At 69.9% G+C, this 57,671-nt stretch carries 46 protein-coding genes and 2 tRNA genes (1 of these 48 running past the window's edge); 12 read left to right on the top strand and 36 right to left on the bottom strand.

What is annotated here, in order from left to right; all coding sequences use genetic code 11:
- The 3 genes from eno to CSC66_RS07810 all read right to left on the bottom strand — a co-directional run.
- Positions 1-813, bottom strand: partial view of a phosphopyruvate hydratase gene (eno, locus tag CSC66_RS07820; protein WP_162376826.1) — the 5' portion only. It extends 480 nt beyond the left edge of the window; the window shows 813 of its 1,293 coding nt (coding positions 1-813); the start codon lies at positions 811-813; the stop codon falls past the left edge of the window.
- Between the two features lie 465 nt (positions 814-1,278).
- Entirely contained in the window at positions 1,279-2,940 is a 1,662-nt protein-coding gene (pyrG, locus tag CSC66_RS07815; RefSeq protein ID WP_162376825.1) for a CTP synthase, read from the bottom strand.
- 139 nt (positions 2,941-3,079) lie between these two features.
- The gene (locus tag CSC66_RS07810) at positions 3,080-3,343 is read right to left on the bottom strand and encodes a hypothetical protein (protein ID WP_162376824.1); all 264 of its coding nucleotides are present in this window, start codon (positions 3,341-3,343) and stop codon (positions 3,080-3,082) included.
- A 220-nt stretch (positions 3,344-3,563) separates the two neighbouring features.
- Here CSC66_RS07810 and parE point away from each other — a divergent pair, with 220 nt between their 5' ends.
- Positions 3,564-5,453, top strand: a complete 1,890-nt coding sequence (parE, locus tag CSC66_RS07805) for a DNA topoisomerase IV subunit B (protein ID WP_162376823.1) — start codon at positions 3,564-3,566, stop codon at positions 5,451-5,453.
- 199 nt (positions 5,454-5,652) lie between these two features.
- Here parE and CSC66_RS07800 read toward each other — a convergent pair whose 3' ends face one another.
- The 9 genes from CSC66_RS07800 to araD1 form a co-directional block, all read right to left on the bottom strand.
- Complete coding sequence (locus CSC66_RS07800) at positions 5,653-8,412, bottom strand: tetratricopeptide repeat protein (RefSeq protein ID WP_162376822.1); 2,760 nt, start codon at positions 8,410-8,412, stop codon at positions 5,653-5,655.
- A gap of 24 nt (positions 8,413-8,436) precedes the next feature.
- A complete protein-coding gene (locus CSC66_RS07795) occupies positions 8,437-8,994 on the bottom strand; it encodes an ECF-type sigma factor (RefSeq protein ID WP_162376821.1) in 558 nt (185 codons plus the stop codon).
- Between the two features lie 110 nt (positions 8,995-9,104).
- Positions 9,105-11,255, bottom strand: a complete 2,151-nt coding sequence (locus CSC66_RS07790; protein ID WP_162376820.1) for a glycoside hydrolase family 43 protein — start codon at positions 11,253-11,255, stop codon at positions 9,105-9,107.
- Positions 11,252-12,262, bottom strand: a complete 1,011-nt coding sequence (gene yjfF, locus CSC66_RS07785) for a galactofuranose ABC transporter, permease protein YjfF (RefSeq protein WP_162376819.1) — start codon at positions 12,260-12,262, stop codon at positions 11,252-11,254. Before yjfF ends, CSC66_RS07790 begins: the two co-directional genes overlap by 4 nt.
- Positions 12,259-13,314 (bottom strand): ABC transporter permease, encoded by a 1,056-nt coding sequence (locus CSC66_RS07780; RefSeq protein WP_162376818.1) that lies wholly within the window; start codon positions 13,312-13,314, stop codon positions 12,259-12,261. The genes yjfF and CSC66_RS07780 overlap by 4 nt, the downstream gene beginning before the upstream one ends.
- Positions 13,311-14,834: a sugar ABC transporter ATP-binding protein gene (locus CSC66_RS07775; RefSeq protein ID WP_162376817.1), complete on the bottom strand. Its 1,524-nt coding sequence runs from the start codon at positions 14,832-14,834 to the stop codon at positions 13,311-13,313. Before CSC66_RS07775 ends, CSC66_RS07780 begins: the two co-directional genes overlap by 4 nt.
- Positions 14,835-14,898: 64 nt before the next feature.
- Positions 14,899-15,876 (bottom strand): ABC transporter substrate-binding protein, encoded by a 978-nt coding sequence (locus tag CSC66_RS07770; protein WP_162376816.1) that lies wholly within the window; start codon positions 15,874-15,876, stop codon positions 14,899-14,901.
- A 96-nt stretch (positions 15,877-15,972) separates the two neighbouring features.
- A complete protein-coding gene (locus tag CSC66_RS07765; protein ID WP_162376815.1) occupies positions 15,973-17,412 on the bottom strand; it encodes an aldehyde dehydrogenase family protein in 1,440 nt (479 codons plus the stop codon).
- A 54-nt stretch (positions 17,413-17,466) separates the two neighbouring features.
- Complete coding sequence (gene araD1 / locus CSC66_RS07760; RefSeq protein WP_162376814.1) at positions 17,467-18,474, bottom strand: AraD1 family protein; 1,008 nt, start codon at positions 18,472-18,474, stop codon at positions 17,467-17,469.
- Positions 18,475-18,627: 153 nt separating this feature from the next.
- On the opposite strand from araD1, the gene CSC66_RS07755 reads away from it, so the two are divergent.
- A complete protein-coding gene (locus CSC66_RS07755) occupies positions 18,628-19,590 on the top strand; it encodes a LysR family transcriptional regulator (protein WP_238394326.1) in 963 nt (320 codons plus the stop codon).
- Positions 19,591-19,636: 46 nt separating this feature from the next.
- Here CSC66_RS07755 and CSC66_RS07750 read toward each other — a convergent pair whose 3' ends face one another.
- Both CSC66_RS07750 and CSC66_RS07745 read right to left on the bottom strand, forming a co-directional pair.
- On the bottom strand, positions 19,637-20,563 hold the full coding sequence (locus CSC66_RS07750) for a Gfo/Idh/MocA family protein (protein WP_162376813.1): 927 nt from the start codon (positions 20,561-20,563) through the stop codon (positions 19,637-19,639).
- Between the two features lie 93 nt (positions 20,564-20,656).
- A complete protein-coding gene (locus CSC66_RS07745) occupies positions 20,657-21,715 on the bottom strand; it encodes an aldose epimerase family protein (RefSeq protein WP_162376812.1) in 1,059 nt (352 codons plus the stop codon).
- Between the two features lie 234 nt (positions 21,716-21,949).
- On the opposite strand from CSC66_RS07745, the gene CSC66_RS07740 reads away from it, so the two are divergent.
- Together CSC66_RS07740 and CSC66_RS07735 are read left to right on the top strand one after the other, a co-directional pair.
- The gene (locus tag CSC66_RS07740; RefSeq protein ID WP_162376811.1) at positions 21,950-23,674 is read left to right on the top strand and encodes an IlvD/Edd family dehydratase; all 1,725 of its coding nucleotides are present in this window, start codon (positions 21,950-21,952) and stop codon (positions 23,672-23,674) included.
- Between the two features lie 72 nt (positions 23,675-23,746).
- A complete protein-coding gene (locus CSC66_RS07735; protein WP_162376810.1) occupies positions 23,747-26,185 on the top strand; it encodes a glycoside hydrolase family 127 protein in 2,439 nt (812 codons plus the stop codon).
- A gap of 91 nt (positions 26,186-26,276) precedes the next feature.
- Here CSC66_RS07735 and CSC66_RS07730 read toward each other — a convergent pair whose 3' ends face one another.
- From CSC66_RS07730 to uvrB, 3 genes are all read right to left on the bottom strand, one after another.
- Positions 26,277-27,821 (bottom strand): alpha-N-arabinofuranosidase, encoded by a 1,545-nt coding sequence (locus CSC66_RS07730; protein ID WP_162376809.1) that lies wholly within the window; start codon positions 27,819-27,821, stop codon positions 26,277-26,279.
- Positions 27,822-28,286: 465 nt separating this feature from the next.
- A tRNA-Val gene (locus CSC66_RS07725) sits at positions 28,287-28,361 on the bottom strand.
- 237 nt (positions 28,362-28,598) lie between these two features.
- Entirely contained in the window at positions 28,599-30,629 is a 2,031-nt protein-coding gene (gene uvrB / locus CSC66_RS07720) for an excinuclease ABC subunit UvrB (protein ID WP_162376808.1), read from the bottom strand.
- Positions 30,630-30,956: 327 nt separating this feature from the next.
- On the opposite strand from uvrB, the gene CSC66_RS07715 reads away from it, so the two are divergent.
- Together CSC66_RS07715 and CSC66_RS07710 are read left to right on the top strand one after the other, a co-directional pair.
- Complete coding sequence (locus CSC66_RS07715; RefSeq protein WP_162376807.1) at positions 30,957-31,499, top strand: GspH/FimT family pseudopilin; 543 nt, start codon at positions 30,957-30,959, stop codon at positions 31,497-31,499.
- Between the two features lie 149 nt (positions 31,500-31,648).
- A tRNA-Asn gene (locus CSC66_RS07710) sits at positions 31,649-31,725 on the top strand.
- A gap of 64 nt (positions 31,726-31,789) precedes the next feature.
- On the opposite strand, the gene CSC66_RS07705 is transcribed toward CSC66_RS07710, so the two are convergent.
- The 11 genes from CSC66_RS07705 to grxD form a co-directional block, all read right to left on the bottom strand.
- Complete coding sequence (locus CSC66_RS07705; protein WP_162376806.1) at positions 31,790-32,224, bottom strand: type IV pilin protein; 435 nt, start codon at positions 32,222-32,224, stop codon at positions 31,790-31,792.
- 14 nt (positions 32,225-32,238) lie between these two features.
- Positions 32,239-35,808, bottom strand: a complete 3,570-nt coding sequence (locus tag CSC66_RS07700; RefSeq protein WP_162376805.1) for a pilus assembly protein — start codon at positions 35,806-35,808, stop codon at positions 32,239-32,241.
- A 130-nt stretch (positions 35,809-35,938) separates the two neighbouring features.
- Positions 35,939-36,463 carry a pilus assembly PilX family protein gene (locus tag CSC66_RS07695; protein WP_162376804.1) on the bottom strand — a complete coding sequence of 175 codons (525 nt, stop codon included), beginning with the start codon at positions 36,461-36,463 and terminating at the stop codon, positions 35,939-35,941.
- A gap of 5 nt (positions 36,464-36,468) precedes the next feature.
- Positions 36,469-37,524, bottom strand: a complete 1,056-nt coding sequence (locus tag CSC66_RS07690) for a PilW family protein (RefSeq protein ID WP_162376803.1) — start codon at positions 37,522-37,524, stop codon at positions 36,469-36,471.
- A 2-nt stretch (positions 37,525-37,526) separates the two neighbouring features.
- On the bottom strand, positions 37,527-38,015 hold the full coding sequence (gene pilV, locus CSC66_RS07685) for a type IV pilus modification protein PilV (protein ID WP_162376802.1): 489 nt from the start codon (positions 38,013-38,015) through the stop codon (positions 37,527-37,529).
- A complete protein-coding gene (locus CSC66_RS07680; RefSeq protein ID WP_162376846.1) occupies positions 38,012-38,515 on the bottom strand; it encodes a GspH/FimT family pseudopilin in 504 nt (167 codons plus the stop codon). The genes pilV and CSC66_RS07680 overlap by 4 nt, the downstream gene beginning before the upstream one ends.
- Before the next feature lie 117 nt (positions 38,516-38,632).
- On the bottom strand, positions 38,633-40,018 hold the full coding sequence (gene ppnN / locus CSC66_RS07675; protein WP_162376801.1) for a nucleotide 5'-monophosphate nucleosidase PpnN: 1,386 nt from the start codon (positions 40,016-40,018) through the stop codon (positions 38,633-38,635).
- Positions 40,019-40,163: 145 nt separating this feature from the next.
- A complete protein-coding gene (locus CSC66_RS07670; RefSeq protein ID WP_162376800.1) occupies positions 40,164-43,448 on the bottom strand; it encodes a TonB-dependent receptor in 3,285 nt (1,094 codons plus the stop codon).
- Between the two features lie 235 nt (positions 43,449-43,683).
- Positions 43,684-44,277 (bottom strand): YhgN family NAAT transporter, encoded by a 594-nt coding sequence (locus tag CSC66_RS07665; protein ID WP_162376799.1) that lies wholly within the window; start codon positions 44,275-44,277, stop codon positions 43,684-43,686.
- Entirely contained in the window at positions 44,274-45,026 is a 753-nt protein-coding gene (locus CSC66_RS07660) for an SDR family oxidoreductase (protein WP_162376845.1), read from the bottom strand. Before CSC66_RS07660 ends, CSC66_RS07665 begins: the two co-directional genes overlap by 4 nt.
- Positions 45,027-45,028: 2 nt before the next feature.
- Positions 45,029-45,349 carry a Grx4 family monothiol glutaredoxin gene (gene grxD, locus CSC66_RS07655; protein ID WP_162376798.1) on the bottom strand — a complete coding sequence of 107 codons (321 nt, stop codon included), beginning with the start codon at positions 45,347-45,349 and terminating at the stop codon, positions 45,029-45,031.
- A gap of 115 nt (positions 45,350-45,464) precedes the next feature.
- Here grxD and CSC66_RS07650 point away from each other — a divergent pair, with 115 nt between their 5' ends.
- Positions 45,465-46,043 carry a superoxide dismutase gene (locus tag CSC66_RS07650; RefSeq protein WP_162376797.1) on the top strand — a complete coding sequence of 193 codons (579 nt, stop codon included), beginning with the start codon at positions 45,465-45,467 and terminating at the stop codon, positions 46,041-46,043.
- 217 nt (positions 46,044-46,260) lie between these two features.
- Here the strand turns inward: CSC66_RS07650 and CSC66_RS07645 are convergent, their stop codons facing one another.
- Together CSC66_RS07645 and purE are read right to left on the bottom strand one after the other, a co-directional pair.
- Positions 46,261-47,427: a 5-(carboxyamino)imidazole ribonucleotide synthase gene (locus CSC66_RS07645; protein ID WP_162376796.1), complete on the bottom strand. Its 1,167-nt coding sequence runs from the start codon at positions 47,425-47,427 to the stop codon at positions 46,261-46,263.
- A complete protein-coding gene (purE, locus tag CSC66_RS07640) occupies positions 47,424-47,951 on the bottom strand; it encodes a 5-(carboxyamino)imidazole ribonucleotide mutase (RefSeq protein ID WP_162376795.1) in 528 nt (175 codons plus the stop codon). Before purE ends, CSC66_RS07645 begins: the two co-directional genes overlap by 4 nt.
- 60 nt (positions 47,952-48,011) lie before the next feature.
- Here purE and CSC66_RS07635 point away from each other — a divergent pair, with 60 nt between their 5' ends.
- The 4 genes from CSC66_RS07635 to CSC66_RS07620 all read left to right on the top strand — a co-directional run bounded on the left by CSC66_RS07635 (position 48,012) and on the right by CSC66_RS07620 (position 51,007).
- A complete protein-coding gene (locus CSC66_RS07635; protein ID WP_162376794.1) occupies positions 48,012-48,281 on the top strand; it encodes a Trm112 family protein in 270 nt (89 codons plus the stop codon).
- A gap of 13 nt (positions 48,282-48,294) precedes the next feature.
- A complete protein-coding gene (gene nadC, locus CSC66_RS07630) occupies positions 48,295-49,167 on the top strand; it encodes a carboxylating nicotinate-nucleotide diphosphorylase (protein ID WP_162376793.1) in 873 nt (290 codons plus the stop codon).
- A 150-nt stretch (positions 49,168-49,317) separates the two neighbouring features.
- Positions 49,318-50,607 carry a DUF2272 domain-containing protein gene (locus tag CSC66_RS07625; RefSeq protein ID WP_162376792.1) on the top strand — a complete coding sequence of 430 codons (1,290 nt, stop codon included), beginning with the start codon at positions 49,318-49,320 and terminating at the stop codon, positions 50,605-50,607.
- 58 nt (positions 50,608-50,665) lie between these two features.
- The gene (locus CSC66_RS07620) at positions 50,666-51,007 is read left to right on the top strand and encodes a DUF3301 domain-containing protein (RefSeq protein WP_162376791.1); all 342 of its coding nucleotides are present in this window, start codon (positions 50,666-50,668) and stop codon (positions 51,005-51,007) included.
- Positions 51,008-51,013: 6 nt separating this feature from the next.
- Here the strand turns inward: CSC66_RS07620 and CSC66_RS07615 are convergent, their stop codons facing one another.
- The 6 genes from CSC66_RS07615 to CSC66_RS07590 form a co-directional block, all read right to left on the bottom strand.
- Positions 51,014-51,469: a ClpXP protease specificity-enhancing factor gene (locus tag CSC66_RS07615; protein ID WP_162376790.1), complete on the bottom strand. Its 456-nt coding sequence runs from the start codon at positions 51,467-51,469 to the stop codon at positions 51,014-51,016.
- Positions 51,470-51,518: 49 nt separating this feature from the next.
- Positions 51,519-52,154 (bottom strand): glutathione S-transferase N-terminal domain-containing protein, encoded by a 636-nt coding sequence (locus CSC66_RS07610; protein WP_162376789.1) that lies wholly within the window; start codon positions 52,152-52,154, stop codon positions 51,519-51,521.
- Between the two features lie 154 nt (positions 52,155-52,308).
- The gene (locus tag CSC66_RS07605) at positions 52,309-53,052 is read right to left on the bottom strand and encodes a cytochrome c1 (RefSeq protein WP_162376788.1); all 744 of its coding nucleotides are present in this window, start codon (positions 53,050-53,052) and stop codon (positions 52,309-52,311) included.
- Positions 53,045-54,304 (bottom strand): cytochrome b, encoded by a 1,260-nt coding sequence (locus tag CSC66_RS07600; protein ID WP_162376787.1) that lies wholly within the window; start codon positions 54,302-54,304, stop codon positions 53,045-53,047. Before CSC66_RS07600 ends, CSC66_RS07605 begins: the two co-directional genes overlap by 8 nt.
- A 3-nt stretch (positions 54,305-54,307) precedes the next feature.
- Entirely contained in the window at positions 54,308-54,925 is a 618-nt protein-coding gene (gene petA, locus CSC66_RS07595; protein ID WP_162376786.1) for a ubiquinol-cytochrome c reductase iron-sulfur subunit, read from the bottom strand.
- 151 nt (positions 54,926-55,076) lie between these two features.
- Entirely contained in the window at positions 55,077-55,988 is a 912-nt protein-coding gene (locus CSC66_RS07590) for a lytic transglycosylase domain-containing protein (RefSeq protein WP_162376785.1), read from the bottom strand.
- Positions 55,989-56,138: 150 nt separating this feature from the next.
- Here CSC66_RS07590 and miaB point away from each other — a divergent pair, with 150 nt between their 5' ends.
- Positions 56,139-57,596, top strand: coding sequence for a tRNA (N6-isopentenyl adenosine(37)-C2)-methylthiotransferase MiaB (gene miaB, locus CSC66_RS07585; RefSeq protein WP_162376844.1), 1,458 nt, complete (start codon positions 56,139-56,141; stop codon positions 57,594-57,596).
- Positions 57,597-57,671 lie beyond the last annotated feature (75 nt).

Here is a 57,671-nt window from a genome sequence, read left to right as displayed (position 1 = left end):
GACGAACTGCTCGGACGACAGGCGCTTGCCCTCGCCGACCAGGTGGTACTTGCCGTTGTCGTAGAACTCCGAGGAGGCCACGTCCAGGCCCAGCATCACGTCCTCGCCGGCGGTGTAGCCGGCCTTGCCGATCGCCTCGAGGATGGTGTCCAGTGCCTCGACGTTGCTGCGGAAATCCGGGGCGAAACCGCCCTCGTCGCCGACCGCGGTGCTCAGGCCATGGCCCTTCAGCACCGACTTGAGCGAATGGAAGATCTCGGTGCCCGCGCGCAGCGCCTCGGAGAACGAGGCGGCGCCGACCGGCAGGACCATGAACTCCTGGAAGTCGACGTTGTTGTCCGCGTGCGCGCCGCCGTTGATGATGTTCATCATCGGCACCGGCAGGGCCACATCCGACTCGGTGATCGTGGACAGGTACTGCCACAGCGGCTGCTTCTTCGAGGCGGCCACGGCATGGGCGTTGGCCAGCGACACGCCCAGCAGCGCGTTGGCGCCCAGCCGGCCCTTGTTCTCGGTGCCGTCCAGGTCGATCAGGCGGCGGTCCAGGCCCTGCTGGTCGGCGGCATCCAAGCCGGCCAGCGCGGAGGCGATCGCGCCGTTGACGTTGGCTACCGCGTTCTTCACGCCCTTGCCCAGGTAGCGGGTCTTGTCGCCGTCGCGCAGCTCCACCGCCTCCTTGGTGCCGGTCGAAGCGCCGGACGGCACCGCGGCGCGGCCGAAGGAACCGTCGGCCAGGGTCACCTCGGCCTCGAGGGTGGGATTGCCGCGGCTGTCGAGGATTTCGCGGGCGTGGATCTTGGCGATGCTGGTCATGGAAGCGCAAACGTCCGGTGGGTGGAGTCGTGCAGGAGTTTAGCGGACCGCGGCCGGTCCTGCCTTGGTTTGCCCCTGTTTTCCACGACTTGCGGGTTCCGGGTCGGTTGCCGGGGAAAGCATCGGGTGGTGACCGAGTCGTGGTCGCGGGACGGCGTAGCGGAGGCGACGTTGCGGAGGCGTGGCTACGGCGTCATGGCGAGGGGGGTTCCCACTCTCCATGTCCCCCGGTACCGGTGAAGCCGGTGCCTCCTCCTTTATTTACGGGTGGGAACCCCCTCACCACGACGTCCGGAAGTGGCGAGCTCGCATGGACGAGCACAGTCCGGCATCGGCACAGATGCATGCCGATGCGTACGTACGAAGGGAGTGGCCGCGGTTGCGTAGAGCCGGGCTTGCCCGGCTGCTCTGCCTGACGATCCACCACGTGCCGGGGCGCGGCGACGGCGCGCCCCGACGCTAACCTCAGGCCCGCGCTTCCTTGAGCAGCTTGCCGCCGGCCTTCTTCTCGCGCGCGGCGCGGATGAAGCCGACGAACAGCGGATGGCCCTCGCGCGGCGTGGACAGGAACTCCGGGTGCGCCTGGCAGGCCAGGAACCACGGATGGACCTCGCGCGGCAGCTCGACCATTTCCACCAGCAGGTCGTCCATCGACTTGGCCGAGATGACCAGGCCGGCGTCTTCCAGCTGGGTGCGGTAGCGGTTGTTGAACTCGTAGCGGTGCCGGTGGCGCTCGGCCACCACGTCCTTGCCGTACAGCTCGCGGGCCAGGGTGCCCGGCTTGAGCCGCTGCTCCTGCAGGCCCAGGCGCATGGTGCCGCCCAGGTCCGACTTTTCGTCGCGCTTTTCGATCTCGCCGCTGTTGGTGCGCCACTCGGTGATCAGCCCGATCACCGGATGCTCGCACTGCTTGTCGTTTTCGGTGCTGTTGGCGCCTTCCAGGCCGGCCTTGTGGCGGGCGTAGTCGACCACCGCCGCCTGCATGCCGTAGCAGATGCCGAAGTACGGCACGCCGTGCTCGCGCGCGAACCGCGCGGTCATCACCTTGCCCTCGAAACCACGGTCGCCGAATCCGCCCGGCACCAGGATGCCGTCGACGTCGCCGAGCAGGGCTTGCGCGCCCTCCTCCACGTCCTGGGACTCCAGCCACTTCAGGTTGACCCGGGTGCGCTGGCGCAGGCCGCCATGCTTGAGCGCCTCGCCCACCGACTTGTAGGCGTCCTTGTGGTCCACGTACTTGCCGACCACGGCGATGGTGACCTCGTCGACCGGATGCACGGTCGCATCGACCGCCGCCTCCCATTCCGAAAGGTCGGCCGGCCGGGCCACCGGCAGGCGCAGGCGGTCGGCGACCAGGGCGTCCAGGCCCTGCGCGTGCAGCTCGATCGGCAGCTTGTACAGCACGTCCACGTCCTGCACCGAGATCACCGCGCGCTCGGGGACGTTGGTGAACAGCGCGATCTTGCGCCGCTCGCCATCGGGCAGCGGCTGCTCGCTGCGGCAGAGCAGCACGTCGGGCTGGATGCCGATCGAGCGCAGTTCCTTGACGGAATGCTGCGTGGGCTTGGTCTTCAGCTCGCCAGCGGCGGCGATCCACGGCACCAGCGTCAGGTGCATGAACAGCGCCTTGTCCGGGCCGCGCTCGGCGCGGATCTGGCGGATCGCCTCCAGGAACGGCAGCGACTCGATGTCGCCGACCGTGCCGCCGATCTCGACCAGGGCCACGTCGAAGCCCTCGGTGGCCTCGTCGATGCAGCGCTTGATCTCGTCGGTGATGTGCGGGATCACCTGCACGGTCGCGCCGAGATAGTCGCCGCGGCGTTCCTTGCGGATCACGCTCTCGTAGATGCGGCCGGTGGTGACCGAGTTCCTGCGGCTCAGGCGCGTGCGCACGAAGCGCTCGTAGTGGCCCAGGTCCAGGTCGGTCTCGGCGCCGTCGTCGGTGACGTACACCTCGCCGTGCTGGAACGGGCTCATCGTCCCGGGGTCAACATTTATGTAGGGGTCCAGCTTCATCATCGTGACCTTCAGGCCACGGGTTTCGAGGATGGACGCAAGCGAAGCCGCGGCGATGCCCTTGCCAAGCGAGGACACGACGCCGCCGGTAACGAAAATGAGGGGAGTCATGGGCGGGGCTCCGGAAACCCATAGTCTACCGGCTCGCCCGGCCGCGCCCAAGCCATGCCCACCGCAACGGCCCGTTCCGGGCCGGAGAGGCCCGGCGGGGTTCCGCCGGGCCGGGTCCTGCCATGCCGCGAACGCCGGTTCAGCGCGGGTCGCGCTGTTCTTCCTCTTCCTCTTCCCGCTGCGGGCGCTGCTTGTCGCGCCCGTCCTGGCCGGCCCGGGCGGCCTCGCGGCGCTTGGCGCGCTCGGCGGCCTCTTCGCGTTCGCGCTGCTCCTGCGCCTTGTGCTCGGCGAGCGCCGCATTCTGCTGGGCCTTGGACTGGCCGCGATCCTGGGCCAGCAACGGCACCGCCGCCGCGAGCGCCACCGCGCCGGCGGCTACCGTCCAGAAAAATCGTCGATTCATCATCGTCCTCCTGCTGCCCTGGCCGGCGGGGCCGGCCGTGGTCTCGATCGCCAAGTGGGGCCGTTGCGCTGGATTTTCCAGCGCCGGACCGACCTGGCACACCGGTTATACCCTCCGGGCACCCTAGCCCCCCTGAACGGGGGGCGGCGCAGGGATGGGGTGCAAAAAGCGGGGCCAGGCCGCACACTTCCGCGTCGCATCCGCGCCTTCGCAAGGTTCCATGAGCAGCCGCTACAACGCCGCCGATATCGAAGTCCTCTCCGGCCTGGATCCGGTCAAGCGCCGGCCGGGCATGTACACCGACACGTCCCGCCCGAACCACCTGGCCCAGGAGGTCATCGACAACGCCGTCGACGAGGCCTTGGCCGGCCACGCGCAGGCGATCGAGGTCACGCTGTTCAGGGACGGCAGCTGCGAGGTGTCCGACGACGGCCGCGGCATGCCGGTGGACATCCACCCCGAGGAGAAGATCCCGGGCGTGGAGCTGATCCTCACCCGCCTGCACGCCGGCGGAAAGTTCAGCAACAAGAACTACACCTTCTCCGGCGGCCTGCATGGCGTGGGCGTGAGCGTGGTCAACGCGTTGTCCACGCTGGTCGAGGTGCACATCAAGCGCGAAGGCAGCGAGCACCGCATCACCTTCCGCAACGGCGACCGCGCCACGCCGCTGGAAGTGGTGGGCAGCGTCGGCAGGAAGAACACCGGCACCCGGGTGCGCTTCTGGCCCGACCCGAAGTATTTCGACAGTCCCAAGATCAACGCCCGCGCCCTGCGCCACCTGCTGCGCGCCAAGGCCGTGCTCTGCCCCGGCCTGACCGTGACCCTGTTCGACGAGGCTACCGGCGAGCGCGACACCTGGCACTACGAGGACGGCCTGCGCGACTACCTCAAGGGCGAGCTGGCCGGCCGCGAGCTGCTGCCGGCGGACCTGTTCACCGGCGCGCTGAAGAAGGACACCGAAGTGGTGGACTGGGCGGTCGCGTGGATCGCCGAGGGCGAGCTGGTGCAGGAGAGCTATGTCAACCTGATCCCGACCGCCCAGCACGGCACCCACGTCAATGGCCTGCGCTCGGGCCTGACCGATGCGCTGCGCGAATTCTGCGACTTCCGCAACCTGCTGCCGCGCGGCGTGAAGCTGGCGCCCGAGGACGTGTGGGACCGGGTCGCCTTCGTGCTGTCGCTGAAGATGACCGACCCGCAGTTCAGCGGCCAGACCAAGGAACGCCTGTCTTCGCGCCAGGCGGCCGGCTTCATCGAAGGCGCCGCGCACGACGCCTTCAGCCTGTGGCTGAACCAGCACGTGGAACTGGGCGAGAAGATCGCGCAGATCGCGATCGAACGCGCCAGCGCGCGACTGAAGACCGAAAAACAGGTCGTGCGCAAGAAGGTCACCCAGGGCCCGGCGCTGCCGGGCAAGCTGGCCGACTGCATCAGCCAGGACCTGTCTCGCACCGAACTGTTCCTGGTGGAGGGCGACTCGGCCGGCGGCAGCGCGCGGCAGGCCCGCGACAAGGACTTCCAGGCGATCCTTCCCTTGCGCGGCAAGATCCTCAACACCTGGGAAGTGGCCAGCAGCACCGTGCTGGCCTCCGAGGAGGTGCACAACCTGGCCGTGGCGATCGGTTGCGACCCGGGCAAGGATGACATCGGCGGCCTGCGCTACGGCAAGGTGATCATCCTCGCCGACGCCGACTCCGACGGCCTGCACATCGCCACCCTGCTGTCGGCGCTGTTCCTGCGCCATTTCCCGGCGCTGGTGGCGGCCGGCCACGTGTTCGTGGCGATGCCGCCGCTGTTCCGCGTGGACGTGGGCAAGCAGGTGTTCTACGCGCTGGACGAAGAGGAAAAGCGCCTGCTGCTGGAGAAGATCGCCCGCGAGAAGATCAAGGGCCAGGTCAATGTCACCCGCTTCAAGGGCCTGGGCGAGATGAACCCCGAGCAGCTGCGCGAGTCGGCGATCCATCCCGACACCCGCCGCCTGGTGCAGCTGACCGTGGACGACGGCGAGCAGACCCGCGCGCTGATGGACATGCTGCTGGCGAAGAAGCGGGCGAGCGATCGCAAGGCGTGGCTGGAAACCAAGGGCGATCTCGCTTCGCTGGAAGTCTGAACGTCGCGCTTCAACCCCGCCGGGTCGTGGCGACGGCCCCACCGTCGTCGCACCCCGGTTCGGCGGGGGCGCGGCTGGAGACCAAGGGCGACCTGGCCTCGCTGGAAGGCTGAGCCCGGCGCTTGGGCGCCGCCGGGCCGTGGCGACGGCCCCGCTGCCTCCGCAGGAGCCGATCCACCGGCGCCTGCCGCCGCACGCGTCAGCCTTGGCCCAGGCTGCTTTCCAGCGCGTCCAGGCGGCGCGGCAGCTCCGAGCCCGGCAGCAGTTGCGCACGCAGCACCGGCGCCGCCTGGCGCACCTGCGCACGCGCCTGGTCCACCTGGCCCGCCTGCAGCAGCGCTTCCGCATAGGGGACCCGCCAGCGCGCGGTCGAGATGCTCTCGCTGCCGAACTGGGCTTCGGCCTGCGCCAGCGCCAGCGCCCAGGCCTCCACCGCCTCGGCCGCGCGGCCGCGGCGCTGCAGCAGTTCGGCGACCAGCGCCTGGTGGCGGAACACCAGCGCCGGTGGCTTGCCCGCGAACAGCGGCCGCAACGCCTCGAGGGTGGCGTCGGCAGCCTCGAACCGTCCCGCGCGCAGCTCCCATTCCGCCCAGCCCAGGCGCGTGCGCAACATGTCCGCCGCATCCGGCTCCAGCCTCGTCGCCCAGGCGGCCATCGCGCGCGCGATCAGCGGCTCGGCCTCGGCCAGGCGGCCGACGCGCATCAGCGCCCGCCCGAGGTTGACCTCCGCGCGCAGGGCGCTCGGGTTGTCCGGGCCCAGGCTCGCGCGCCGGTACTCGAACGAGCGGCGGAACAGCTGCAGCGCGCGCTCCGGGTCGCCACGCGACTCCTCCAGCGTGGCCAGGTTGTTCAACGTGACCATGTAGCTGACGCTCTGCTCGCCGGACACTTCCGCTTCGACCGCGAGCGCGCGATCGTAGTAATCGGCGGCCAGCGCGTACTCGCCGAGGTCCTGGTTGAGGCTGGCCAGCTCGTTGTAGGCGGTAGCGGTATGGTCGCTCGCCTCGCCGAACAACTCGCGCGCCAGCGCGAGGTTCTGCCGCTGGAGCCTTTCGGCCTCCGCAAGGCGGCCCTGCTCGGCCAGGGTCATGGCCAGCACATGGCGCGTGCTGAGCACTTCGTAGGAACGCTCCCCGCTGAGCTCGCGCTTCATCGACAGCGCTTCCTCCAAAGCGGCCTCCGAACCGGCGAGGTCGCCGCGCCGGCGGTAGAGCAGGCCGAGGTTGTGCTTGGCCACCGCGAGCATCCGCGGCGCGTCCGGCAGCAGCCTGCGCATCTCCATCGAACGCAGCAACGCGGCTTCGGCGTCGTCGAAATGCTCCTGCTCCATGAGCGCCAGGCCGAGCGAGTTCCAGGCATGCGCCGCGGCAGCGCCGTCCGCGGCGGCCTCGCCGTCGAGCACGGCAAGCGCGCGCCGGGCCATCGCTTCGGCTTCCGTGCCGCGCCGGTCGTTGGCCAGCAGCGTGGCCAGGTCGCTCATCGCGCCGGCGGCCAGCATCGGCTCGTCCACCCCGTCCGCCAGTAATCCGTCCACCGCCGCGCGCAGCAGCTCCTCAGCCCGCTGCGGCTGGCCGATGTTCTTGTAGGCCAGGCCGATCACCTGCTGCACGCGCGCGCGGATGGCCGGCGAGTCGGCCAGTTCTGCATCGATGCGCGCGGCACCGGCGTCCAGCACCTCGCGGGCCGAGGCCTCGGTCTCGCCCTTGCCGCGCTTGCGCGGGTCGGCCGCCTCGAACGCCGACAGCATGAACTGCCCGACCTGTTCGGCCACCTGCGCCTCGCGCTGGGCGCGCGCGCGCTCTTCGCCGAGCCGCCACACGAAGGCCACGCTGAGGCCGAGCACCACCGTCGCCACGCCCGCGGCCTGCCAGTGCCTGCGCAGCCCACGCCCGAGCCGGTAGAGGCGCGAGCCCTGCCGCGCGCCGACGGCGCGATGGTCGAGGTAGCGCTGGACGTCGTTGGCCAGGGCTTCGACCGACGCGTAGCGCCGGCTTGGGTCTAGAGCGCAGGCCCGGGCGGCGATCGCATCCAGGTCGCCGCGCAGGCGCCGGCGCCACCGGCAGTCGGCGCCCGCCCACTGGCTGGGTGCGACCACCGGGAGCGCGCTGTCGTCGACGCCGCGCTCGATCCGCCGGTCCGCCAGCAATTCCACCAGCAGCACGCCGAGGCTGAAGACATCGCTCGCCACGCCCACCGGGCGTCCAGCCACCGTTTCCGGCGCGGCATAGGCGGGCGTGCAGAACATCGCGCCGGCGCCCTGCCCGTCCTCGTCCATCAGCCGCGCGATGCCGAAATCCAGCAGCACCGGTTCGCCGTCCCCGCGCACCAGGATGTTGCTCGGCTTGAGGTCGCAGTGCACCACCAGGTGCGCATGCGCGGCCTGCACCGCGCGGCAGGTGCGCACGAACAGCGCCAGCCGCTGCCGCAGGTCCGGCCGGTGCGTGCCGCACCATGCGTCCAGCGGTTCGCCTTCGACGAACTCCATCACCAGGTACGGCAGCCCGGCGGCCGTGGTGCCGCCGTCGTACAGCCGCGCGATGTTCGGGTGCTGCAGGCCGGCGAGGATGCGCCGCTCCTCGGCCAGGCGTTCGGCGGTTCGCGGGTCGGACAGGCCGCGCAGCAACTTGACCGCGACCTTGCGCGCGTAAAGGTTGTCGGCCCTCTCGGCGGCATAGACCACGCCCATGCCGCCCGACGCCAGCCGTTCGGCCAGCCGCCAGGGGCCGAGGGTGTCGCCCGGCTGCAGTTCCGGTGCGGACATCCGCGACAGCAGGCCGTCCAGCGGCGCGCGGGCGCGCTCCAGGGCGACCGTCTGCGCGCCCAGCAGTTCCAGGGTCTCGCGCAGCAGGTCCGCATCGCCGGTCAGCCGCTCGAGCTCGCCGCGCCAGGACTCGGGCGGAAGGTCGCACACCGCGTCGAACAGTTCGCGCAACTGCTGCCAGCGCTCGTTACCGGCCATCCCCTTCCCCCAGAGTACGACGCCTCAGCCCAGCTGCCGGTTGAGCCACGCCCGCGCGAAGCGCAGGTCGCGGTCCACGGTCGGCACGGATACCTCGAGCACGGTGGCGATCTCCTCGTGCGACATGCCGCCGAAATAGGCAAGTTCCACCGCGCGCCCGGCGCGCTCGTCGTGCGTGCCCAGCTGCTCCAGCGCCTGGTGCAAGGCCAGCACGTCGTAGTCGCCGACATCCTCGTTGTGCGCGCCGCTGTCGACGTGCGAGAGCGTCACGTTGATGGCGCCACCGCCGCGCTTGGCAGCCACGTTGGCGCGGGCGTGGTCGACCAGCACCGCGCGCATCTTGAGTGCGACCAGGGCGAAGAAGTGCGCGCGGTCGACGTAGCCGACATCACGGCCGAGCATGCGCAGCAGCGCCTCGTGGACCAGCGAGGTCGGGCGCAGGGTGACGTCGCCGCGGCCACCGCCCAGGCGCGAGACCGCCATCTCGCGCAGCGCCTCGTACACGGCGTCGAACAGGTGCTCGCGGGCCTGCAGGTCGCCTGCACGCCACGACAGCAGCAACCGGGTGATGTCGTCCGACACGCCTGTCCCCCCCATTGGCCGGCCGGCGGCACGGGCCGGCAACAGGTCGCCGATTATAGGCAATGTCGCCGCGCGCGCCGGAACCACCGCCGCGTGAAGCGCTGAACCGCTCAGCGCGCCGCGCGCCAGGCCAGCACCGTCCCGTCGCGGCGGTCCGGCCGCGTGCCCGGCCGGTCGGCCGCGTAGGGCTCGCCCGAATCCGGCGAGAAACCGAGGTAGCGATGGGTCCGCAAGGACAGCAGCATGGCTTCGCCGCGCAGCATGTCCTGCCACATGAACAGGCTGTCCGCGGACTCGTGCGCCGCCACGCGCACGTCCGCTGCAAGCCCGGCGCCGACCACCGTCAGGAAGCCGCCGCCATCCACCACCTCCAGCGCCACCCGTCCCTGGCCGCGGTCGTGGACGCGGAAGCGCGTCCCCTCATCGCCGGCGCCCTCGCGGGTGGAGTGCAGCATGCCCAGCGGACTGGCCCAGGCCAGGCTGCCATCCGCACGGTTCGACAGCTGCACCACCTGGCCGAAGGGAATGTTGCGCGAGCGGTCGGCCAGCGGTTCCTCGACCCTGAAATTGTCGAAATCCGCATGGCCTCCCGCGGCGCCCGTGGCGCTGTACGCGAACAGCGCATAGCGCACGCCCTGGAATGTCTTCAGGCCGTAGGGCGTGCGCAGCGGATCGCCGAGCGGGATGAACCGCTCGCCATCGAGGCTGTACGCGAGCTGCGCCATATCGTCGTCGAAATCGGCGCTGGCGCGCAGGTGCACTTGCGCTGCCGGCAATGGCACGTCGAGATGCCGGTCGCCCTCCTGCGCATACCAGCGCAGGGTCGGGCCAGCCTCCTCGCGGACCACGCCGATCCACGCCGCGGGGATGTTCAACAGGCCCAGCCCGGCGGTATCGCCCGGGCGCAGTCCCGAGGCGTCCAGTTGCACGGTCGCCGAGGATTCGGGACCGATGGCGCGCTGGGTCAACGTGTTGCGCGCCCACAGGAATCCATCGGCGGGCAGGCTGTGCAGGCGCAGCGCGCCGGGCTTCTCAGAGAGCGACCACTTGCCCGGCACCGGCTCGTGGTTCCACTGCCAGAGCGGCTTGAGCGCGGGCGCGGAGAAATCGTCGCTGCGCTCCCAGGTCGCCGACGGCGTGGTCGCCACGCCGACATCGGGCTTGCTCCAGGTGCGCGGCGAGCGGCCGAGGTTGCCCGGCAGGCCGAAGTACGGCCAGCCGTCGTGCCAGGTCACCGGCGAGAGGAAGGTCGTTCGCCCGACCGACTTCAGGTCCATCATCGAGAACCCCCACCACTGGCCGTTGGCCAGCTGCACGATGCCGCCCTGGTGCAGCGGGACCGCGCCCAGCGCATTGTCGCCGGGCTTGTGCATGCGGAACGGCGTGGCACCGGTGGGCACCGGATCGCGCTGGCCGATGTTGTCCAGCCACCAGCCGCGCTGGGTGCCCATGGTTTCGCCGGCGCTGATCACCACCGTTTCGTAAGGGCCCTCGACCCGGTCCGCACGCGCCGCCTGCATCCGCCCGACCGGCGCGTAATTGGCGCTGATGATGTAGTAGCGGCCGTCGATCTTGTAGAAGTGGTGGCCTTCGCCCATCGCCTGGCCGGCGGGAATGAGCACCCGGTCGCTGCCTTCGACGACGCCGCTCAGGTCCGGCTTCAGCTCGACCATCCGCACCTGCTGGTAGTCGTAGACCGCGTACACGCGGCCGTCGTCGTCGAACAGTACCGACAGGTCGTGCAGGCTGCGGCCGAGCGAGCGGTGCTGCCAGGGACCGGCCGGATCGCGCGCGGTGAACACCTGCACGCCATGGCCGTTGATGTTGGAGAAGATGTAGAACGTGCCGTCGTGGTAGCGGATGCACGGGGCCCAGATGCCCTGCCCGTAGCTCTCTTGCCCGTTGGCGAGGCGGAACGCGTCGCCCGGCCCGAAGCCGGGCATCGCGTACGACAGGAAGCGCCAGTTGACGAGGTCGCGCGAGTGCAGCACCGGCAGGCCCGGCACCGCGTGCATGGTGGTCCCGACCATGTAGAAGTCGTCGCCGACCCGGATCAGGTCGGGGTCGGAGAACTCGTCGTAGAAGAGCGGGTTGGTGAAGCTCCCATTGCCGTTGTCGGCCATCCAGGTGGTCGCGGGCGCGGCCAGCGCCGGCCACAGGCCCGGCGGGCAGGCCGCCAGGGCCAGCAGGAGCAGGCTCGCGCGCCAGCGGTTCCGTGCCGGCGCGCCGGTGGCGTTGCGCGGTGGAGCGTGGGCGTTCATCCGGCCTGCCGTCGCTGCGATGTGCGAAGCAGCAGCCGCTGCAGCACGCAGAACACGAGCAGCAGCGCGCCGATCGCGATGCGCGTCCACCACGAGCTGAGGCTGCCGTCGAATACGATCAGGGTCTGGATCAGGCCCAGCACCAGCACGCCGACCAGGGTGCCCAGCATGTAGCCGCTGCCGCCGGCCAGCAGGGTGCCGCCGATCACCACCGCGGCGATCGCGTCCAGTTCCAGGCCGTTGCCATGCAGGCTGTAGCCGCTGAGCATGTAGAAGGTGTAGACCACGCCGGCCAGGGCCGAGCAGAAGCCGCTCAAGGCATAGACCCGCACCAGCGTGGCGGCCACCGGCAAACCCATCAGCGCGGCCGATTGCTCGCTGCCGCCGATCGCGTACACGGCGCGACCGAACCGGGTCATGCCGGCCAGGACCGCGCCGCCGGCCACGACCAGCAGCGCGACGAGTGCGCCGAACGAGAGCGAGGCGCCGCCACCGAGCGGAATCCGCAGGTTGGCCAGGGCCACGTGGAAGGCATGGTCGATGCCGATCGACTCCACGCTCACCAGCGTGGCCGCGCCGCGGGCCAGGAACATGCCGGCCAGGGTGACCACGAACGGCGGCAGCCGGTAGCGCTGGATCATCACGCCCATCGCCGCGCCGAAAGCCGTACCCAGCGCCAGCACCAGCGCGATCGCCGCCAGCGGATGCCAGCCGTGGTGCTGCACCAGGCTGGCCAGCAGCACCGTGCTGAAGGCGACCACCGCCCCCACCGACAGGTCGATCCCGCCGGTCAGGATCACGAAGGTCATTCCCACCGCGACGATCAGCAGGAAGGCATTGTCGATCAGCAGGTTCAGGAACACCTGCGGCGACAGGAAGCCGTCGTACAGCACGCCGCCGGCGACCGACATCGCCACGAACAGCGCCACCGTCACCGCCAGCGACACGTGGCGCGGGTCGCGCCAAAGCCGCGGCAGCCATCCGGCGCGAACCGGTACCGCGCTCATGCGCCGCCTCCATGCCCGGCCAGGCGCGCGCGCGCGCGCAGCTGCGCGCGGAACGCCGGCGACTGCAGCAGCAGCACCACCAGCACCAGCAGGGCCTTGACCACCAGGTTCACCTGCGGCGGCACGCCGATCGCATAGATGGTCGTGGTCAGGGCCTGGATGATCAGCGCGCCGACCAGGCTGCCGGCGAGGCTGAAGCGGCCGCCGGCCAGGGCGGTGCCGCCGAGGCTGACCGCCAGGATCGCGTCGAGCTCGAGCAGTTGGCCGGCATTGTTGGCATCGGCGCTGGCGACGTTGGAACTGACCAGCAGCCCGGCCAACCCCGCGCTGAAGCCACAGAACACGTAGGCCGCCCAGGTGATGGCGCGGGCGCGCACCCCGGCCACGTGCGCGGCGACCGGGTTGTGGCCGATCGCGCGCACGAACAGGCCCAGCGCACTGCGCTCCAGCAGCAGCTTCAGGCCCACGAACACCAGCGCGACCATGAACAGCGAGAACGGCAGCCCGAACAGGAAGCCGTTGCCGAGGAAGGCGAACGGTTCGTAGTAGATGGTCAGGATCTGGCCATCGCTGAGCAGCTGGGCGATGCCGCGGCCGGCCACCATCAGCACCAGCGTGGCGATGATCGGCTGCAACCCCAGCTTGACCACCAGCAGTCCGTTCCAGAGCCCGCATGCGGCCGCGGCGGCCAGCGCCGCGGCGATCGCGGCGAACAGCGGCAGCAGGCCCTCGGCGCCGGCGGCCTGGGTGCGCGCGATCGTCCAGGCGGCGACCGTGGCCGCGATCGCCAGCACCGCACCGACGGAGATGTCCAGGCCGCGCACGGCGATCACCAGGGTCATGCCCAGCGACACCAGCACCAGCGGCGCGGCGCGATTGGCGATGTCGACCAGGTTGCCGTACAGGTGCCCGTCGCGCCACTGCAACGCCAGGAAGCCCGGGTTGAACAGGCCGTTGCCCAGCAGCAGCAGGCCCAGCGCCAGCAACGGCCAGAACAGCGGATGCGCCAGCGACCATCGCAGCACGCGCCGCGTCGCGCCATCCGCGCTCATGCGCGGCCCTCCACCCCGGTTCCGGCTTCACCGGCGATCAGCGCCAGCACCTGCGCTCCGCTGCTGCCGCCAGGCAGTTCGCCGGCCAGGTGGCGATCGCGCATCACCGCGATGCGATCGCCCAGGCGGGTCAGCTCCTCGATCTCGGCGGAAATGAACAGCACCGCCATCCCCTCCCGCGCCAGCCGCACCACTTCGCCCATGATTTCCTGCTTGGCGGCGATGTCGATGCCGCGGGTGGGTTCATCCAGGATCAGCAGCCGCGGCGCGGTGGCCAGCCAGCGCGCCAGCACCACCTTCTGCTGGTTGCCGCCGGACAGGGTGCCGGCGGCGGCCTCGATGTCGCCGGCCTTGATGCCGAGCAGGGCGACGAAGCGCTGCGCCAGTTCGCGTTGCCGCGACGTAGCCAGCGCGCGCCGCCAGCCGAGCCGCGCCTGCAGCGCCAGCACGATGTTCTCGCGCACCGACAGTCCCGCGACGATGCCCTCGGTCTTGCGCTCTTCCGGGCACAGCGCCAGGCCGTGCGCCACCGCTTCGGCCGGATGGCGCAGGTCGACCGGCGCGTCGTCGATGCTCAGCCGGCCCTGGTCGGCGCGGTCGAGGCCGAACAGCAGCCGCGCCAGCTCGGTCCGGCCCGAACCCAGCAGCCCGCCCAGCGCCAGCACCTCGCCTGCCCTCAGTTGCAGGTCCACCGGCCGCAGGCTGCCGCGCCGCGCCAGTCCGCGCGCTTCCACCAGCACCGCGCCTTCGCCGGCGCCGGCACCGCCCGGGTCGCGGCCCGCGGCCATCCCGACCTCGCGCCCGACCATCGCCGTGACCAGGGCGGCATGCGGCAGCTGCGCCGGCAGGAACTCGCCCACCAGGCCGCCGTTGCGCAGTACCGTGATCCGGTCCGACACCGCGTAGACCTGGTCCAGGAAATGGGTGACGAACAGGATCGCCATGCCGCGTTCGCGCAGCCGGCGCATCACCGCGAACAGCTCGCGCACCTCGCCCTCGTCCAGGCTGGAGGTGGGCTCGTCCAGCACCAGCACCCGCGCCGACACGCCCAGCGCGCGCGCGATCGCCACCATCTGCTGCACCGCCACCGGATAACCCGACAACGGCCGGTCGACATCGATGTCCAGGTGCAGTTCGCGCAGCAGTGCGCGCGCGCCGGCGCGCACCTGCCTCCAGTCGACCAGGCCCAGGCGCCCGCGCGGGTAACGGCCGGCGAACAGGTTCTCGGCCACCGACAGGTTCGGGCACAGGTTCACTTCCTGGTAGACGGTGCTGATGCCCTCGCGCTGCGCATCCAGCGGCGTGGCCGGCGCGATCGTGCGCCCGTCGAGGGTGATCGTGCCCGCATCCGGCGCTTCCACGCCGGTGAGCAGCTTGATCAAGGTCGACTTGCCGGCGCCGTTCTGGCCCATCAACGCATGGATTTCGCCGGCACGCAGCGACAGCCCCGCACCATCCAGGGCCACCGTCGCGCCGAAGCGCTTGCGCAGGCCGGTGGCCTCGAGCACCACCGCGCTCATGCGCGAACGCCTGGCGCCAGCGCGCGAAACCGACACCGCGGGGCCGCGATCGCCATCACGACGCTCAGTACTTGCGGCGCGGCAGCTCGGCGGCCGCCTGCTCGCGGGTGAACACACCCTCCTCCACCTCGACCCGGCGCGGCACCGGCCGTCCCGCATGCACGTCGCGCACGAGGTCGGCCAGCTGCGGGCCCAGCAGCGGGTTGCATTCGATCGTGGCGTTGAGCTTGCCGGCCTTCATCGCCTCGAACGCGCCGCGCACGCCATCGATCGATACGATGCGGATGTCCTCGCCCGGCTTGAGTCCGGCGGCTTCGATCGCCTGGATCGCGCCGATGGCCATGTCGTCGTTGTGCGCGAACAGCACGTCGATGCCACCGGGGCCCTCGGCCTTGAGGAACGCCTCCATCACTTCCTTGCCCTTGGCCCGGGTGAAGTCGCCGCTCTGCGAGCGGACGATGGTGAAGCGCGGGTCCTGGCCGAGGATTTCCTTGAAGCCCTTCATGCGGTCGTTTGCCGGGGCCGAGCCGACCGTGCCCTGCAGCTCGACGACGCGGACCGGCCCGGCCTGGCCTTCGCTGTCCTCGATCAGCCAGCGCGCGGCCTTGCGGCCCTCCTCGACGAAGTCCGAACCGATGAAGGTGGCGTACAGCGACTCGTCCGAGACGGCCACGGCACGGTCGGTCAGCACCACCGGGATGCCGGCGGCCTTGGCTTCGCGCAGCACCGTCTCCCAGCCCGACTCCACCACCGGCGAGAACGCGATCACGTCCACGCCCTGGGCGATGAACGAGCGCAGCGCCTTGATCTGGTTCTCCTGCTTCTGCTGCGCGTCGGAGAACTTGAGGTTGAATTCCGGCGCGGCCAGCGCCTCCTTCACCGAGCGGGTGTTGGCGGTGCGCCACTCGCTCTCGGCCCCCACCTGGCTGAAGCCGACCGTGATCGCGCCATCCCCGGCCGCCGCCCCACCGTCGCCCTTGCCGCAGGCGCCCAGCACCGCCGCGCACAGCACTGCCGCCGCCAGCTTCAAACCCTTGTTCATCGCTCCTCCCTCGATGCATATGGTGGTTCCGCGGCCAGGGGCCGCCCCGGCGGATGCCGCGCGCCCTCCAGCGCGCGGCCGCGGACGTGGCGGCGGTCAGGCCGCGGTGTAGGCGGTCTTGACCGTCGTGTAGAACTCCACCGCGTAGCGACCCTGCTCGCGCGGACCGTAACTGGATGCCTTGCGCCCGCCGAACGGCACGTGCGGATCCACGCCCGCGGTCGGCAGGTTGACCATCACCATGCCCGCCTGGGCATGCCGCTTGAAATGCGTGGCGTGCTTCAGCGAGGTGGTGCAGATGCCCGCGCACAGGCCGAATTCGGTGTCGTTGGCCAGCGCCAGCGCCTGCTCGTAGTCGTCGGCGCGCAGCAGCGCGGCCACCGGGCCGAAGATCTCCTCGCGCGCGATCCGGTCCGAGGGCTTGGCCGCGAACAGCGTCGGCGCCAGGAAGTGGCCCTGGGTCTTCCATTCCACGCGCCCGCCGCCGGCGAGCAGCTCGGCACCGTCGTCGTGGCCGGCCTGGATGTACGACAGGTCGGTCTGCAACTGAGCGCCGCTGGCGACCGGGCCGATGTCCACGCCCTGTTCCAGCGGATCGCCGACCTTGATCCTGGCCAGGCGCGCCTGCACCTTCGCCACGAACTCGTCATAGACCGCGCTTTCCACGATCAGCCGGCTCGAGGCGGTGCAGCGCTGGCCGGTGGAGAAGTAGGCGCCGTTGACCGCGCACTCCACCGCCTGGTCCAGGTCGGCGTCGGCGAGCACCACCAGCGGGTTCTTGCCGCCCATCTCCATCTGCACCTTGAGCGCGCGCGCGGCGGCCTGTTTCAGCAGCGCGTGGCCGGTCGGCACCGAGCCGGTGAAGGTCAGCGCGTCCAGGCGCGGATGTTCCACCAGCGCCTGGCCGACCACCCGGCCGCTGCCGAGGACCATGTTGAACACGCCGTCGGGCAGCCCGGCGCGCGAGAGGATTTCGGCGATCGCCCAGGCGCAGCCCGGCACGATCTCGGCCGGCTTGAACACCACCGTGTTGCCATAGGCCAGCGCCGGGGCGATCTTCCAGGCGGGGATCGCCAGCGGGAAATTCCACGGCGCGATGATGCCGACCGTACCCACGGGTTCGCGGGTGATCTCCACGTCGACGCCGGGGCGGGTCGAGGCCAGCTTCTCGCCGGGGATGCGCAACGCCTCGCCGGCGAAGAACTTGAAGATCTGCCCGGCGCGGGCGGCCTCGCCGATGCTCTCGGCCAGGGTCTTGCCCTCCTCCATCGCCAGCAGCCGGCCCAGCTCCGCCTTGCGCGCCAGGATCTCGCTGCCGACGAAGTCGAGCACGTCGGCGCGCTGCTGCGGGGTGGTGAAGGACCACTTCGGCAAGGCGGTGGCAGCGGCATCGACCGCCTGCGCGGTGCGCGCGGCGTCGAGCACGCCGTAGCCGCCGACTGGGCTGGCCAGGTCGGCCGGGTTCTCGTCGGCATGGCTGCCGTCGCCTTCGACCCACTGGCCGGCGATGTAGCTGCTGAAACGCTGTTCGCTCACGGTAATGCTCCCTGGATCATGGTCCGCCCACGGGCGGCGACTGCCTGCGCCACCCTACAGGCTGCGGACCCCGCCGGGGGCGAAGCCGGCGGCGACGGTGCGCAACGGATTGGCCAGTGGCGCGCCCAGCTCGGGCAGGTCGACCTCGAACACGTCGCCGGGCTCGGCGCGCACGCCGTCGGCGAAGCTCAAGGTGGCGGTGCCGAAGAAATGCAGGTGCACGTCGCCCGGACGGCGATGGGCCGCGTACTTGAAGTGGTGGTATTCGAGGTTGGCCAGCGAATGGCACATGTTCGCCTCGCCGGTGAGGAAGGGCTTCTCCCACAGCACCGCGTCGCCGCGGCGGATCCGGCTGGTGCCGCGCAGGTCGCGCGGCAGCGGGCCGGTGCGCAGCTCCGGACCGACCGCGCAGGCGCGCAGCTTGGAATGGGCCAGGTAGAGGTAGTTCTGGCGTTCGGTGACGTGGTCGGAGAACTCGTTGCCGATGGCGAATCCGAGCCGGTGCGGCGTGCCGTCCGGGCCGATCAGGTACAGCCCGACCAGCTCCGGTTCCTCGCCGCCGTCCAGGGCGAAATCCGGCGACGGCAGCGGCGCCCCGGGCGCGACCACGATGCCGCCATCGCCCTTGTAGAACCACTCCGGCTGCGCACCCGCTTCGCCGGCCGCCGGGATCCCGCCTTCCACGCCCCACTGGAACATGCGCATGGAGTCGGTGAGGGTGCCGGCCTGTGCCTGCTGCTGCAGGTTCTGGTGCATGGCGTCGCGGGCCGCGGCGCTGCCCAGGTGGGTCAGGCCGGTGCCGGTGACCCGGCAGTGCGCCGGATCGGGGTGGTGCAAGGGCACCAGCACGCGCCCCTCGCGCAGCAGCGCGGCGTAATCGAGCCGGGTGTCGCCGGGAAGCGTGGCTACTTCCGCATCGAGGCTGCGTCCGGCGTCGATCGCGGCCGTCGCCAGGGCGTGCATGCTCGCCGGGCCTTCGAGCAGGCGCACCTGCGCGCCGCCGGCGTCGACCTCGCCGACCCGGGTCGCCCCGTCCCCGTCCAGCAGCTGGATCAGTCGCATCGCTTCGGTCCGCCCTCGCAGGTTTGGCAGGCACGCGCGCCCTGCGGGCGGGCATGCGGGCCTCTGCCGGCATTCTGCCGGCTACCGCCATATGCATCCAATACAAATTGGTGCATAACATATACGCACATTCGTATCGCCGAGGTGACCTGCTTGGCCCAGACCCTGCCGTGGTTCGTCCGTGCCCGACTGAAGACGCGGCAATTGATGCTGCTGATCGCGATCGACGAGGAAGGCAACATCCACCGCGCCGCCGAGACCCTGGCGATGTCGCAGCCGGCCGCCTCCAAGCTGCTCAAGGACCTGGAGGAGATGCTGGGCGTATCGCTGTTCGAGCGGCTGCCGCGCGGCATGCGGCCGACCTGGTACGGCGAGAGCATGATCCGCCACGCGCGCATCGCCCTGGCCAGCCTGGGCGAAGCCGGCGCGGAGATCGAGGCGCTGAAGGGCGGCTGGGCCGGCAGCGTCGCCATCGGCGCGATCGCCGGGCCGGCGATGACCCTGCTGCCGACCGCCCTGGCCCGGATCACCCGCCAGCACCCGGAGCTGCGCATCTCGCTGCTGGGGGAGAGCAGCGACGTGCTGCTGGGGCGGCTCGAGAAGAACCGCCTCGATTTCCTGCTGGCGCGGCTGTTCGAGCGCCACGACAAGCGCCACCTGCACTACCAGGCCCTGGCCGAGGAGGAGGTCTGCGCGATCGCGCGCTCGGGCCATCCGCTGCTGGCGCCGGGCGCGGCCGACCTGCGCCAGCTCGCGCAGGCGCGCTGGATCGTGCCGCCGGAGGGCAGCGTGCTGCGCCATCGCTTCGAACTGATGTTCCGCGCCGCCGGGCTGCAGCCGCCCCGGCACGTGATCGCCACCGCCGCGCTGGTGTTCATGACCAAGATGCTCGAGGAGAGCGACTACGTGGCGGTGGTGCCGGTGGACGTGGCCCGCCACTACGCCGCGCATGGCGTGGTCGCGATCCTGCCGCTGCAGCTGTCCTGCCGCATGGACTCGTTCGGGATCATCACCCGCACCGACTGGCTGCTTTCGCCGGGCGCGCGCACGGTGCTGCTGGCGCTGCAGGAGGCGGCCGCGGAGATCTACGGCACCCCGCCCTCGCCGCACGCATGACCGCGCCGGCCGCGGCACGGACCTGCCGTGGCGCGCGGTCGAAAACTCAATCGTGGAAGTCGTCCACCACCGTGCGCCGTCCGAGCATGAAGGCATCGGCGACATGGCGCAGCGGCGCGGTGTCCACGTCCGAACGGCCGCTGGCGACCAGTTCGGCGAAGCGGCGGTACAGCATCGGATACTCCTGCTCGGGCTCGTCGTGCACGCGCACGCCATCCACCGACAGCCTCGCGCCGCCCTCGGAGAGCACCATCTCCCCGGCGTCGGTACGGGCGACGATGTCCCATTGCTGCCGGCCGGTCTGGCGCCAGTCGAACTCGGCGACCAGGTCCAGGCCCTGCGCGTCGGTGAGGGTGATCGAGGCAGCGATCGGTGCCTCGCGGTTGCCGGGGAACTCCAGCGTGGCGGCAGTGGCGAACACCGGCCGCGGCAGGATCCGGGTCACGATCGACAACGCGTTGATGCCCGGGTCGAACACGCCCAGTCCGCCGGCGCGCCAGATCCATTCCTGGTTCGGGTGCCACTGGCGCACGTCCTCCTTCCACGCCACCCGCATCGATCGGATGCGGGTACCGGCGAGGAACTCGCGGGCGGCCTCCACCGCCGGCGCATAGCGCGAATGCCAGCTGGCGAACAGGGTCAGGCCGCGTGCGGCCGCCATCGAAGCCAGGTCCTCGACCTCCGAGAGCGTGGCGCCCGGCGGCTTCTCCAGGAATACATGCTTGCCCGCCGCCAGCGCCTTGGCCGCCGCCTCGTAGCGGTACTGCGGCGGCATGCACAGCGAGACCGCCTGGATCGCGGGCACGGCCGCCAGCATCTCGTCGATCGAAGTGAAGTTGTCGATCCCGTCGACCTTGCCGTGGCGGCTCGCCGCGGCGACCAGCCGGTAGCCGGCGTTGGCGGCCACCGCCGGCAGATGCTGGTCGCGCACGATCTTGCCGACGCCGACTATCGCGAGGTTGATGGCTGGCACGGATGCAGTCTCCTTGGAATGGGTTCGGGGACGCGAAAGCCGGAGCGCTCCCGGCCGCCGTCGTTTTTCAAGATAGCAATGCGGCGAGGCGGCTCAGGCACGCGCCAGCGCGGCGGCGACCTCGTCCCAGCCGCAGGCACGGCCCGGCGCGGCGAAGCGGTAGTGGATGCGGCGCCGGAACACCGTGCCCGGGCGCAGGATCGAATCGGGGAAACCGCTGCGGTTGGGCGCGTCGGGAAAGCCCTGCGGCTCCAGGCACAGGCCGCGGCCGATGCCCGGGTGCTGGCGGTCCAGGGCCTGGCCGCCGTAGAGCTGCAGCGCCGGCGCGTCGCTGTCGATGCGCAAGGCGATGCCGCTGTGCGGCGAGTACAGCATCGCCGCGTGGTCGCGGGCGGCGTCGAGCACCAGGCAATGGTCGTAGCCGCCGCCGCGGCGCAGCTGGGGATGGTCGCCATCGAAGGCTGCCTCCAGGGTCCGGGCCACGCGGAAGTCGAACGGCGATCCGCCCGCGTCGGCCACGTCCCCGAGCGGGATCAGTGCCTCGTCGACAGGCAGGTAGCCGCTGGCCGGCACCTGCAGCCACTGCGCCGATTCGGCTACCGCCGGATCGCCGGCGAGGTTGAAGTACGGGTGGTGGGTCGGATTGAACGGCGTCGGCGCGTCGGTGGTCGCTTCGAAGTCCAGCTGCAGGTGCGCGCCGTGCAGGCGGTAGGTCGCCGAGACCTCGAGGTTGCCGGGATAGCCCTCCTCGCCGGCGGGCGAGCGGTAGCGCAGCGCGAGCAGGTCCTGTTCGTGCGCCTCCACCGTCCACAGTCGCCGGCCGAAGCCGAGCATGCCCCCGTGCAGGTGGTGGCGACCTTCGTTGGCGCTGATGCGGTGCTGGCGACCGTCGAGCTCGAAGGTCGCCCCGGCGATGCGGTTGCCGAACCGGCCGACCAGGATGCCCAGGTACGCCGGATCGCGGAAGTAGGCCTGCGCATCGGCCAGGCCGAGGACCAGGGGCGTGCGCCCCTGCGCTCCGGAAAACTCCAGGCGGCCCAGGATGCCGCCGAGGTCGAGGATCTCCGCCGACAGCCCGTGCCCGCCGCCGAGCCGGAACGCCTGCACCGCAGTGCCATCCTCGAGCCTTCCGAAGGGCCTGGTCCGGGTCATGGATGCCGCCGCCTGTTGCCATCGGCCGCGATCCGGCCGCGCGCAGCATAGCCGCCTTGCGCGGACGCGCCACGCGGGCGGTCGACATTGCAATACCGGTATTGGTCTACGTCCGTTTGTTATTTTTCGAGCATATCCCCGCCGGGTAGCATCGCCCCGACAACCGGCCGGCGCCGCGCCAGGCGCAGCACCGCACCGGCCGACCCCCCAAACCGGGCAAGGGATCCCGCGCGCATGAGCGACTCCAGCAAGCCCCCCTTCCGCAGCCGCCGGTGGTTCGGCCGCGAGGGCAAGCAGGGCTTCTACTACCGCAGCTGGCTCAAGGGCCTGGGCCTGCCGCACGACCTGTTCGACGGCCGCCCCGTGATCGGGATCTGCAATACCTGGTCGGAACTGACCCCGTGCAACAGCTCCTTCCGCGAGCTGGCCGAACACGTCAAGCGCGGGGTGTACGAGGCCGGTGGCTTCCCGCTGGAATTCCCGGTGATGTCGCTGGGCGAGACCCAGGTGCGGCCCACCGCCATGCTGTTCCGCAACCTCGCCTCGATGGACGTGGAAGAGTCGATCCGCGCCAATCCCATCGACGGCGTGGTACTGCTGATGGGCTGCGACAAGACCACCCCGTCGCTGTTGATGGGCGCGGCCAGCGTCGACCTGCCGACGATCGGCGTCTCCGGCGGGCCGTCGCTGTCGGGCAACTGGCGCGGCCGGCCGCTCGGTTCGGGCACCGGGGTGATCGAGATGTCGGAGATGGTCCGCGCCGGCACCCTGTCCCAGGACGAATTCACCGAAGCCGAGGCCTGCATGCAGCGCTCCAAGGGCAGCTGCATGACCATGGGCACGGCCTCGACCATGGCCAGCATGGTCGAGGCGCTGGGCATGTCGCTGCCGGAGAACGCGGCGATCCCGGCGGTGGATTCGCGCCGCTTCCGCCTGGCGCACCTGTCCGGCCGCCGGATCGTGGAGATGGTGCGCGAGGACCTGCGCATGTCCAAGGTCCTCACCCGCGCCGCCTTCGCCAACGCGATCCGCGCCAATGCCGCGATCGGCGGCTCGACCAACGCGGTGATCCACCTGCTGGCGATCGCCGGGCGGCTGGGCGTGCCGCTGTCGCTGGACGACTGGGACGAACTCGGCTCGCGCCTGCCCTGCCTGGTCAACCTCAAGCCATCGGGCGAATACCTGATGGAGGAGTTCTTCTACGCCGGCGGCCTGCCGGCCGTGCTGCGCGAGGTATCGCAGCACCTGGACCTGGACGCGATGACGGTCAACGGCCGCACGCTGGGCGAGAACATCGCCGAGGCGCCGTGCTGGAACCGCGAGGTGATCCGCCCGCTGCAGCAGCCGCTGCGCGCCGAGGCCGGCATCGCCGTGCTGCGCGGCAACCTGGCGCCCGACGGCGCGGTGATCAAGCCATCGGCCGCCTCGCCGCACCTGCTGCGGCACCGCGGCCGGGCGGTGGTGTTCGAGAGCATCGAGGATTTCAAGGCGCGCATCGACGACGAGGCGCTGGATATCGACGAGACCTGCGTGATGGTGCTGAAGAACTGCGGGCCGCGCGGCTACCCGGGCATGGCCGAGGTCGGCAACATGCCGCTGCCGCCGAAGCTGCTGCGCCGCGGCGTCACCGACATCGTCCGCATCTCCGACGCGCGCATGAGCGGCACCGCCTACGGCACCGTGGTCCTGCACGCTTCGCCGGAGGCGGCCGCGGGCGGGAACCTGGCCCTGGTGCGCGAGGGCGACTTCATCGAACTGGACGTACCGGGCCGGCGGCTGCACCTGGACGTGGACGACGCGGAACTGGCGCGCCGGCGCGCGCAATGGTCGCCGCCACCGGCACCGGTGCGCGGCTGGGCCAAGCTGTACGTGGACCATGTGCAGCAGGCGCACCTGGGCGCCGACCTGGACTTCCTGGTCGGCGGCAGCGGCGACGGGGTCGACCGTGATTCGCACTGACGCTTCTCCCACCCCTTCCGCGGCCGTCCGGGCGGCATCGCCGCGGCACGGAAGGGGGCTTTTTCTTCGGCCATGAGCGCGGCCACGCCCGGCCCGGCAGTCGGCCGCCGCGGTTTCATCGGCGCGCTCGGCACCGCCGCACTGGCGCCCTGGCTCCCGCGGCAGGCATGGACGGCGACGGCGGCAACGGTGGCCGCCGAGCCGTTTCCGCTGTCGGCGATCACCCTGGGCGATGGCGCCTTCGCCCACGCCAGCGCGCTGAACCTGCGCTACCTGGCCGCGCTCGACATCGACCGCCTGCTGGCGCCGTACCGCGCCGCGGCCGGGCTGCCTCGGCGCGCGGACAACTATCCCAACTGGGAATCGATGGGGCTGGACGGCCACACCGCCGGCCACTACCTGAGCGCACTGTCGCAGCAGGCTGCGCAAGGCCACGCCGGCATGCGCCAGCGGCTGCAGGCGATGCTCGCCGGGCTGGCCGAATGCCAGCGCGCGAACGGCGACGGCTACCTCGGCGGCGCGCCGGACGGACGCCGGCTGTGGGACCGGATCGCGGCCGGCGACTTCCAGGCCGAGGCGTTCTCGCTGGAGGGCGCCTGGGTGCCGTTCTACAACCTGCACAAGATGTACGCGGGCCTGCGCGATGCGTGGTGGGTGGCCGGCGAGGCGCGCGCACGCGACATGCTCGTCGCCTTCGCCGACTGGGCCGATGCGCTGGTGGCCGGCCTGGACGACGTGCAACTGCAGCGCATCCTCGACACCGAGCACGGCGGCATGAACGAGGTCCTGGCCGACGTTGCCGCGATCACCGGTAACCGGCGCTATCTGGCCCTGGCCCGGCGCTTCAGCCACCGCGCGATCCTCGAGCCGCTGCTGCGCGGCGAAGACCGCCTGGATGGCCTGCACGCGAACACCCAGATCCCCAAGGTGATCGGCTTCGCCCGCATCGGCGAGCTGGACGGCGATGCGGCCTGGGTCGACGCGGCGCGCTTCTTCTGGGATACGGTGGTGCAGCGGCGCAGCATCGCCTTCGGCGGCAACAGCGTTCGCGAACACTTCAACCCGGCCGGCGACTTCGCGCCGATGGTGGCCTCGCGCGAGGGCCCGGAAACCTGCAACAGCTACAACATGCTGCGCCTGACCCAGCTGCTGCACCGGCTCGGCCCGCAGCCGCGCTACGCCGACTTCTACGAGCGCACGCTGTACAACCACATCCTGTCGACCCAGCATCCCGGGCACGGCGGCCTGGTCTACTTCACCCCGGTGCGGCCGCGCCACTACCGGGTGTATTCGCAGGCCCAGGAATGCTTCTGGTGCTGCGTGGGCAGCGGCATCGAGAACCACGGCCGGCATGCGGCCTTCACGTATACGCATGGCGACGGCGCACTGGCGGTCAACCTCTACATGGCCTCGCAACTGCACTGGCGCGAGCGCGGACTGCTGCTGGAGCAGGAAACCGGCTTCCCCGAGCAGCCGCGCAGCGTGCTGCGCCTGCGACTGGAGGAACCGCAGGCGTTCGCGCTGGACCTGCGCCATCCGCACTGGCTGGACGGGCCCATGCGGGTCAAGGTGAACGGCACGCCGTGGCCACTTTCCTCGACGCCGGCGTCGTGGGCGCGCATCGAGCGCCGCTGGCGCGACGGGGACACCGTCGAGGTCGAACTGCCGATGCGCACCCGCATCGAGAACCTGCCCGACGGTTCGGACTGGGTGGCGGTGATGCACGGCCCGCTGATGCTGGCCGCGCGTACCGGCACCGAGGACCTGGAGGGACTCGTCGCCGATTCCGGCCGCGGCAGCCATATCGCGCCCGGGCCGTACCAGCCACTGGACCGCGCGCCGATGCTGGTCGGCGAGCGCGATGCGCTGGCCGCCGGCATCGTGCCGGTGGCGGGCGAACCGCTGGTGTTCAGCGCCGACGTCCTGGTCCGCCCGGCCGGCTCCGGCACGCTGCGCCTGGAGCCGCTGCACCGCGTGCACGACACGCGCTACATGGCCTACTGGCGGACCACGACCGCGGCCGAGTATCCGGCGGTACTGGCCGCGATCGAGGCCGCGGAGCGCGAACGCCAGGCGCTGGACGCCCGTACCCTGGACCGGGTGCAGCCCGGGGAACAACAGCCGGAGGTCGAGCATGGCTACCGCGGCCGCGACTCGGCCACTGGTATGCACCTGGGCCGGCACTGGCGCGATGCGGGCGACGCATTCGCGTATCGCCTGTCCGTGCCGCCCGGCCGCGGCGGCGACACCCCGCTCGCGCTGCAGCTGACCCTGTTCGGCGGCGAGTGGCAGGCGGCGATGGACGTGCAGGTCGACGGCGCCACCCTGGCCACGGTGCTGCTGGACGGGTCGAGCGTGGACGACTTCATCGAGCGCCAGGTCGCGCTGCCACCGGCGCTGGCCGAGGCCGCGCGCGAGGGCGGCATCGAGGTGCGGTTCGTCGCCCGCGACGGGCGCCGCACGCCACGGCTGTTCGGGCTGCGGCTGCTGCGCGTCGACGCTTCGCCCTAGCGGTCAGCGCCTGGCGGACGTGCCGCAGGCACGCGGCACCGGTCCGGTACGCCGCGACCGATTGCGGTGCACCGCGACCGGCCGGCGTCGATCAGCGCGGCTTCAACCCCACCACCGCGACCGAATGCGGCGGCAGCCGCAGCGTCGTGCCATCGAGCTTCACCGGCGCCGGGGCCACGGTCCGCGCCGCATCGAAGGTGTTGACCGAATCCATGCGCGGCGCGGCCAGCACCTGGCCGGTGGCCGATGCGGCATCGAAGCCGGGCACGTCCAGGCCGATCTCCACCGGGCGCGTCGCGTCGACGTTGGTCACCGCCACCCACAGCATGCCCTGCGCGTCCTTCGCCGCGATCGCGTCCACGCGTGGCAGGACGATGTCGCCGACCTTGTAGCTGCCCTTGTCGAAGGCCACCGGCACGAAGGTCGCGTCCTGGAACGGTACGTACATGTGGAACACGTGGTACGTCGGGGTCAGCAGCATCTTCTCCTTGTCGGTGAAGATCATCGCCTGCAGCACGTTGACCATCTGCGCGATGTTGGCCATGCGCACGCGCTCGGCGTGGCGGGCGAAGATGTTGATGTTGAGCGCGGCCAGGATCGCGTCGCGCATCGAGTTCTGCTGCACCAGGAAGCCGGGCGTGCTGCCTTCGGTGGGCGCCAGCCACGAGCCCCATTCGTCCACCACCAGCGCGACCTTCTTCTCCGGGTCGTACTTGTCCATGATCGCCGAATGGGTGCGGATCAGCTGGTCCATGCCCAGTGTTTCCTGCAGGAACTTCGCGTATTCGGCCTCGCCGAAGCCGGTGGCCTTGACGCTCGGCGGCCAGCCGTTGACGGTGTAGTTGTGCAGCGACAGGCCGTCGAGGTTCCAGCTCCAGACCCGCTCGGACCAGGCCTTCATCACCGCCTCGGTGTACTCGGTCTTGGCGCCATCCGGGCCGACCGCGATCTGCTTCATTTTCTGCGACGGGTCGTAGTTGCGCGTGTAGCGCGCGAACACCTTCATCAGGTCGACGTAGTAGTCGCCGGACATGGCCCCGCCGCAACCCCAGTTCTCGTTGCCCAGGCCGACGAACGGCACCTGGAACGCTTCCTTGCGGCCGTTGGCGATGCGCTCCTTGGCCAGCGCGGTCGGGTGCACCGCGGTCATGTACTCCAGCCAGTCCGCCGCTTCCTGCACCGTGCCCGAGCCGACGTTGACCGAGATGTAGGCATCGGCGCCGACCTGCTCGATGAAGTCGAAGAACTCGTGGGTGCCGAACTCGTTCGGCTCCATCACCCCGCCCCAGTTGGTGTTGACCATCGCCCGGCGCTGGTCCTTCGGGCCGATGCCGTTGCGCCAGTGGTACTCGTCGGCGAAGCAGCCGCCCGGCCAGCGGATGTTCGGCACCTTGAGGTCGCGCAACGCGGCGACGACGTCGTTGCGGACGCCGCGGGTGTTGGGGATTTTCGAATCCTTGCCGACCCAGATGCCCTCGTAGATGCCATGGCCGAGGTGCTCGGCGAACTGGCCGAAGATGTGGCGGTCGATCTTCGCGCCCGGCTTGCCGGCGTCGACCTTCAGCACCACGTCCTGGGCGAAGGCGGGAACCGCCGCGATGCTGGCGATGGCCAACAGGGTCGAACGGATGCGCATGGACCTCTCCTCTGGACTCGGCGGATGCAGCGGCGACCGGCGCGGCTGCGAAGCGGGAACCGGAGGGGCATGGGACAGCGCGGGATACCGCCCCGGCGGGCGGTGGCCGTCGGATCACGCACGCGGCCGCCACCGGGATGGTTCGACGCGCCACGCGATCCGGTCCGTCCCGCCCTCTCCCCGGGCCGGACCGTCCCCGACAATGCGTGATCCCGTCGATTCGATCCAATGACAATTGCCCGGTTTTTGATATCCGGATTGCTATCGAAGAGGCGGGCAGTTCCAGCGCGCAAGGACGCCATCCGGAGAGCATTCGATATCCGGATTGCTATCGAAGAGGCGGGCAGTTCCAGCGCGCAAGGACGCCATCCGGAGAGCATCCGCCCGCGGCAATGCCGGGACCGGCGAACCGCTGGAAAACAGGGGGGATGAAATCCACTGCGCCCGCGAAGGGGGGAACCGCAGTGGTGGGCGGTACAGGGTTCGAACCTGTGACCCCTACCATGTCAAGGTAGTGCTCTACCGCTGAGCTAACCGCCCGGTGCTGCACACGCTGCGCGGATTGCCCGCGTCAGGGGCGCGCATTCTACCCCGCCGGCGGGGCCGGCCACAACCGGAGCCGGCCACCCGTCCAAGCCCGGGCCAAGCGGCCCGTAGAGCCGGGCTTGCCCGGCTACCCACGCCTGCCTGAGAAGAGGGACGGGGAAGGCAGCGGGGCGAGCCCCGCTCTACGGGTTGATCGCGGGGTGGCGGCGCGGAACCACGGGCGCCGGCGCCTCAGCCGGCCAGGCTGGCTTCCTTCAGCCGCCGGATCTGGTCGCGCACGCGGGCGGCGTCCTCGAACTCCAGGTCGCGGGCGTGCTGGTACATGCGTTGCTCCAGCTCCTGGATCCGGCGCGCCGCCTGGACCGGGTCCATCGCCGCGTAGTCTGCCGCCTGCTCGGCCACCTGGCGCGCGGCCGCCTTGCCGCGCGACTTCCCGCCACGGGACTCCCCGGGCTCGGCCCGCGCGCCCTCCATCACGTCCATGATCGGCCGCACCACCTGCCGCGGCACGATGCCATGGGCGGCGTTGTACTCCTCCTGCTTCTCGCGGCGCCGGTTGGTTTCCTCGATCGCCGCCTGCATCGAGCGGGTGATCCTGTCGGCGTACAGGATCGCAGTCCCGCGCAGGTTGCGCGCAGCGCGGCCGATGGTCTGGATCAGCGAACCGGTCGAGCGCAGGAAGCCCTCCTTGTCCGCGTCCAGGATCGCCACCAGCGACACCTCGGGCATGTCCAGGCCCTCGCGCAGCAGGTTGATGCCCACCAGCACGTCGAACTTGCCCAGGCGCAGGTCGCGGATGATCTCCACCCGCTCCACCGTCTCCACGTCCGAGTGCAGGTAGCGCACCTTGATCCCGTGCTCGGAAAGGTAATCGGTGAGGTTCTCGGCCATGCGCTTGGTCAGCGTGGTGACCAGCACGCGGTCGCCGTCGGCCACGCGCTTGTTGATCTCGCTCATCAGGTCGTCGACCTGGGTGGCGACCGGACGGATCTCCACCTTGGGGTCGACCAGGCCGGTCGGGCGCACCACCAGCTCCACCACCTGGTCGGCCGCCTCACGCTTCTCGTACGGGCCCGGCGTGGCCGAGACGTAGATCGAGCGCGGCGCGCGCGCCTCCCATTCCTCGAACTTCAACGGCCGGTTGTCCAGCGCCGACGGCAGGCGGAAACCGAACTCCACCAGCGTCTCCTTGCGCGAACGGTCGCCTTTGTACATCGCACCGATCTGCGGGATGGTCACGTGCGACTCGTCCACCACCAGCAGCGCGTCGGCCGGCAGGTAGTCGAACAGGGTCGGCGGCGGCTCGCCCGGCGCCTTGCCGGTGAGGTGCCGCGAGTAGTTCTCGATGCCCGAGCAGTAGCCGACCTCGGCCATCATCTCCAGGTCGAACTGGGTGCGCTGCGCCAGGCGCTGCGCCTCGACCAGCTTGTTCTGCGCGTACAGCAGCTCCAGCCGCTCCTTGAGTTCGACCTTGATCGTCTCGATCGCGGCCAGCACCCGATCGCGGGTAGTCGCGTAGTGGGTCTTCGGATAGATCGTGTAGCGCGGCAGCTTGCGCAGCACCTCGCCGGTGAGCGGGTCGAACAGCGCGATGTTCTCGATCTCGCCGTCGAACAGCTCGATCCGCACCGCCTCGGCGTCGCTTTCCGCCGGATGCACGTCGACCACCTCGCCGCGCACGCGGAACGTGCCGCGCTGCAGCTCGTACTCGTTTCGTGTGTACTGCAGCTGGGTCAGGTGGCGCAGCAACTCGCGCTGGTCGATGCGCTCGCCGCGCGACAGGATCAGGCGCAGCGACAGGTAGTCCTCCGGCGCGCCCAGGCCGTAGATCGCCGAGACCGTGCCCACCACGAGCGCATCCGAACGCGACAGCAGCGCCTTGGTCGCTGCCAGGCGCATCTGTTCGATGTGGTCGTTGATCGAACTGTCCTTGTCGATGAACGTATCGGTCGAGGGGATGTAGGCTTCCGGCTGGTAGTAGTCGTAGTAACTGACGAAGTACTCGACCGCGTTGTTCGGGAAGAACGCCTTGAACTCGCCGTACAGCTGCGCCGCCAGGGTCTTGTTCGGCGCCATCACCAGGGTCGGCTTCTGCACCGCCTGGACCACGTTGGCGATGGTGTAGGTCTTGCCCGAGCCGGTCACGCCGAGCAGCACCTGCTTCGCCAGCCCGGCGTCGAAACCCTCGATCAGCTTGGCGATGGCCTGCGGCTGGTCGCCCGCCGGCGCGTACGGCGACACCAGTTCGAAACGCTCGCTCATGCGCGGTGCGGACCGTGTTCAGGGGGACTGGCCAGTATAGACAACCCCACCGTACAGACCCCGTACCTGCCGCAGGCATCCCCCCCCCTTGTAGGAGCCCACTTCAGGGGGCGACCCGAGGCCGCCGGAACGCAGCCCCGCTCAACGCATGCCTTTCCGGAGACCATGCGTTTGCCCGCAGCACCCCCGACGCCGCCGGGTCGCCCCCTGAAGTGGGCTCCTACAACCGCTGGGACCTATTCCTACAGGACGCACCTGCAAGCCGCCGATACCGCCGGTCCGCCTCCCGGCCGATCCTGAACACCCCGAGCGAAAAGGATTTCGCCCATGCGCAAGGATGCGCCGGGACATGTCGCCGGGTTCAGCCTGGTGGAAACATCGATCGTGCTGGCCGTGGTCGCCATCCTGGCAGGGCTTGCCCTGCCGGGGTTCCAGGAAACGCTGCGCCGCCAGCGTGCGGCGACTGCCATGCACCAGGTTGCCACGCAGCTGTCGCAGGCGCGCAACACCGCCATCGCCCGGCGGGTGCCCGTGACCGCCTGCCCCTCCCTGGGAGATGGTCGCTGCCGCACCGAACCGGACTGGAGTGCCGGCTGGCTGCTCTACCTGGATCCGACCCGCAGCCCCCAGCCACGCGGCAACGACGACATCCTGCGCCAGGAGCGACAGCCGCTGCACGAATCCGTACGGGTTTCGGCCACCGCCGGGCGCATGCGCGTGCGCTACCAGCCCGATGGACGCAGCGGCGGCAACAACCTCACCCTGCGGGTATGCAGTGCCGGGGTGCTGCGCGGCGAAGTCATCGTCAACAATGTCGGCCGGGTCCGGACCCGGCGCCCCGCTTACGAGGCGCCCTGTCCACCGGCATGAGCCGCCCGGGCCGCGCCGCCGGCCAGTTCAGCCAGCATGCGACGCCGCGGCCATCCGACCCGTCCGGCGCGGGCCTGCCCGCCAGTGGACGTCGCGCAGCCGGCAAGTCTTGCCCGGCCACTGCCCCTGCCCCTACAATGTGCGCCCCCGCCCGAATAGCTCAGCCGGTTAGAGCACTTGACTGTTAATCAGGGGGTCGTTGGTTCGAGTCCAACTTCGGGCGCCATATACGGAAAGGCCGCGAGCGATCGCGGCCTTTCTTCATTTCCGGCGGTTGCGCCGCGACCTGCTCACCAGCATTCGGCCAGCGTCGCCGTCCCGCTTTCGGTCTTCAGGCCGGTGTTGCTGACTGACAGGTTGCCGCAGCGGTCACTGGCCTGCGGCCCCAGCGCAGTGGCGGTCAGCACCAGCGCCGTGGCGGTCTGGGTCGAAGCGGCCAGGTTGTAGCGCGCCGTCGCCCCGGCCTCGCGCGGGGAGACCGCCACGGGCAGGGTGAAGCCGACGTAGGTGTTGTTGACCGTGAAGTAGCGCTCGGCCATCTGCATGTACTCGACGATGTCGGCCTTGGCCTGTGCACGCCGCGACTTGCGGATCTGCTCCTGGTAGGAGGGCACGGCGATCGAGGCGAGGATCGCCACGACCGCCACCACGATCATCAGTTCGATCAGGGTGAAACCCCCGGCCACGCGCCTGGCGTTCCCGCTCAAGGTAGTCGCGCTGTCCATGTGCCCCCTCCGGTTCATCGCACCTGCCTCCAGGACTGCCTGCCGCACGGCCGCGGCAGGTACATCGGCGGCGCACCGGCCACCCGCACCACCATCGAGCACTGTGCACCCAGCGCCGCATCGATATCAGCCTGGCTTGCGCCCGCCGCCAGCGGCCCCACCCGCGGCGTGGTCAACACCGCCACGTCCTTGACCGGCGCAGTACCGCCCGTGTTCAGCGCCACCGCGCCGGTGGCCGAGGCCGGCTGCGGACCCGTCGGGGAACCCATGCGCACGTAGGTCATCGCCGCGCCACCGCTCAGGGTGTTCAGGCCGTAGAGCCAGTTCTTGCCCGCCACGGAGCAGTCCGAGGCCTGCGCCACCGACGGTTCGTAAGTGGGGAAGAACACCATCCCGCTCTCGATCCTGGGATAGCCGACGAAACGCTCGCCCGCAGGCAGGTCGATGTACCAGCCCGACTTGCCGGCGGTCATCATGTTGTTGCTCGTCTCGCGGAAACTGCCGGCGTCGACCCCGACCGTCTGTTGCAGCAACTGGCCACGCCCGGCAACCGCCACGTCCTTGTCGAGGACGCCGTATATGGACTGGACGCCCTGGTCGAGCGGGTCACCCGTGAACGCAAAGCTGCCGGTGCCGAAGTAGACCATCACGCCGCCGCCAGGGCCCCGCGCCACGGTCAGGCCACCGGTGATCGACTGGCGCTGGCCGCCGGCGTTGGTGGCCGCGAACAGCGGGCTTCCACCCAGCGCCACCGCGTTGGTCAGCAGGTCGAACTTCCACACCGCGCCATTCTGATCGGCTGAATACACCGTGTCGGCATAGCCGTCGCCGCCGTTGATCCAGGCGGTGTTGCCGGCGTTGCGGCGCTTGAGGTCCACCACCGAGACATTGCCCAGGCCATTGTAGGCAGGCACCGGGGTCTCGGATGCGACGATGGTGGTGGTGGCGCCCGTGGCCAGGTCGACCACGAACAGGCTGGCCCGCTGGCTGGTGCTGTTGTAGCCGTTGCCGAAGATCGCCTTCCAGGTCACCGTCCCGGCGGTGTTCTTGAACGGCACGATCACCGGCTTACCGAGGACATAGCCGATGTTGTTGGTGATGGCCGGCTTGCTGGCGATGCGGTCGTTGATCTCCCACAACACGGTGATCGCCGACGGATTGGTGATGTCCAGCGCGAACACGCTGCGACCACCCGCCCCGGATGTGCCCACGGCAACCGTCTTCCAGCTCCCGCCGATGAAGGCGTCGGAGACGGTCACCGGCCCGTCGACGAAGTAGCGGTGTTCGAATTTCTGGTTGTTCTTGTCCGCGGCGACGTACGGGAACAGCAGGTTGCCCATGTGGCCCAGGGCCGTGGCCGGGATGTAGGCGAAGTCTTCCTGGCCGCCGCTGCCACTGTCACGACCATCCACGACGTGGAACATGCCGTCATTGGCGCCGAACAGCACCAGCGGTCGGCCGGTGGCGGCCTTGCTGGTGAGGAAAGTCGCGTAGGTCGAGCCCAGGGTGCCACCAAGATTCCTGTAGCCGTAATCATCGGTGGGCACCGATACCACAGGCGAGGAATTGACGATGTCGCCGAGGATCGTGGTGCGCGTCCGCAGCACCCCTTCGTCCACACGGCTGCCACGCAGGTAGGCGACAGCACGATTGATGTTCATGCCGCCACCGGCCAGACCGGTGATCGAGGCGGTGCTGCAGGCGACGGTCCTGAGCGGATCCGCAGCCGAGCACAGGCTGGCAAGGGTCAGGTTGGCGGCGTTGAAATCCACCACGGTCGGCACTTCGCTGGTGGTAGTCACGCCGTGGCGGATGGTCCTTGCGGCCGCACCCTGCGCTTCGATCCTTGCACTGGCTTCCCAGGCATTCACCAGGGTCACCTCACCGGTGATCGGATGACTGCTGACCTTGATGGCATCCAGCTTGCTGTACCAGTCGGTGCCGTTGTTGGTGGATTCGTAGCGGGGCTCGACCACCAGCGATCCTGCACCCACGCGAGCACCGGTGACGCCCAGCGTGCCGGACGGGGTGGCGCCTTCGTTCACGGAAGCCAGGATGCGGCGCATCGCTTCGGTGATTTCGGCGGGCGAGGAGGCATTGATGAACTCGCCGCGCGAGTTCAGCGCCGCGTGCCAGATGTCGTCGACGTTCTCCGGCTGCAGGTTCATGGTTCCGGTCGCGCCCCAGGCCGGTGGATTGGCGTAGGGATCGTTGGTTGCCGGCATGTTCACGTCGAACACCGCACCGCGCGCACCCAAGGTGACGCCGTAGAAGTTCATGTGCAGGTTCTTGTTGCAGTCCATGCCGTTGGGAGGCGATCCCGAGCACGCCTGCGGCACCGGCACCATGCCGGCCGTCAGGTCCGGGCGCAGGTTGGTGTTGTAGCCATACATAGCGTAGTCGGCGATGGTGTTCGACGATGCAACACCGCCACCGTAGGGTGCCGTAAACGCGCCATCGACGTTGCCCACGTTCCAGTAGCCGGACGAATCGATATCGTTCGTGTAGCCGTCGGTGAACAGCATGCCGCCATTCTTCTGGCACTGCAGCTTGATCGGCGCATTGGTATCAGTGCGCATGAACTGCCTGACCAGGCGGGCGGTGGCACGCCGCGTGGGCGTGTTGCCGGACGCATTGAGGTTGCGCATCGCCGCATACAGCGCGTCGCGTTCGGTCTGGACACCCATGTCACGCATGGCGACGTTCGCGTCGTTGCTGTCACCCTGCGAGGCCGGCGGCGTATTGATCTGGAAGTAGCCGATCCGCATCTTGGTGAAATCCGACACCGAATGCGTCATCGCGGCGATCATCGCGCGGTTGCGGTTGCCGTAATAAGTCCACCAGTTGGCGAAGTTCTGCACCGCCGCGGCACCGCCGGTGGTGAAATTCGACGCCACGTAGTCATAGCGGTACATGTCCGCGCCCAGCGGACCCGCTCCCTTGACCAGCACGCGCTTGCTGGTGTCGAAACCAGGCGGCGGCGTAGCGTCGGTATCCAGGTACACCCGTGCCGGGTAATAGCGGAACTGCGTCGAGCAGTCTGAAGTGAAGGTCTTATCCGCTGTCAGCGTACGCCAGCCGAGATTCGTACTGCCCGTTTCACGGTTACAGCTCTTGTCGTTGTTGTAATACGTACCGGCCGGCATCACCTTGCCGCTATGCCAGGTCTCGGTCGTGGTGAGACTATTGGTGAAGTCGTAGGTCGTGAACGGGGTCGCCGCGCCCTTGCCGGACCCGCGCGGATCTTCTGCCGCGGCAGCGGTGTTGGAGTTCGCCTCCAGCGTGCCGGTCGAAGTGCGCCACGGCAGGTAGGTCGAATGCGGATTGAAGAATGCACGGTTGTACTCGGGATTGCGCAATGCACCGTAGTAGTCGGCGTCCAGCCCACCATCCATGTGCTTGGTGACAGAAGTGCCACCGGACGAATTCAGCACACCAGTGGTTGCATTGAAGAAGCTGCGCGTCGTGTTGTTCAGGTAGCCCGGACCGGTAGCAGTCCTGAACAGAGTTTCGTCCGTGCTCATCGACCCCGAGTTGTCCACCGCCATGATGAACGCCGGCGGGATCACGTTGGTGATGTTCATCGGCGCCTGTGCCAGTTCCGGCGGCGGCGGCGCGGCGGTCGCCAGGTACAGGCCATAGCCGCCGCCAAGCACGGCGACCGCGGCGGAGACGGTGATGAGTCGGGTGCGACGGGATGCCATGACTGGCTCCTCAGGGTCGGAAGATGGTGTCGACCGCCGCGTTGGCGGTGGCCGCAGGATTGGTGGCGTAGGTGGTGACCTGGAAGACCCGGTTGGGATCCTCGGTGACCGGGCGGACCCCCATGTCCATGTCGGCATTGCCGGAGATGCACTGGCCGATCTCGCGGATGCTGACCCAGTTGGCCTGCGGCACCAGGTTGGACAGGCCGGCAGCCCAGTCGCTGGGATCGAAGCCGTCCTCGCACGACTGCTGGATCGGCGCGGTGCCAGCGGCGCACACGCCATCGCGGTTGACCACGCCCTCGATGAAGCACTCGCGCAGGCGCACGTCGGCTTCGGCGGTCTGGAATGCCACATTGGTCGCCAGGTAGTTGGCGGCCATGCGCTCCTGCAGTCCGGCCACCTGCATGCCGACGATGCCGATCAGGGCCAGCAGGACCAGGATCATCAGCGCCACGTACAGCGCCGCGCCGCCCTGGCGCGAAGGACGCCCCGAGCCGGGCCGGAATCCATGGGACTTGGGCTTCGGATGCATGGCGGTCAGTTTCCGTAGAGGCGGTTGCGCAAAGCGATGGTGGATTCGTACACCGCGCGATAGCGCCCGTCGGCCGCCGGTGCCTGTGCCTCGCCCAGCAGCATCGGCGTGATCTGGCTGGCCTGCACGGATGCGGCACGGTTCGGGCTGGAAGCGAGCAGGCCCACCTGCACCTGGCCGATGCGGAGCCAGCGGTCCGCAGTCGCGCCGACGTCGGTGGCCGTGCCCTGGGTGGCGATGTAGCCGCTGGGGAGCGCCGGGGCCGCGTTGCGGTCGATGCCGTAGCGGAACTGCAGGTTCTCGATGCCCTCCACCAGCTCTTCGCTGGCGGTGGTGCCATTGGCATTGATGCGGGCACGCCACAACGACGGCTGGCCACCGGCGCCCAGGCCGATGTAGTAGACCAGCGCCTCGGCACGGTACAGCATGGTCGGCCCGCCATCGGCACTGGCCGAATACCGCCCCAGGTCCACGGTCGCCGGCGCGGTGACGCGGCCGGCCGCGGCACTGGTGGCCGTGGCTTCGAACACGTCGGCATAGGCGCAATCGCCCACGCCGAACAGGACCGGGTCTGGCGTCCCGGCGACGGTGAGCGAGGCCCAGCGCGCCGGATTGATGTCGATGGTTCGGCCCGCGGCGTCGATGGCCGTGACCGGAACGCCATCGCCTCCCAGGTAGCGCAGGACGATCGCGTCGGTCCCGGCCACGCGCGCCGGCGCCAGCACGATGCCGGGAGGAGTGGCGTTGTCGTAGCCGCGCACGGAGAAGCCGAAATCGGTCGGTCCGTTGGCGGCGAAGTGCGAGACCAGTCCGCCGGCACTCTGGCTGCGCGCCTGGTCGTTGACGCAGCCGAAGTGGCCGGCCATGCGGATATCGCGCTGCAGGTAATCCAGGGCGAAGCGTGCGTTCTCCTGGGTGCGCGACATGCCCTCGGACAACTGGTAGGCCGTGCGCGAGGCGCCGAACACCTGCACCACCCCGAGCAGGAGGATGGTGCCGATCAGCAGCGCGATCATCAGCTCGATCAGCGACAGGCCCTGGCTATGGCGGCGGGATGTCATGTTCACAGGCGCGTCACCGTGGCAAATGTGCGGTTGCCCTCGGCGGCACTGACCGTGCCATCGCCATCGGCGTCGTTCCAGCGCTCGTCGCCCCAGGTGATGGACACCGTGGCGACACCGTTGGCGAACTGGACGGTCGCGGTGGCGCCTGCGCCCAGGGCCTTGCCCATGCGGCATTCCCAGACGCTCTTGTAGGCGCCAGCCGACACCTGCGCGTTGGGCAGGCAGCCGGCCCCGGCCGTGGCCGCGTTGTAGGCGCCGGCGTACTGCCCGGCGGCGATCCGGTTGGCACGCATCTGGTCGAGCATGTCGTAGGCCAGGTTGGTGGCCTGGGTGCGCTGGTTGGCGCTCTGGGTGAAGCGCACGCTCATGGTCTGCAGCAGGGCGAAGCCGAGCAGGCCCAGGCCCAGCACCAGCACGGCGACCATCACCTCGATCAGGCTGAAGCCGGCGGCGTGCCCGCGTCCCAGCCGGTAGCAACGTCGATTCATGAACACGCCCCCTGCTCGATCCGCGACTGCCCGGTAACCCCGACCCGGATGCAGCGCGCGGGATCGGCGGCATCGGACGGGGCGACGCCGACCTGGGTGGCACCCGCCTGCGCGCGACCCTGCGCGGTGAACACGACTCCGTCCGCCGGCCCGGTGACGGTGGTCCGCTGCTTGGGCTGGATGACCTTGACCACGGTGAACACCGGTCCGCCGGCCGCCGGGATCTCATGCCAGACGACCCAGCCTGCGGCCCAGTCGGTATTGGCCACGCAGGCCGTTCCGGATGTACTGGGGCACACCCCAGCGCGGCCAATGCCACGGATGGCTTCGGTCCTGGCCAGCGACATCGAGGCCAGCACTTCGTTGCTGGTGGTGGCTACCCGGTTCGAGCGCAGGCTGCCCTGGAAACTGGGCAGGGCCAGGCCGAGCAGGATCGCCAGCACAGCGATGGTGATCATCAGCTCGACCAGGGTGAAGCCAGTCTGGCGTTCGGGCGACATGCGGTTGTTCCCCAGCGTGATGCCTCGCAGCCTAGCCCGGCCGGGGCGCGGCGCAAGCAGCTCCGGGACGAACGGTCGATCCGGCCGGAGGGGCGGAGGGGTGCAGCCGATCGGGACTCAGGCCACCACCCGATAACACGGCCTGTACTCCCCGGCGATCTTCATCCGCCTCTGCTCCACGAACGCCCGCAGCAGCCCGTCCAGCGCCTGCATCATGTCCGGCGCGCCGTGGATCTCGAACGGGCCGTGCTGCTCGATCCGGCGCATGCCGTCCTCCTTGACGTTGCCGGCCACGATCCCGGAGAACGCGCGGCGCAGGTCGGCGGCCAGCGCCGACGGCGGGCGGCCGTGGTGCAGGTCCAGCGCGGCCATCGCTTCGTGGCTGGGCACGAACGGGCGCTGGTACTCCAGCGGGATGTCCACGCCCCAGTTGAAGTAGAACGAGTCCTTGTGCGCGATCCGGGCCTCGCGCACCTTGCGGATGCCGGCGGTCATCTTCTTGGATACCGCGGCCGGGTCGCCGATCACGATCTCGTAGCGCGAGGTGGCGGCCTCGCCCAATGTCAGGCGCAGGAAACGATCGATCTGCTCGAAGTACGGCGCGGCGATCGTCGGTCCGGTCAGGATCAGCGGGAACGGCAGGTCGGCGTTCTCCTCGCGCAGGAGTATGCCGAGCAGGTAGAGGATCTCCTCGGCGGTACCCACGCCACCGGGAAACACGATGATGCCGTGGCCCAGGCGCACGAACGCCTCCAGCCGCTTCTCGATGTCCGGCATGATCACCAGGTGGTTCACGATCGGGTTCGGCGACTCGGCGGCGATGATCCCGGGCTCGGTGATGCCGATATAGCGGGTACGGCTGCGCCGCTGCTTGGCATGGGCGATGGTGGCGCCCTTCATCGGCCCCTTCATCGCGCCCGGGCCGCAGCCGGTGCAGATGTCCAGCCCGCGCAACCCGAGCTCGTAGCCGACCTGCTTGGTGTAGATGTATTCCTCGCGCGAGATCGAGTGGCCGCCCCAGCACACCACCAGGTTCGGGTCGGATGGCTGCAGGATGCGCGCGTTGCGCAACAGGCCGAACACCGAGTCGGTGATGCCGGCCGAGGAGTCGAGCTCCCCACTCACGCAGTCCTCGCCCAGCTCGATCGCGGTCCAGGCCAAGTCGCGGACGGTGGCGAACAGCAGCTCGGCCACGCCGCGGATGATTTCGCCGTCGACGAACGCCATCGCCGGTGCGTTGACCAGGTCGATGCGCACGCCGCGATCCTGCTGGGTGACCTGGATGTCGAAGTCCGGGTACAGGTCGCGCGCCGCGCGCGGGTCGTCGCTGGCGCTGCCGCTGGTCAGCACCGCCAGCGCGCAGCGGCGCAGCAGCTCGTGCATGCCGCCGGCCGACGCGTCCCGCAGCCGCGCGACTTCCGTGCGCGAAAGGACATCGAGCCCGCCGCGCGGGTAGATGCGTGCGTCCTGCACGGGCAGCGTGCTCGAAGCGGGTTGGATCATGACTGCGGGCCTCATGCCTCGATGTACCGGTGGGCGACTTTACCCCAGGCGCGGGCATCGCGTGCGACTGGCGGGGCCGGCCTGGATCCAAAAAAAAGGCGGCCGGGATGCCCGGCCGCCCTTGGTCACATCGGATCCGACAACGTCAGAAGCTGTAGCGGAAGCCGACCTGCAGCGACCACCGCGACTCGGGGTCGGTGAGGAAGCGCTTGTACACCTGGCTCTCGTTGAAGTTGTAGACGTACTTGCCCGTGGCCTGGTCGAGTCCGACGAAGCGCACGGCGCGCATGTCGGAGTACGGCGTCTGGTACGGGATCTGCCCCCAGTCCTTGTTGATCAGGTTGCCGATGTTCATCACATCCAGCCAGATCTCCGACTTGTGGCCATTGAAGAAGCCGGGCAGCTCCTGGCTGATGCGCACGTCGAAGTTGTTCACCCACGGATTGCGGTCGCTGTTGCGTTCGGCGACGTCGCCGCTGTAGCGCGCCAGGGACGGGTTGCGGCTCAGCCAGTCGAAGAACGAAGCCTCCATCGCCGCGCCGCCGGTGAAAAGCACGTCGCCCGGGCCACTGGGGACGTACAGCAGGTCATTGGTGTAGCCGTCGCCGTTCATGTCATTGAGGTAACGCCAGCTGACAGGCGTACCCGAACGACCTTCGTAGAACACCGAGAACGTGGTGTCGTTGTCACCGAAGAACGCCTTGCGGAACGACAGCGTGCCGACGATGCGATCCCTGATCTCGTAGTTGGAGGTCGCCGCGACGTCCTCGTTGGGATCGAAGATCGCCTTGTTCGACCAGTTGGAGATCGCACGCGAAGAGGTCAGCGGATTGACCTCGGTGGCATTGGTGTAGGTGTAGAACAGCGACCAGCCCCAGGTGTCGACCACCGGCTTGTCGAGGCCGACGGTGAACTGCGCGGTGCGGCCCTTGTTGGTGTTCTTCATCAGCAGCACGCCGTCACCATGCCAGCCGGTCACGTTCTCGTAGCCGGGAATGGTATCCGCGACCTCGCCGATGGTCTGCCCGTTGTACATGCCGCCGTTGGCGCGGGTACCGCTGGCCGTGCCGTACAGGTTGCGCCAGTACAGCGGACGACCGTCGGCGCCGGTGGTGTAGGTCGGAGCCCCCAGGTCGAGGCGCTCGAAGTGCAGCGCATTGTTGACCTTGGTCACCAGCAGTTCGGCGGAGGCGACGACGCCATGCCACGGCAGCTCGGTATCGAAGGCCAGGTTGGCCTTCCACACCGACGGCTGCTCGATGCCCTCGTCCATGAGGTTGACCATCATGGTGTAGCCCGCTGCCGGCGGCGGCGTGGTCGGGTTGTCCGGATCCATGGTCACCGGCAGGTTGGCCCAGACCAGGTCGCGATCGGCCTGGCTGACGCCGGTGATGCCGGTCGGGAACGCGTTGTAGCCGATCAGGCCGAAGCCGGTGTTCTGGTAGGAGTTGCCGACCCACACGTTGGCCGCCGCACCCTGGAAGAGGCCCACGCCGCCACGCAGCTGCGACGGGCGATCGCCGTCGAAGGCGTAGTTGAAGCCAACGCGCGGCTGGATCAGGACATCGTCGAGCGTATTACGGTTGTCCAGGCCGTACACCTGCTGCACCAGCAGGTTGTGGACCGGAACCTCGTCCAGGTCCGGCAGGTCCGCGCGCAGGCCGAACAGCAGCGTCAGGTTGTAGTTGACCGCCCAGCTGTCCTGCACGAACAGGCCGGTATTGCGGTGCCGGTAACGCATCTCGACGGAGTCGAGGCCGTTGCCCGGGATCGGCGCGTTCAACGTGTACGAACCGTATTCGCCGTTGCGGAAGGCATCCAGGCTGGCGAAGCTGTAGCTGCCCCAGATGTTCTGGGCGTACAGGTTGAACACATCGTTCTCTTCGTAGTCGAAGCCGAACTTCACGGTGTGGTCGCCCACGTACCAGTTCGCCGCGCCGAACGCGGTGTCGGTGGTGGTGCGGATTTCGTTGCCGTGGCGGAACTGGTCGGTGCCGAAGTTCAGGAACGGCGCCGCGGCCAGGTCAGGATCGTTGCCGACGCCGAAGCCGATGCTCACTTCCGGCAGGCGCGCGTTGACGTTGCTCAGCGAATCGTAGGTACGCCGGCCGATCTTGAACTCGGTGGTGAACGTGTCGGACCAGTCGCTGAACAGCTGCGCCACGGAGGTATCGACGTTCTTGACGATGCTGTACCAACGGCTGTCGAAGCTGAGCGAGGTGTTGCTGGAGCCGGCCAGGACCGGGTCGACCTGCTCGAGCTTGGAGAAGCGGGCCGACAGGCGATGATTGTCGCTGATGTTCCAGTCGATCTTGGCGGCGTACTCCTCGATCTCCTGCTTGGTGCTGCTCGGCGCGTCGGTGCTGCCGATATCGACGCCGTAGACGTCCTGCGCGATCTGCCGCGCTTCGTCGATCTGGGCCTGGGTGATGTCAACGATATTGGTGGCGCCGGAGCCGACCGGACCGAACGACGAGGCTGCGCGGTCGCGCTCGAACTTCTCGTAGTTGACGAAGAAGAACAGCGTGTCCTTGACGATCGGGCCGCCGAAGGTGGCACCGTAGGTGCGCTCGTCGTTGAAGCCGGTGAACGGGGCGCCGCTGGTCGGGTTGTCGCCGACCATGTCGGCGTCGCGGTAGACGCCGTAGACCGAACCGTGGAACTCGTTGGTGCCCGACTTGGTCACCGCGTCGATCACCGCACCCGTGGCACCGGTGATGGTCGTGTCGTAGTTGGAGATATCGACGTTGATCGCCTCGATCGCATCCATCGATACCGGCTGGCGGATGGTCGGGAAATTGTTCGACTCCAGGCCGAAGGTGTCGCTGGTGTTGACGCCGTCGATGCGGATCGCGTTGTAGCGCGGGTTCTGGCCGCCCACCGAAATCTCGCCGCGCGCCTTGTCGGACTGGCTGATGCGCGGATCGAGACGGACGAAGTCCTGGATGTTGCGGTTGATCGAAGGCAGGGTCTCGATCTGCTCGAGCGTGACGTTGGTACCGGCACCCATCTTGGAGGCGCTGAACACCTGCGAGCCACCGGCGACCCCTACCGCGGTGACCCCCTCGAGCGTGGCGATGTCACTGCCGAGGGTGGCGTTTACAACGCCGACCTGGTTCAGGCCCAGGTACAGGCCCTCCTCGGTCTTGGTGCCTTCACCCGGCTTGTTGATGGTGACGGTGTACGGACCGCCTACGCGCAGGCCGCGGGCGCTGAAGCGGCCGCTGGCATCGGTGACCGCGCGACTGATCGTGCCGGACTCGACGTGGACGATGGTGACTTCGGCGCCGGGGACAGGCTGGCCGGAAGCGCCGGTGACCACGCCGCCGACACCGGCGGACGTGCTCTGGGCGAAGGCGGGGGCGGCGGCGAGCGCGGCGACCAGGCCCAGGGTGAGCTTGGACATCCGGAGTCGGCGGGAATCAGTCATGGAAAGAGGCCTCGGATTGGGTTGGCGTCCGGGCAGGGGAGCCCGGTGCGGAAGGCGTATTGGCTTCCCTGCGATGTTCATCACAGGGGTTAACACCAGATTAACATGCTAGGGTCGCCATGTGACCAAGCCATGACAAATTTCTATTGCGCCGCAGCACATCGCAACCCCATACGCCACAAGGAATTTTGGTCTGGCAGGAGCGCCACCGAGGGCGATCCGGGATATCCGGGCCTTACGCCGAACTCTTGAGGTAGGCCGTCAGGCCGTCCATCAGCATCTGCACCGAGATGGCGACCAGCAGCATCCCCATCAGCCGCTCGATGGCGGTCAGCGCGCGCCGGCCGAGCAGCCGGTAAAGCAGCGGCGCCGCCAGCAGGATGGCCGCGGTGGCCGCCCAGGCCAGGAACAGGGCCAGGCTCCAGTCGCCGAGCCGGTGCGGTTCGTTGCTGCCCATCAGCATTACTGCCGCCATGCCGGACGGACCGGCGACCAGCGGGATGGCCAGCGGGACGATGAACGGCTCGCCATCCGGGATCTCGCCCATCAGTCCTTCCGGGCGGGGGAAGATCATGCGGATGCCGATCAGGAACAGGACGATGCCGCCGGCGATGGACACCGATTCCTGGCGCAGGTGCATCAGCTCCAGGAAGTACTTGCCGCACCACAGGAACAGCATCAGCACCGCCAGCGCGATCAGCAGCTCGCGGACCAGCACCACGCGCTGCCGCTTCGGCGGCAGCGGCTTGAGCACGCTGAGGAAAACCGGGACGTTGCCCAGCGGGTCGAGGATCAGGAACAGCAGCAGCGCCGCGGAGAGGATGGTCATTCCACCCCTCCCGCCGCCGCGTCCCAGACCTGGCCACGCCAGGCCGCGCCGGCAGGCGACAGCAAGGTGACGCAGGCGCCGGCGTAGGCCTCCGGATCGCGCAGGTCCTCGCCCAGGTCATCGGCATAGGCGCGCGCCCGCAGGGGCGTGCGCATCGGACCGGGCTGCAGGCCCGCCACGCGCACCGTCGTGGCGGCCAGTTCGTTAGCCAGCATGCCGACCATCGCCCGCAGGCCATGCTGGGCGATGCCGTAGCCGCCCCAATACGCCTGGCCGACCCGCGCCGGGTCGTCGACCGCCAGCACCACCGACGCATCCGCCGACTGGCGCAGCAGCGGCAGGCAGGCCTGCAGCAGCCACCAGGGAGCGGTCAGGTTGACGTGGATCGCGCGGGCGAAAGCGGCCGGGTCCAGGTGTTCGAGCGGGGTCAGGCCGCGGAACTCGGCGGCGCAGTGCAGGACCCCGTCGAGCCGGCCCAGTTCCGCGTGCAGGCGGTCGGCCAGCTCGGCGTAGTCGTCCGGCGAGGCGCCCTCCAGGTCGAGCGGATACAGCAACGGCTCATGGCCAGCCTGGGCCACCGCGTCATAGACGCGGTTGAGCCGGGGCAGGCGGCGACCGAGCAGGACCAGGGTCGCGCCGGCGGCGGCACAGGCCTGGGCCGCGGCGGCACCGAGGCCGCCATGGGCACCGCTGAGCAGGACGACGCGGCCGGCCAGCGGCTGCGGGGCGGCGGACGGCAGGGCGAACAGGCTCACTGCGACAGCGCTTCCTGGACCATGCGCTGCAGCTCGCCGGATTCCAGCAGCTCCAGGGTGATGTCGCAGCCGCCGATCAGCTCCCCGTGCAGGAACAGCTGCGGGAACGTCGGCCAGTTGGAATAGCGTGGCAGGTTGGCCCGGATCTCCGGCTCCTCCAGCACGTTGACCGTGTGCAGCTGTTCGGCGCCGGCGGCCTGCAGCGCCTGCACCGCGCGCGCGGAAAAGCCGCACATCGGGAACGCCGGCGTGCCCTTCATGAACAGCACGACCGGATGGCCTTCGACCTCGGCCTGGATGCGCTCCATTACCGCCATTACCCATCTCCTGGACGCCGGGGCCGTGCCCGCCATCGTCTAAACTGAAGTGGCAATTGTAAGCCCTGCGCCGCCGCGCCGACGCCGGGCCCCGCATCGAACCGCCCGAGAACGCATGACCATCGAACTGCCCGCCCTGCCCTACCCGCGCAACACGCTGGAGCCGCACCTGTCCGCCGCCACGCTGGACGAGCACCACGGCAGCCACCACCGTGGCCACGTCGAGGCGACCAACCGCCTGCTCGAAGGCAGCGGACTGGAAGGCCTGGCGCTGGAAGAAATCGTCCGTCGGGCCCGGGGCCGGCTGGCCGACGAGGCGGCGCAGGCCTGGAGCCACGGGTTCTACTGGACCTGCCTGTCGCCACGCGGCGGCGGCGATCCCGCCGGACCGCTGGCCGAACGGCTGGCGCGCCAGTACGGCGACTTCATCCGGTTCCGCGAGGAATTCACCCGGCAGGCCCTGGGCCTGTTCGGCTCAGGCTGGGTCTGGCTGGTGCAGCGCCCGGATGGGACGCCGGGGATCGTCGCCACCCGTGGCGGTGGCACCCCGCTTACCGGCTCCGACACCCCGCTGCTGGCCTGCGACGTGTGGGAGCACGCGTACTACCTGGACCGGCAGAACGCCCGCGCCGACTACCTGGAAGCGTTCTGGAAGGTGGTGGACTGGCAGGCGGTCGGCGCGCGCCTGCGCTGAGCGCGGCACGCGGGCTGCCGGCGCGCGACTGCAGCCTGCCAGAGCCGGGTCATCGGCGACGCGAGCCGCCGGCAAGGACGACGCCCTCTTCGCGCCCATGCCCGTGTCGCCGGCAGGCGGTCATGGGAAGGCCGCGCCCGCGTAGAGCGGGGCTTGCCCCGCTGCTCCGGTCCTTCGCTGCGGCTTCGGGAAGGGCGCAGCCGGGCGAAGCCCGGCTCTACGAAGAAGCGCGTCCGGAGAATACGGCCCGCAGCGCCGCCACCGGCGGGGCGACCTGGGCTTGCCGTCCCAGCGCCTGGCCTACGCGCTCCAGCGCATCGGCGAGCACCGGGGCCCGGTCCGCGCGCAATGTCGCGTGGCCCACCTTGCGTCCGTCGCGCGGCTCCTTGCCGTAGTCGTGCCAATGGCCGCCGGCTTCGCCCAGCACCGCGGCCGCGTCCGGCATCTCACCGATCCAGTTGAGCATGCAGGCATGCCCGCGCGCGTGGGTGGCGCCCAACGGCAATCCGAGCACCGCGCGCAGGTGGTTCTGGAATTGCGAGGTTTCGGCGCCCTCGAGGGTCCAGTGCCCGGAGTTGTGCACGCGTGGGGCCAGCTCGTTGGCCAGCAGCCCGCCGTCGCGGCAGAACAGCTCCAGGGCGAACACGCCCACGTAGTCCAGCCGCTCGGCCAGGCGGCGCGCGTAATCGATGGCCGTCCTTGCCAGCGCCGGGTCGACCTGCGCCGGCGCCAGGCTGGCCGACAGCACGCCATCGACATGCCAGTTCTCGGTCAGTGGCCAGGTGCGGAAGCCGCCATCGCGGCCGCGCACCGCGACCACGCTCAGTTCGCGCTCGAACGGCACGAACGCCTCGACGATCAATCCCACCGTCGCCGCCTGCGCGCCGAGCGCATCCCAGGCCGCGTCGGCGTCGGCCAGCGCGCGGATCCGGAACTGGCCCTTGCCGTCGTACCCCAGCCGGCGGGTCTTGAGGATGCAGGGGACGCCGACCTCGGCCAGCGCCCGGTCCAGGTCCTGGCGGCTGGCGACCGCGGCGAACTCCGGCACGGGGATGTCCAGCTCGCGGAACAGCGTCTTCTCGGCCAGCCGGTCCTGGGCCACGGCCAGCGCGCGCGGATTCGGGAACACGGGCACGCGCGCGGAAAGCCATTCGGCGCTTTCGGCCGGCACGTTCTCGAAATCGAACGTCGCCACGTCGACCTTGCCGGCGAACTCGGCCAGCGCGGACTCGTCGCGGTAGTCGCCGACCAGCAGCGGCGCGAACTGGCCGGCACAGGCATCGGCCACGGTATCCATCACCAGGAAGCGCAGGCCCAGCGGCGCGCCGGAAAGCGCCATCATGCGGGCCAGTTGCCCGCCACCCAGGATGCCTACGGTCGTCATTGCCGCGGATCGTCGTGGGCGATGACGTCGTCGGTCTGGCGCCGGCGGAACTCCTCGAGGGAGCGCGCGATCTCCGGGTGGTCCGCCGCCAGCAGCGCGGCGGCGAACAGCCCGGCGTTGGCCGCGCCGGCATTGCCGATCGCGAAGGTCGCCACCGGGATGCCGGCCGGCATCTGCACGATCGACAGCAGCGAGTCCATGCCATTGAGCGCCTTGCTCTGCACCGGCACGCCCAGCACCGGCACGGCGGTCTTGGACGCCAGCATGCCCGGCAGGTGGGCCGCGCCGCCGGCCCCGGCGATGATCGCGCGCAGGCCACGGTCGCGCGCGCTGGCCGCATAGTCGAACAGCACGTCGGGCGTGCGGTGCGCCGAGACCACCCTGACCTCGTGCGGCACGCCCAGCGCATCGAGCTTCTGCGCCGCGTGCTGCATGGTTTCCCAGTCGGAACGCGATCCCATGACGAGACCGACCAAAGGCGTCGCTGGCGGGCTGTCAAGCAAACTGGCGGGCTGGGCTGGCATGGCCGTCCTCGGTGACAAGGCCGTATTCTAGCGGTCTTCCCCGCCACGCGCCCCCGCCCCATGGACCGCAAGCTGCTCGACCTGCTGTGTTCGCCCGATACCCGCCAGCCGCTGTCGCTGCTGGAACCGCGGGGCCTGGAAGCGCTGAACCGCGCGATCGCCGGCGGCCAGGTCCTGCGTGCCGATGGCAGCCCCCAGGCCGAACCGCTGCACGAGGCGCTGGTGACCCGCGACCGCAAGCAGGTGTTCCGCATCGACGACGGCATCCCGGTGCTGCTGGTCGAGGAATCCCTGGCCACCGCGCAGGTGGCCGGCTTTCCCGCGGCCTGACCGGCACCCGCGCATGGACCGGACGGCACCCGCGGCGCCCGACCCGTCCCTCGTGCTGGCCGACGTGCGCCGCGCGCTGGCGGAAGACCTCGGGACCGGCGACGTCACCGCCGCGCTGTTGCCGGACGTCCCCGAGCGCGCCTACCTGCTGTGCAAGGAAGATGCGGTCATCGCCGGCCGGCCCTGGTTCGACGCCTGCCACCGCGCGCTGGACCCGGACGTGGCGATCGACTGGAGCATCGGCGAGGGCGAACGCGTGGCCGCCGGCACCGTGCTCGCCCTGCTCCGGGGCCGCAGCCGCGCCCTGGTCAGCGCCGAGCGCACCGCGCTGAACTTCCTGCAGACCCTGTCCGGCACGGCCACCACGACGGCCGCGCACGTCGACGCGGTGCGCGGCACCGGCACGGTGGTCCTCGACACCCGCAAGACCCTGCCCGGCCTGCGCCTGGCGCAGAAGTATGCGGTCCGCGCCGGCGGTGGCGCGAACCACCGCATCGGCCTGTACGACGCGGTGATGCTCAAGGAAAACCACATCCGGGTCGCCGGCACGGTCGCCGAGGCCATCGCGCGCGCGCGCGCGGCCCAGCCCGGCCTGCCGCTGATCGTCGAAGTGGAGACGCTCGACCAGTTGCGCGAGGCGCTCGCGTCCGGATGCGACCGCATCCTGCTGGACGACTTCGCCGCCGACGACCGCCGCGAGGCGGTACGGATCGCCCGGACCGCCCCGTTCCGCGGACGCATCCCGCTGGAGGTCTCCGGTGGCGTGGGCCTGGACGGCCTGCGCGCGATCGCCGCCGACGGCGTGGATTTCGTCTCGATCGGCGCCCTGACCAAGCACGTGCGCGCGATCGACCTGTCGATGAAGCTGGGCCCGCCGCCAGCCTAGGCGACGCGCACGCCGGCGACGCGGATGGCACGCGGCGAGCGTGTCCCCGTAGCGGCGCGCCCTGCGTTATCCGCTTCCAGCGCCGGCACGATCACGGATCGTCCACCGCAGGCGGCTAAGCTCGCTCCGGTACCGGGGAAAGGATTCGTCATGCGCAGGCTCCACGCACTCGCCCTGCTCGCCCTGCCAGCGCTCGCGGCACCTGCCGCTCACGCGGCGCAGGGCGGCGTGGAAGTCTGCGACCTGCCGCCGCGCTTCGGCGTCGAGGCCACCGCCAAAGCCATCGTCCGCATCGCCTGCGACGAGCACCGGCTGTGGACCCGCCCCTTCATAGAGACCGACGGCCGCGTGGCCTGGCTCGGCGTTACCGAGGCCGAACGCGTCGCCCTGGCCGACGACTACACGCCGGCCTGGCAGCGGGTGGCGAAGTACTGGCGCGAAAGCGGCACCCTGTCGTCGATGGGATCGGCAGCCGGCGCCGCCAGCTGCCTGTACCCGGGTGCCACCCGCGAGGCCGCCAGCGACTGCCGCGCCTTCATCGTCGACAACCCGTGGTCGGCGGCCTTCGTCTCCTGGGTGATGATGCGGGCGCCGCTGCCGGAGTTCCTGCGCTCGCCGCGGCACATGGACTACATCGCGCGCGCCTGGCGCAATCCCGAGCTCAGCCCCTACCTCTACATGGATCCGTTCGCGGGGCAGCCAGCGCCGGGCGACCTCCTGTGCTTCCTGCGCGCGGACGACCAGGGGCGCGGCACCGCCGGACTGCAGTCGGGATTGTCCGGCAGTGCCCCGCTGCCGGCGTATTCGCACTGCGACATCGTCGTCGCGGCCAATGTCGGCGGCGACCGCACGCTTTACCTGGTCGGCGGCAACGTGCTCAACACGGTGATGATGCGCAAGCTGCCACTGGACGCGTCCGGGCGGCTGCTGCCGGGACCGCTGCAGGCGGCGGCCGAGGACGCGCTGCGCGGCGACAGGGGCGTCGCCGGCCGCCCCGTCGCAACCGGCGCCCGTGCCGCGGCGCCGGCCGCGGCGGCGCCGGTGGCCACGGCCGGCACGTCCGCCGCGAGTGCGCTGGCCAGCGACGAGGTGGTTCCCGCGGCCTGCCGCCCGGGCAATCCTTCCGCGTGCAGCTTCAACCGCCGGGACTGGGTGGCCCTGCTCAAGCTCAAGCCCCAGGCGCAGTTGCGCGGCGGGTTCCCGGTAACGCCGCCGGCGCCGTTCCGCCCGACACCGGCCGGCGCCGGCACGCCGCCCATGCCGGCGCCCGCACAGGGAGTAGCCACTCCGCCGGCCGGGAGTTCCACGCCCGCCCCTGCGCCGCGACCAGCCACCACGCCACCCGCGTCCCCGCCCCGGCCGGCGATGCCCTCGCCCGCGCAGGAGCCTGCGCCGCCGCCGGCTGGTGCGAGCCCGGCCACCACGCCGACAGGTGACTGAAGCCGCGCATGCACCGCGGCGGGTCGTGGCGCATCGCCGCTTCCGCTAAAGTCCGGACATGCCCAGCCTGATCCTGCTGATGATCGCCGGTGCCGCCGTGTTCGCATGGTGGAACGCCTCGCGCGCGGCCGCCGAGCGCGCCGAGGCCCTCGGCCGCGACGCCTGCGCGGCCGCGGACGTGCAATGGCTGGACCAGAGCGTGCACGCGATCGGCATGCGCCTGTACCGGCGCGAGGATGGCTGGCTCGGGCTCGAGCGCACCTTCCGCTTCGACTACTCGCACGATGGCGTCGAACGCCATAGCGGCCGCCTGGTCCTGCGCGGCGACCGGCTGGTTTCCTTCGTCGGACCGTCGTCGGGCGCGCACGTCATTCCGTTCGACCGCCCGCGCCGCGACTGAAGCGCGCTACTTCACCACGCGCAGGTGCGGACGCTTGCCCGCAGGCGGTTCCGCGGGGCCCGCCGGTGGCGTCGGCGCATCCGGCCCATCGCCGTCGGGACCGTCGTCGTCATGCGCGTGGGCGCCGCCCGCGCCCTCTTCCGGCAGGACCATGCCCTGGCCGGTCTCGCGTGCGTACACCGCCAGCACCGCGCCCACTGGCACGCTCACCGGCTGGCTCACGCCGCCGAACCGGGCGGTGAATTCGATCCATTCGTTGTCGATACTCAGGCCGACCACGGCGCGGTCGGCGATGTTCAGCACGACCTTGCCTTCGCGCACCGCGCCGGGCGGCACGCGCACGCCGGCCACGCCGGCATCCACCAGGATGTGCGGGGTCATCCCGTTGTCGTTGATCCACTCGGCCAAGGCCCGCAGCAGGTACGGGCGGTAGCTGGTCATGCGCGGCGCGTCATCGCTCATGCGGACAGTCTACGCTGCCACGGCGGGACCGGCCCGTCGCGGCGGCCGGTCAGGCCGGCATGTCGCGCAGCTTCTTTTCCTGGTCGGTCAGGCTGCGGACGAAGCCCGGGTTGCGGAAGATGCGATTGCCGTAGTCCTCGATCGCCTTGCCGTCCTTGGGCAAGGGCACGTCCAGCGACTGCAGGCGCCAGATGATCGGCGCCATCGCGCAGTCGGCCAGGCTCATTTCCGGGTTGAGGAAGAACTTGCTGGCCTTGAACAGCGGCAGCGACTCGGTCAGGAGCTCCTTCAGACGCTTGCGCCCGGCTTCGGCCTGCTGCTTGTTGCCCAGCTGGATCGCCTGCACCTGGGGTACCCAGTCGTGCTCGATGCGCAGCATGGCCAGGCGCAGGCGCGCGCGGGACAGCGGATCGACCGGCATCAGCGGCGGGTGCGGGTAGCGCTCGTCGAGGTACTCGCTGACCACCGACGCGGCATACAGCACCAGCTCGCGCTCGACCAGGGTCGGCACCGAGTGGTAGGGATTGAGGTGGATCAGGTCCTCGGGCGGGTTCTGCGCATCCACCGGGACCAGGTCGTATGTCACGCCCTTGGCCGCCAGGACCAGGCGGACGCGATGACAGAGGACATCATCGACGGACGAGAACAAAGTCAGGGTATTGCGCATGCGCACGCTCGCTGCCATCTGGCCTCCGACGGCCGGACTCCGCCGACCGTTGCGGCGCTGCCAGGCCCCTCGCCGGCAGTCGCCATAGTCCCCCGAGTGTGCCGGGGAGCGCCGGAAAAGCGCAAGGCCGGAAGCACCCGGTATGCCCGGCCGCGCCCGCCGGCGCGCCGCGTCAGTGCACGTCGCTCCAGTATTCCTGCTTGAGCAGGTAGCCCAGGAAGGTCAGCAGCACCAGGAACAGGATCACCCACACGCCCATCGCCTGCCGCTTCAGCGCCGCCGGCTCGCCGGCGTACTCGAGGAAGTTGGTGATGTCGCGTACCGTCTGGTCGAACTCCACCGCCGACAGCCGGGCCGGGCCGGCGACCACCAGGCGTTCGGGATGGCGGGTGCCGGCCGCGTCGGGTTCGCCGAACTCGGCGTGCTGCAGGCCCTGCAGCTCCCACAGCGGGTTGGGCATGGAGGCGTTCGGGAACAGCTGGTTGTTCCAGCCCAGCGGCCGCGACTCGTCCAGGTAGAACGACTTGAGGTAGGTGTAGATCCAGTCGCTGCCGCGCACGCGCGAGATCAGGCTCAGGTCCGGCGGCATCTTGCCGAACCATTCGTTGCCGTCGGCATCGCGCATGGTGACCTGGATGTGCTCGCCGAACTTGGCGCCGGTGAAGTTCAGGTTCCCCATCACCTCTTCTTCGGTCAGGCCCAGGTCCTCGGCCATCCGCGAGTAGCGCAGGAACTTCAGCGAGTGGCAGCTGGAGCAGTAGTTCATGTACAGCTTGGCGCCGCGCTGCAGCGAGGCGCGGTCCGACAGGTCGTTCCCGGCCTGCTGCACGGGTCCGCCGGCGGCGGCCAGCGCCGCGGCGGAGAACAGCAGGCCGGCGGCGGCCGAGGCCAGCAGGGCAATCCACTTCTTAGTCATGCGTCGTCACCCGTTCCGGCACCGGCTTGGTCTTGTCCCACTTGGTCCACAGCGGCATGGTCAGGAAGAAAAGGAAGTAGTACGCGGTCAGGATGCGGCCGACGATGGTCTCGACCGGGTCGGTGCCCGGGCCGGCGCCGATCTTGCCCAGCCAGACGAAGCTGAAGGCGAACACCAGCAGCAAGGTCCACGACAGCTTGCCGCGGTAGCGGTACGACTTGACCTTGGCCCGGTCCAGCCACGGCAGGAAGAACAGCACGATGATCGCGCCGAACATCACCAGTACGCCGCCGAGCTTGTCCGGCACCACGCGCAACATCGCGTAGAACGGCGTGTAGTACCACACCGGCTTGATGTGCTCGGGCGTCACCAGGCGATTGGCCTCGGTGAAGTTGTCGTGCTCGAGGAACCAGCCGCCGAACGCCGGGGCGAAGAAGATGATGAAGGCGGCGATGACCATCATCGCGAACACGTAGAAGGTGTCCTTCACCGTGTAGTACGGATGGAACGGCACGCCGTCGGCCGGCGCGGTCGGCGACCAGCGGTTGCCCTTCGGGCCCTTCTTGATCTCCACGCCATCGGGATTGTTCGAACCGACCTCGTGCAGCGCGCCCAGGTGCAGTACGACCAGCAGCAGCAGCACCAGCGGCAGCGCGATCACGTGCAGGGCGAAGAACCGGCCCAGGGTGGCGTCCGAGGGCAGGTAGTCGCCCATGATCCACTCGGTCAGGCCCTGGCCGATCACCGGCACCGCGCCGAACAGCGAGATGATCACCTTGGCGCCCCAGAACGACATCTGGCCCCACGGCAGCACGTAGCCCATGAAGGCCTCGGCCATCAGCACCAGGTAGATCAGCATGCCCAGGATCCACACCAGCTCGCGCGGCTTCTGGTACGAGCCGTACATCAGGCCGCGGAACATGTGCAGGTAGACGACGATGAAGAACAGCGAGGCGCCGGTGCTGTGCATGTAGCGGATCAGCCAGCCCCACTCCACGTCGCGCATGATGTACTCGACCGAGGCGAAGGCTTCCGCCGCGCTCGGCTTGTAGTGCATGGTCAGGAAGATGCCGGTCACCAGCTGGTTGACCAGCACCACCATCGACAGCACGCCGAAGATGTACCAGATGTTGAAGTTCTTGGGCGCGTAGTACTCGGACATGTGCTTCCGGTACATCGGCGCCAGCGCCGGTGCGCGCGCGTTGACCCAGTCCATCACGCCGGTGGCGGTGCGGGTGAAGATGTTCGCCATCGCTTACGCCCCCTGCGGATCGACGCCCACGACAATCGTGTTGTCGTCGGCGTAGTGGTGCGGCGGCACGACCAGGTTGGTCGGGGCCGGCACGCCCTGGAACACGCGCCCCGCCATGTCGAAGCGCGACTTGTGGCACGGGCAGAAGTAGCCGCCCTTCCATTCCGGGTCGAACGGCTCGGGCCGGATCTCGGCGGCCATCTCCGGCGAGCAGCCCAGGTGGGTGCACAGGCCGACCAGGACCGAGATCTCGGGCTTGAGCGAGCGCAGCTCCGGGTTGGCCTCCAGCACGTAGGCCGGCTGCTGGTCGGCGTTCTGCGACAGCGGATCGCGCAGGCGGCTGTCCAGGGTGGGCAGCGCCTCGAGGATCGCCTTGGAGCGCTTGACGATCCAGATCGGCTGGCCGCGCCACTCGAGGATCAGGCGCTGGCCCTCCTGGAGGGCGCTGATGTCGGCGGTCACCGGGGCACCGGCCAGGCGGGCCCGGGCGCTGGGGTTCCACGACTTGATGAACGGTACTGCGGCGAAACCTGCTCCGACGGCGCCGACCACTGCGGTGGTCGCGGTCAGGAACCGGCGTCGGCCCGTGTTCACGGGCTTGTGGACCTCATCGTTGGCCATCCGGCACTCCGAAAAACTTCTGCTTGGTAGCGTTGGCTGCCTGCGGTACGGGCCCCGTCGCCAGGAAGGCGCGCCGTCCGCAAAAGACGACGAAGTGTAACGGAAGCCTTAACAGGCGGACAATGGCACGGTCCGGGCCGTGCCACCGGCCTCATCGCGACGCCAGTACGCCCCGGTAGCGCTCGGCGAGCACGCCCACCCGCTGCACGTAGCGCTGGGTCTCGCTGTACGGGGGGACGCCCTTGTACCGGTCCACGGCGCCCTCGCCGGCGTTGTAGCCGGCCGCGGCCAGGGTCAGGTCGCCGTTGAAGCGCTTGAGCAGCCAGGCCAGGTACTGGACCCCGCCGCGGATGTTCTGGCCGGCGTCGTAGCTGTCGGCGACCCCGAACCGGCGGGCGGTGGCGGGCATCAGCTGCATCAGGCCCTGGGCCCCGGCATGCGAGAGCGCGGACGGGTTGTAGGCCGACTCGGCATGGATGATGGCGCGCACGATCGCTTCCTCGACCCCGAACTCGCGCGCGGCCGCGGCGATCTCCGCCTGGTAGGCGCTGGTGTTCAGGCGCACGGTGGCGAAGCTCACCCCGGGATTGACCGCGCAGGCGTAGCAGGTCTCGATGAAACTGTAGGCGACCGTGCGCACCTGGCTGGCGCCGGCGCCGCGGCCCGGCGGCCGGCTGCTGAAGTGGCGCACCCCGTCCTTCATGTACGAGTAGACCTGGCCGCTGACGCGCCGCTGCGGCGCGGCCGCCCGCTTCGCCGGCAGCGGCGCCGGAACGATCGCGTCGGTGCGGCTGGACGCCGGGACCAGGGTCGGCGCCGCGGAACCTCCGGCCGGTGCCGGGGCCGAAACGGTGGCCGCGGCCGGGACTGTCGCCGGCGGCGGTGCGCGGCGGCGGTCGGGGGTGTACTGGCTGAAGACCTTGCACTGGGCGCCGGGAATGCGCTTGTTGACGTAGCTGGACACCCCGTCCGCGCCGACGCAGCGGTACAGCGTGCCCGCACTGGCCGGCAGCGCGGCCAGCGCCAGCAGCATGGCGCCCGCTTTCCCCAACATCCCCTTCATGGCGCGGAGTCTCCCAGCTTCCCCGACCCTTGCCAAGCCACTGTCCGACAAGCGGAAAAACGTGCCGTGGGTCGCGAATCGGACGCCCACCGGCGTCCGCCCCCGCTACAATGCGCGCCCCACCCGCCTGGATTAACCGCCATGACCGGGATGAACGCCACGCCGGACCTGCGTCCGGACGCCGCCATCGCGCCCGCCGCCGCCCCTGCCTCCGCCCTGGTTCCGCTGCCGGCCAGCGCCCCGCGCGCGATCCCCGGGGGCGCCCGCGGCAAGCTGTACATAAAGACCCACGGCTGCCAGATGAACGAGTACGACTCGGCCAAGATGGCCGACGTGCTCGCCGAGCACGAGGGGCTGGAACTGACCGACGACCCCGAAGAAGCCGACGTCGTGCTGGTCAACACCTGCTCGATCCGAGAGAAGGCGCAGGAGAAGGTGTTCAGCCAGCTCGGCCGCTGGAAGGCCCTCAAGAACAACGGCCGCGAAGTGATCATCGGCGTCGGCGGCTGCGTGGCCTCGCAGGAAGGCGAGGCGATCGTCAAGCGCGCGCCGTACGTGGACCTGGTGTTCGGCCCGCAGACGCTGCACCGGCTGCCCGAACTCATCCGCGCCCGCCGCGAACAGGACCGCCCGCAGGTCGACATCAGCTTCCCGGAGATCGAGAAGTTCGACCGCCTGCCCGAACCGCGCGCCGAAGGTCCCAGTGCGTTCGTCTCGATCATGGAGGGCTGCTCCAAGTACTGCTCGTTCTGCGTGGTGCCCTATACCCGCGGCACCGAGGTCAGCCGCCCGTTCGAGGACGTGCTGGTCGAAGTCGCGCAACTGGCTGCCCAGGGCGTGCGCGAGATCAACCTGCTGGGCCAGAACGTCAACGCCTACCGCGGGCCCATGGATGGCACCGACGAGCTGGCCGACCTGGGCCTGCTGATCCGCACCATCGCCCAGATCGAGGGCATCGGCCGGATCCGCTTCACCACCTCGCACCCGCTGGAGTTCTCCGACTCGCTGGTGGAGGCCTACCGCGACGTGCCGCAGCTGGCCAACTACCTGCACCTGCCGGTCCAGGCCGGCAGCGATCGCGTACTGAGCGCGATGAAGCGCGGCTACACCGCGCTGGAGTTCAAGCAGAAGATCCGCAAGCTGCGCGCGGTGCGCCCGGACATCTCGATCAGCTCGGACTTCATCGTCGGTTTCCCCGGCGAGACCGACGCGGACTTCGACAAGACCATGAAGCTGATCGAGGACGTGGGCTTCGACCAGAGCTTCTCCTTCATCTACTCGCGCCGCCCGGGCACGCCGGCCGCCGACCTCGAGGACGACACCCCCGAGGCGGTCAAGCATGCACGGCTGGAAAGGCTGCAGAAGCACATCAACGAGCATGCGGCGGGTATCTCCCGGCGGATGGTCGGCAGCGTGCAGAGCGTGCTGGTCGAAGGTCCCTCGAAGAAGAACCCGGCCGAACTGACCGGCAAGACCGAGAACATGCGCTCGGTGAACTTCCCCGGCCACCGGCGCCTGGTCGGCCAGTTCGTCGACGTGCTCATCACCGAGGCGCTGACCAACTCGCTGCGCGGGCGGGTGGTGACCGACCGCGACGTGGCGGCCTGAGGCCTCACAAGGCAGGAGCGCCAGCTCCGGACGGGGCCGCCGTGCCTCCGCTATCCGGTGCACCGCTCGAGCGGA

It is taken from the genome of Pseudoxanthomonas kaohsiungensis, from assembly GCF_010211765.1.
Classification (GTDB): Bacteria; Pseudomonadota; Gammaproteobacteria; order Xanthomonadales; family Xanthomonadaceae; genus Pseudoxanthomonas; species Pseudoxanthomonas kaohsiungensis.
This window is presented reverse-complemented; position numbering and strand designations above follow the sequence as displayed.

Coding starts and splice junctions, on each gene's coding strand:
- nadC (WP_162376793.1), top strand. CDS start 48,295: ATGGACCGGACGGCACCCGCGGCGCCCGACCCGTCCCTCGTGCTGGCC.
- CSC66_RS07670 (WP_162376800.1), bottom strand. CDS start 43,448: ATGACTGATTCCCGCCGACTCCGGATGTCCAAGCTCACCCTGGGCCTG.
- CSC66_RS07690 (WP_162376803.1), bottom strand. CDS start 37,524: ATGACATCCCGCCGCCATAGCCAGGGCCTGTCGCTGATCGAGCTGATG.
- CSC66_RS07680 (WP_162376846.1), bottom strand. CDS start 38,515: ATGTCGCCCGAACGCCAGACTGGCTTCACCCTGGTCGAGCTGATGATC.
- petA (WP_162376786.1), bottom strand. CDS start 54,925: ATGGCCAACGATGAGGTCCACAAGCCCGTGAACACGGGCCGACGCCGG.
- CSC66_RS07645 (WP_162376796.1), bottom strand. CDS start 47,427: ATGACGACCGTAGGCATCCTGGGTGGCGGGCAACTGGCCCGCATGATG.
- CSC66_RS07665 (WP_162376799.1), bottom strand. CDS start 44,277: ATGACCATCCTCTCCGCGGCGCTGCTGCTGTTCCTGATCCTCGACCCG.
- CSC66_RS07695 (WP_162376804.1), bottom strand. CDS start 36,463: ATGCATCCGAAGCCCAAGTCCCATGGATTCCGGCCCGGCTCGGGGCGT.
- uvrB (WP_162376808.1), bottom strand. CDS start 30,629: ATGAGCGAGCGTTTCGAACTGGTGTCGCCGTACGCGCCGGCGGGCGAC.
- CSC66_RS07810 (WP_162376824.1), bottom strand. CDS start 3,343: ATGAATCGACGATTTTTCTGGACGGTAGCCGCCGGCGCGGTGGCGCTC.
- pilV (WP_162376802.1), bottom strand. CDS start 38,015: ATGAATCGACGTTGCTACCGGCTGGGACGCGGGCACGCCGCCGGCTTC.
- CSC66_RS07715 (WP_162376807.1), top strand. CDS start 30,957: ATGCGCAAGGATGCGCCGGGACATGTCGCCGGGTTCAGCCTGGTGGAA.
- CSC66_RS07700 (WP_162376805.1), bottom strand. CDS start 35,808: ATGAACATCACCAACGTGATCCCGCCGGCGTTCATCATGGCGGTGGAC.
- CSC66_RS07705 (WP_162376806.1), bottom strand. CDS start 32,224: ATGGACAGCGCGACTACCTTGAGCGGGAACGCCAGGCGCGTGGCCGGG.
- yjfF (WP_162376819.1), bottom strand. CDS start 12,262: ATGAGCGCGGTACCGGTTCGCGCCGGATGGCTGCCGCGGCTTTGGCGC.
- CSC66_RS07740 (WP_162376811.1), top strand. CDS start 21,950: ATGAGCGACTCCAGCAAGCCCCCCTTCCGCAGCCGCCGGTGGTTCGGC.
- miaB (WP_162376844.1), top strand. CDS start 56,139: ATGAACGCCACGCCGGACCTGCGTCCGGACGCCGCCATCGCGCCCGCC.
- araD1 (WP_162376814.1), bottom strand. CDS start 18,474: ATGCGACTGATCCAGCTGCTGGACGGGGACGGGGCGACCCGGGTCGGC.
- CSC66_RS07625 (WP_162376792.1), top strand. CDS start 49,318: ATGCGCAGGCTCCACGCACTCGCCCTGCTCGCCCTGCCAGCGCTCGCG.
- grxD (WP_162376798.1), bottom strand. CDS start 45,349: ATGGCGGTAATGGAGCGCATCCAGGCCGAGGTCGAAGGCCATCCGGTC.
- CSC66_RS07620 (WP_162376791.1), top strand. CDS start 50,666: ATGCCCAGCCTGATCCTGCTGATGATCGCCGGTGCCGCCGTGTTCGCA.
- CSC66_RS07775 (WP_162376817.1), bottom strand. CDS start 14,834: ATGAGCGCGGTGGTGCTCGAGGCCACCGGCCTGCGCAAGCGCTTCGGC.
- CSC66_RS07770 (WP_162376816.1), bottom strand. CDS start 15,876: ATGAACAAGGGTTTGAAGCTGGCGGCGGCAGTGCTGTGCGCGGCGGTG.
- CSC66_RS07650 (WP_162376797.1), top strand. CDS start 45,465: ATGACCATCGAACTGCCCGCCCTGCCCTACCCGCGCAACACGCTGGAG.
- CSC66_RS07610 (WP_162376789.1), bottom strand. CDS start 52,154: ATGGCAGCGAGCGTGCGCATGCGCAATACCCTGACTTTGTTCTCGTCC.
- CSC66_RS07615 (WP_162376790.1), bottom strand. CDS start 51,469: ATGAGCGATGACGCGCCGCGCATGACCAGCTACCGCCCGTACCTGCTG.
- ppnN (WP_162376801.1), bottom strand. CDS start 40,018: ATGATCCAACCCGCTTCGAGCACGCTGCCCGTGCAGGACGCACGCATC.
- CSC66_RS07790 (WP_162376820.1), bottom strand. CDS start 11,255: ATGAACGCCCACGCTCCACCGCGCAACGCCACCGGCGCGCCGGCACGG.
- parE (WP_162376823.1), top strand. CDS start 3,564: ATGAGCAGCCGCTACAACGCCGCCGATATCGAAGTCCTCTCCGGCCTG.
- CSC66_RS07605 (WP_162376788.1), bottom strand. CDS start 53,052: ATGACTAAGAAGTGGATTGCCCTGCTGGCCTCGGCCGCCGCCGGCCTG.
- CSC66_RS07745 (WP_162376812.1), bottom strand. CDS start 21,715: ATGACCCGGACCAGGCCCTTCGGAAGGCTCGAGGATGGCACTGCGGTG.
- CSC66_RS07635 (WP_162376794.1), top strand. CDS start 48,012: ATGGACCGCAAGCTGCTCGACCTGCTGTGTTCGCCCGATACCCGCCAG.
- CSC66_RS07590 (WP_162376785.1), bottom strand. CDS start 55,988: ATGAAGGGGATGTTGGGGAAAGCGGGCGCCATGCTGCTGGCGCTGGCC.
- CSC66_RS07735 (WP_162376810.1), top strand. CDS start 23,747: ATGAGCGCGGCCACGCCCGGCCCGGCAGTCGGCCGCCGCGGTTTCATC.
- CSC66_RS07800 (WP_162376822.1), bottom strand. CDS start 8,412: ATGGCCGGTAACGAGCGCTGGCAGCAGTTGCGCGAACTGTTCGACGCG.
- pyrG (WP_162376825.1), bottom strand. CDS start 2,940: ATGACTCCCCTCATTTTCGTTACCGGCGGCGTCGTGTCCTCGCTTGGC.
- CSC66_RS07780 (WP_162376818.1), bottom strand. CDS start 13,314: ATGAGCGCGGATGGCGCGACGCGGCGCGTGCTGCGATGGTCGCTGGCG.
- CSC66_RS07600 (WP_162376787.1), bottom strand. CDS start 54,304: ATGGCGAACATCTTCACCCGCACCGCCACCGGCGTGATGGACTGGGTC.
- CSC66_RS07730 (WP_162376809.1), bottom strand. CDS start 27,821: ATGCGCATCCGTTCGACCCTGTTGGCCATCGCCAGCATCGCGGCGGTT.
- purE (WP_162376795.1), bottom strand. CDS start 47,951: ATGCCAGCCCAGCCCGCCAGTTTGCTTGACAGCCCGCCAGCGACGCCT.